We start from the raw sequence: 56,750 nt of genomic DNA, 5'->3' as shown, positions 1-56,750 counted from the left end.
TGCGTTCGACCGCGAACGTACCGGTCGATCGCTGCGGCGTCGGGCCAATCCGCCTCGACGGCGACGATCGTAAATCCGTGTTTTTCGATCAGGCGGCGCGTAATCGCTGCGCGTGCCTGGTAGAACTCCGACGTACCGTGACTGGCTTCGCCCAGCAAGACGATGCGCGATTGTCCGAAGCGATCGAACAGCACACCGAATGCAGGATCATCGAAGGCAGGCAACGGTTCGATAGTAGCACGGATCATGTCTGTCAGCGATTGCAACCGCGTGTGACCGGGGATGTGGTTGCTGGCCGAGCGCGTGCCATCCTCGGCCCATCCTTGCTCGCCGATCAACGGCACGAAGCGGACGGCCCCGAAGGTCTCCTCATCGTAATCAGTCTGGCTCCGGCGCGTAATCCGGAGCAGCGATTGTTCGTGCCCGAAATTGCCGACGGGAATGACGAGACGGCCGCCGACGGCCAACTGGCGCTTAAGCGCGTCAGGCACCGAGGGGCCGCCGGCAGCGACCAGGATCGCGTCGAATGGCGCCTCATCGGCCAGGCCGCGGGTGCCGTCGCCGGTATGGACAATGCAATTCGCACATCCGAGCGCAATCAGCCGCTGCGCTGCGATTCTGGCCAGGGCGCCATGTCGCTCGATCGTGTGAACCGTTTTAGCAAGCCGAGAAGCAATTGCGGCAGCATAGCCTGAGCCGGTACCGACCTCGAGCACCTTGTCCGTCGGCTTCAATTCGGCAGCCTCGGTCATCAGCGCGACAATGTAGGGCTGCGAGATGGTCTGGTTGTTTGCGATCGGCAGTGCGCCGTCCTCGTAGGCAAATTCCTCAAAACCGGCTTCCACAAACCGCTCCCGCGGGACCTGTCGCATAGCCTCCAACACGCGACGATCACGGATACCACGGCGCGCGAGTTGAACGTCGACCATACGGTCGCGAAGATCTGAAAATTCGCTCATGCGACCCGTCCATCAAGAATGCCCAGTGCATAAAGCCAATGGGAACGGACGTGACGAGTTCCTTTCCATGGACTGAATCGCGCCGGAACCAAGGCCGGAACCAAGGAGAGAGTTTACCGGTTCCGATCACCCGCAAAGTGAAACGAAATCATACGCATGCGTTGTTCAGTATGGTTCGTGAAGGTCCAGCGCGGACGCCTCCTCCTCACAAGGAGCCTTATCCGACGGAGCGAGCGAGGGGCGGAGAGATCATTCTCCGGACATCGGCAAGGAGAGCAATCTTCCTGACCGGGCTGCTCGGGGCCGTCGTGCTCGCGGTGCTGATCCTGGTTATTGCGCACTGATCGCGCTGGGTTTTGAGGTTGTTGAAGAAGCCATCAGTGGACCGCGATCCATACTCCTGGCTGCCATCATCAAATGGCATCAGGTTCAAAAGTTGGTTCGCCCGATACTTTCCCGTAACATTGTTGGTACAACTTGTTCGACTGATTGCGGCGGGATTCCAAGCTCGGAAAATCCTGGCATTCCCACCGACGCTATGTTGTCGAGCTTCATCAACTCCACCTGATTCCGGGTGATGGGTGGCCTTGGAAGCAGCTCCGAAATCCATCCCGCTGCATGCCAAGCAGCAAACGGCACTGGAACGAGCATGGGGCTGCGGCCGGCTGCGTGCGCAACCTTTTTGAGAAGCTCTTCGTATGTGTAGATGCGAGGACCAGCGCATTCATATGTGATTGCGCTTGTTTCGGCTCTCAGAAGCGCTCTTGTGATCGCGTCGGCCACATCGTCAACATAGGCCGGCTGCAATCTCGTCAACCCGCGGCCGAACATCGGATAGATCGGATATCGGCGGAGTAGCTTGAGGATGACGGTGAGAAACGCGTCATCCGGGCCGAACATTACCGCCGGGCGAACCAGCGTAGCCTGAGAAAATACTGCGCGGACCGCGAGTTCGCCTTCGCCACGCTTGCGAATATAGAGGGACGGCGAAGTGGCGTCAGAGCCGATTCCGGAAACGTGGATGAGCCGCTTGACGCCAGCTCGACGTGCCTGGGCCGCCAGTCGCCGGGCTGATTCCACATGTACGGAATGAAAAGTCTCCTGTCCGTGTTCGACATAGAGGCTGACCGTGTTGATGGCGCCGTATGCGCCATCAACAGCAGCGGCTATCGAACCCTCGTCGCGTAGATCGACGTTCACAGATTGGAGGCGTGGGTCGTCGTGACCAAAAAGCTGTCTGCCCCGTTCGGGATGTCTTGATGCAATCCGAACGAAAAACTCAGGTGCCCGGAGCAGGTGTTGAACAACGCGGCGGCCGAGAAACCCCGTTCCACCGAACACCGTAACAAGGCGATTATGTGCGGGCGCCATGGCGCAACTCGTACTGAGATCGTCTCAAGCAAGGCATGGCCAGCGGAGACCGCAGGCTCGTCGGTCGTCCATTACACACGATCGCGGAGGTCGGTCACGCCTTCCTTCTGGGCGCAGTGGTCGCAGCAATAGTAGGTGCCGCTCTTTTCCAGGCCGTGCCCCACGATGCGCGTTCCGCAATGCTTGCACGTTGGCGCCAAGGCATGAATTGCGCACTCGAAGCTGTCGAACGTGTGCGCCTGGCCGTTCATCACCACCTGAAAAGCCTTGTCATAATCATTGCCGCAGGTTTCGCATGTCGACATTGTGCCTCCTTCACGCCGCGCGGCGTTTGCGAGTTTGAGCAGCCTTCTTGGCTGACCTGGTACGTTCATCGGCCGGTCGGCTGGCTGGTGCTTTTCCGCCAAGTCTGCCGCCCTTGCGTGACGGCGAGGTGTCTGCTTCGGTCCCTCTGCCGGACCCGCTCTTCTTGCCGCCATGGATTTCTTTGTTGACGGTCGCCCAGGCCCGCCGTTCAGCTTCAGTGTCGGGTACACCTCGGGATTCGTAGCCTTCCTCGATGTGTTCGGCCTGTCGCTTCTGCTTATCGATGTAGCTGCGTTTGTCTCCGCGTGGCATCACGGCCTCCCTCTTCAGGTACGCCTCCCTCGCGCCACGAACGGCGAAGTTCACTAATTGTTCCTATTCGACCTGACTTACCGCAGACCGTGTAGGAGCCGGTGTGCACCGCCCGCTGAGACACTCAGTTAGCATCCAGGGCGTAGAGAGGCGGGATCAAGTTGATTGGTCGAACCGTCAACTTGCGCCATGCCTTTCGGAAGTCCGAGGATGTTCGCGGGTCTTTGCCAATGCAGTTTGCCGACCGCGGCGAATTGTTTCGCCGGCATTCCCGCAGGGGGCCCGGAAGCCGACGGAAAGCCATCACCGCTGTGGCGTTCGGATCCCGAGATCGAAGGCTAATCGGTCGGCGTCGAGATGTTGCGTGCTGATGGGCGCCGGCCTCACGCCCGTTGCGATGATGCCATCATGCCCCTGTTTTGCCCGACGGGTCAAATGGATTTCGTAAAATCGAAAAACGCAATACAAACAAGACTCCGGCTACTGTGCATGGGGTTGTTTTTCGATATTTTGTTCTTCGGGTCCCAAACGTCCCGGACCGGCCAATCTCGTCACGCTTGAAACAGGCCTAAGCCCCGCTCAGCTATCCACCTTCAGCGCGGCAATGAAAGCTTCCTGCGGGATGTCGACCTTGCCGAACTGCCGCATCTTCTTCTTGCCTTCCTTCTGCTTCTCAAGAAGCTTGCGCTTACGCGTGATGTCGCCGCCGTAGCATTTTGCGGTGACGTCCTTGCGCAGGGCGCGCACCGTCTCGCGCGCGATCACCTTGCCGCCGATCGCGGCCTGGATCGGGATCTGGAACATGTGCGGCGGGATCAGCTCCTTCATCTTCTCGACCATGGCGCGGCCGCGCCCTTCCGCGCGGGTGCGATGCACCAGCATCGAGAGCGCGTCGACCGGCTCGGCATTGACCAGGATCTGCATCTTGACGAGGTCGGCCGGCTTGTAATCGGTGAGGTGATAGTCGAACGAGGCGTAGCCCTTGGAGACCGACTTCAGGCGGTCGTAGAAATCGAACACGACCTCGTTGAGCGGCAGGTCGTACTTCACCATCGCGCGGGAGCCGACATAGGTGAGCTCCTTCTGCGCGCCGCGGCGGTCCTGGCACAGCTTCAGCACGCTGCCGAGATATTCGTCGGGCGTGAGGATCGTCGCCTCGATCCAGGGCTCGTCGATCTCGGCGATCTTGACCACGTCGGGCATGTCGACGGGATTGTGGATCTCGATCTCCTGGCCGTCGGTGAGCTTCATCTTGTAGATGACGCTCGGCGCGGTCGCGATCAAATTGAGATCGAACTCACGCGACAGCCGCTCCTGGATGATCTCGAGGTGCAGCAGCCCGAGGAAGCCGCAGCGGAAGCCGAAGCCGAGTGCAGCCGAGGTCTCCATCTCGAAGGAGAAGCTGGCATCGTTCAGCCGCAGCTTGCCCATGGCCCCGCGCAGCGTTTCGAAGTCGTCGGCATCGACAGGGAACAGGCCGCAGAACACCACCGGGATCGCCGGCTTGAAGCCGGGCAGCATCTCCGTCACCGGCTTCCGATCGTCGGTAATGGTATCGCCGACGCGGGTGTCGGCCACTTCCTTGATCGCGGCGGTGATGAAGCCGATCTCGCCGGGACCGAGCTCGTCGACCTGCTGCATCTTCGGCGTGAAGAAGCCGACGCGCTCGACGTCGTAGGCAGCACCGGTGCCCATCATGCGCACGCGGCTGCCCTTCTTCATGACGCCGTCGACGACGCGGATCAGCACGACGACACCGAGATAGACGTCATACCAGCTGTCGACCAGCAGCGCCTTCAAGGTCGCCTCGCGATCGCCCTTCGGCGGCGGCAGGCGGGTGACGATCGCTTCCAGCACATCGGGGACGCCTAAGCCGGTCTTGGCCGAGATCATCACCGCGTCGGAGGCGTCGATGCCGATGACGTCCTCGATCTGCTGCTTGATCTTCTCGGGCTCGGCGGCGGGAAGGTCGACCTTGTTCAGGACCGGGACGATCTCGTGGTTGTTGTCGAGCGCTTGGTACACGTTGGCGAGCGTCTGCGCTTCGACGCCCTGGCTCGCGTCGACCACCAGCAGGGAACCCTCGCAGGCCGCCAGCGACCGCGAGACCTCGTAGGCGAAGTCGACATGGCCGGGCGTGTCCATCAGGTTGAAGATGTAATCCTTGCCGTCCTTGGCGCGGTATTGGAGCCGCACCGTCTGCGCCTTGATGGTGATGCCGCGCTCGCGCTCGATGTCCATGGAATCGAGCACCTGCTCCTTGCCCGCCATCTCGCGGTCGGACAGGCCGCCGGTCATCTGGATCAGGCGGTCGGCCAGCGTCGATTTGCCATGGTCGATATGGGCGACGATGGAGAAATTGCGGATGTTGGAAATGGGGACGGTCGTCATGGGCGCGGGATACCACTCACATCCCTGTGCGGCAACCATATTGCTGTATTTTCAGGGCCTTTGTTCACGCCAAGCTGATTCCACGATCGCCCAAAACACGCTAGGCAACCGCTCATGTCGACGACTTCGATCCCCTCTGCCAAAGCGCGCGCGAAGACCCGAGTGAGCTATGCCCGCTTCCGGGCCTGGTTGGTTGCCTGCGCGATCCGCCCCGAGGCCCGCCTCTGGTTGGTGATCCAGCTCGCCATCCTGCATGCAGTGCTCTGGACCTTCATCCTGATCAATCTCAAGGCGGCGCAGGACGTTCACATGGACGTCGCAGAAGCTTATGCTTGGGGCCAAAAATTCCTGTGGGGTTACGGCAAGCATCCGCCACTGTCGGGCTGGGTCGCCGGCCTCTGGTTCAAGCTGTTTCCGGCGGCGGATTGGGCTACCTATGCGCTTGCGATGGCGACCGTCAGTATCGGCATGGTGGTCTGCTGGATGGTTGCCTTGCGCGTGGTCGACGCGCGGCGCGCGTTCCTGGTCGTGGTGATGATCGCTCTCTATCCGATCTTCAATTTCAAAGGCTTCAAGTACAATCCGGATCTGCTCCAGCTCGTCACGCTGCCGCTGCTCGTGCTCGCTTACCTCAACGCCTTCGCGAAGCGGAGCTGGCAATCCGGAATCCTTCTCGGGCTTGCCGGCGCGCTGGCGCTGATGACCAAATATTGGGTGCTGACCATGATCGGCGCCATCGGCCTTGCCGCGCTGATCCATCCCGAGCGGCTGCGCTTCCTGTCGTCGCCGGCGCCATGGGTCGCGATCGCGACGATGGCGGTGGCGATGATCCCGCACTTCGTTTGGCTGGCGAATGCGCATTTCGTGCCGCTGACCTATGCCGGCGACACCTACAGCCTCCAGGACTCGAGCCAGGTGCATCAGCTCGTCGCGGGCTACGTCTTGCATAATTTGGCGCTGCTGGCCCTGCCGGTCGCGCTGGCCGCCCTCGCCATGGCGCTGGCGCCGCCGTGGCTCACGCTGCTGGTGCGGGCGCCGTCGCGCATCGTCACGCGGGCCTGGGCGCGCGGGGTCAATCCGGGCGTCAACCTCTCGCAGGCGCTGAACATCTGGATCATCCAGATCATCGTGGCGTTCGGTCCGCCGCTCGGCGCGCTGGCCTTCAGCATCTACATGAAGACCGATTGGGGCATCTCGCTGTTCTTCCTGGTGCCCTTGGCGCTGGTCGCGATCCCCGCATTGCGGGTGCAGAGCTCTGTGCTGTTCAACATCGCCGCGATCTGGCTCGTGCTCAGCGCAGCCACGCTCGCTGCCTCGCCGTGGATCGCCGCGCGCGAGATGGCGGCCAATGCCGGCAATACCGCAACCTATGGCGCGCGTTCGGAGCTCGCGCGCGAGCTGACGCAGGCCTGGCACGCGCGCTTTGCCTCGCGCTGGGCGGTCGTTGCCGGGACGATGGAGACGATTCAGCCGATGGTGTTCTACAGCCCCGATCACCCCAGCCCGTTCACGCCGAACGAAGCCTGGGCGTCCGGGCTGACCTCGCTCGACGATGTCAAGACATACGGCTTCATCGGCGTGTTCGATCCGACCGACGAACGCCTGCCCGCGTTCGAGAAATGGATGTCGGGGATCGCGCCGAATGCCGAGCGCATGGTGATGACGACGCGCCGCTTCACCCACGGCAAGGCCGGCCCGGCGATGAGCTGGAATATCTACATCGCCCCGCCGGCGAAGTGATCGGGATATCGTAGGGTGACAAAGCGAAGCGTGCCCACCAATTTCAGCACACGATGAGAGAGATGGTGGGCACGGCGCGTCGCGCCTTTGCCCACCCTACGGCGTCGAGCGCTTGGCTCAAATCCCTTCCTCGTTGAACTTGCTCTCGACCAGTTCGGTGATCGCCGCGAGCGCCGCTTCGGCTTCCTCGCCGGCCGCGGCGACCGTGATGGTCGTGCCGGGACCCGCGGCAAGCATCATCAGGCCCATGATCGAAGTGCCGCCGACGGTCTCACCGCCGCGCGTCACCCACACTTGCGCGTTGAAGCGCTCGACCGCCTGGACGAATTTCGCCGAGGCGCGGGCGTGCAGACCGCGCTTGTTGATGATCAGGAGCTCCTTGGAGATCGCGCCTGCGGGCACGCCCGCTGCGGCTTGCGGCGCGTCGTCGCTCATTTGCCGGCGAGCACGCGGCTGGCAATGGTGACGTATTTGCGGCCCGCTTCCTGGGCCATCGCGATCGCGTCGGGCAGCGGACGCTCCTCGCGCACCTTAGCGAGCTTCACCAGCATGGGTAAGTTGATGCCCGCGAGCACTTCGACCTTCGGCCGGCTCATGCAGGATATTGCGAGGTTCGACGGCGTGCCGCCGAACATGTCGGTGAGGATCGCAACGCCGTCGCCGGAATCGACGCGGTTAACCGCCTCGATAATGTCGCTTCGGCAGAGATCGGAATCATCTTCGGCACCGATCGTGATCGCTTCGATTTGCTTTTGTGGGCCCATGACATGCTCAAGCGCTGCCTTGAATTCGTCGGCAAGGCGCCCGTGGGTCACAAGTACTAGACCAATCATCGGAAAACTCCTCGCGGGCGCTTTTGGTGCACCGCACGAACGCGCCACTTTGACCATCCAGAGCCCCCGCGCAAGAGGGGATGTTGCGTATCTCCCTGAACCTAGACGGATGGATGAGGGAAGCTGCGCCGGTCTACTCGGTCGCGATAGTGGGGTTCATATGGTTACCATTTCCCTTCAAACAATCGCCTGAGGGGTTAACGGAAGATGAACTCTTGGTAGTGGTCAAGGCCGCGACAACCAGCGGGAGGGGCGAATAGCCGCGCTCGACCGGGATGCGCGGTATTTCGACACCAGAAATGCTGGCTTTCAGCGATTCTGTCGCAGGCAGACGCTCGGCATCGGCTGCGTCCAGATCGACCACGAGGCCGACGATCGCATGCTCCACGAAGTCGCAGCGGCGAATTCCCAAGCCCCGGATCTCGATCAGGCCAGCCAAGACCGGAGCGGGGCGGACTTCAATTTCATGGCCGACTGTCGCCAGATGGACACGGTCATCTCCGACCAGAACGGCCCTTTCGATCAGGCCTGACCGGCCCGCCATGATCAAATCGAAGGCAAGGCGCGACTTGCCGGAACCGGAGGGACCGCGGATCAGCACGGCAAAAGTCCCGACCTTGACGGCGGAGGCGTGCACGCTGGGGCCGCCGTCGCTCATAGCGCCGGCAGCCTCACCACGAAGCGCGCGCCGGCGACGGTCGGCGCGCCTTCGGCATCCAGCGGGCCTGCGCGGTTCTCGGCCCAGATCCGCCCGCCATGGGCATCGACGATCTGCTTGGAAATCGACAACCCGAGGCCGGAGTTCTGGCCAAAGCCCTGGTGCGGACGATCGGTATAGAAGCGCTCGAAGATGCGCTCCAGCGCGTCGTCGCGGATGCCGGGCCCGTCGTCGTCGATCACGATCTCGATCTCTCCGCGCACGCGGCGGCAGGTGAGGCGCACCTTGCTGCCGGCTTCCGAGAAGGATTGCGCGTTGGACAACAGGTTGGAGACCACTTGTCCGAGCCGCGAATCGTGGCCGGTCACGGAGAACGTGTCGGTCGGGCCGCGGCCCTCGAAGCGGGTCTCGACCGCGACGTCGTGGCCGAGCTTGGTCTCGTTGGCGACCGACACCAGTGTCGTCAGCAGGCGACGCACGTCAACCGGGATCGCATCCTGACGCTGCAATTCGGCATCGAGGCGGCTGGCGTCGGAGATATCCGAGATCAGACGGTCGAGCCGCTTGACGTCGTGCTCGATCACCTCGAGCAGGCGTGCGCGGCTGGTCTCGTTGCGCGCCAGCGGCAGCGTCTCGACCGCCGAGCGCAGCGAGGTCAGCGGGTTCTTCAGCTCATGGGCGACATCGGCGGCGAACATCTCGATCGCCTCGATGCGGCTGTAGAGCGCGCTGGTCATGTCCCGCAGCGCGCCCGAGAGGTGGCCGATCTCGTCGCGGCGGCGGGTGAAATCGGGAATCTCGATGCGGGCTTTGATACGGCGGCGGACGCGCTCGGCGCTGTCGGCGAGCCGGCGCACCGGACCTGCGATCGTGCTGGCAAGCAGCAGCGACAGCATGATCATGACCGCTGCGGCAACGCCGCCGACCTTCAAAATGGCGAGGCGCTCGGCAGTGACCATCTGGTCGATGTCGTCGCCCTGGGTCGACAGCATCAAAGCGCCGTGGATTGCGCGCGAGCGCAGCACGGGGACCGCGACCGAGACGATCACCTCGCCGCGTGCGTTGACCCGCACCATCGAGCGCTTCTGGCCTTGGAGCGCATCGCCCACCTCCGCGTAGCCATTGCCATTCTCGGGCCCGAGCTCACGGTAGAGCGGCAGGTCGCCGCGGTTCAGCCAGGTTCGCACCGCGACCATGCCGCGCTCGACGATGCCGGGCTTCTCGGCCGGTGGCGGCAGGTTGTAGCGCAGCACGTTTTCGAGGTTGCGGCTGTCGACCAGCAGGCTGCCGTTCGGATCGTAAATGCGCGCGCGCGTCTTGGTCGGCGAGATCAGCGTGCGCAGCACCGGCGCCACGCGCTCCGGATTGATCGGGAAATCCAGCGGCGAATATTCGTCCGAGCCGCCATAGGTCTCGCCCGGCTTGAGATCGAGCAACCGGTCGGGGTCGATGGTGATGGCGTTGGTCTGCACGGTCGCAGAGGCCGCGATCGCGCCGGCGATGATCTCGGCCTGGACCAGCAGGCTCTGCGCGCGCGCGTCGATCAGGCCGGCCCGGAATTGCGACAGATACAGGATGCTGGCGACCAGCGCGACCAGGCCGGCGAGGTTGAGCGAGACGATGCGGCGCGTCAGGCTCGAGAAGGACAGCGCGAAGAAGAACTGACCGGCGCGCTTCAGCCAGTTCAGCGGCCGCCAGCCCTGCGGCTTGTCTTCGCCAACGTGCTCCGGAACGCCGTCGGATGCGATATCCTCGGCGCTCTGGTTTGGATCAGGCTGCGTTCGGTCAAGCAATGCTTACGCCCGCGTTAGGACAGCTCGTTGAGAAGGTCCCCGCATCCTAGAGCCATCCCGGTTCCGATGGAATCAGAACCAGCGATGCTCTCCTCTTTCGTGAAACTGCGCGAGTCTCAGGCTTCCTTGAAGCGGTAGCCGACGCCGTAGAGCGTTTCGATCATCTCGAACTCGTTGTCGACCACCTTGAATTTCTTGCGCAGCCGCTTGATGTGGCTGTCGATGGTGCGGTCGTCGACATAGACCTGGTCGTCATAGGCGGCATCCATCAGCGCGTTGCGGCTCTTCACCACGCCGGGCCGGGTCGCCAATGCCTGGAGGATCAGGAATTCGGTGACGGTCAGCGTCACCGGCTCGTTTTTCCAGGTGCAGGTATGCCGTTCCGGATCCATGCGCAAAAGGCCGCGATCGAGCGCCTTGGCGTCGTTCTCCTTGGGCGCGACGGTCGGGTCCTTCGGCGCCGAGCGGCGCAGGACCGCCTTGACGCGCTCGACCAAAAGGCGCTGCGAGAACGGTTTGCGGATGAAGTCGTCGGCGCCCATCTTGAGGCCGAACAGCTCGTCGATCTCCTCGTCCTTGGACGTCAGGAAGATCACCGGCAGGTCGGACTTCTGCCTGAGACGGCGCAACGTCTCCATGCCGTCCATGCGCGGCATCTTGATATCGAGGATGGCGAGATCGGGCTGGGTGGTGCGGAAACCGTCAAGTGCGGAAGCGCCGTCGGTGTAGGTCATGATGCGGTAGCCTTCGGCTTCCAGCGCGATCGAGACGGATGTGAGAATGTTGCGGTCGTCGTCGACCAAAGCGATTGTGGGCATGAGCCTCTGCTTTCTGCTTTCCGTTTTGGGTCGTGGCTTGAAACGGCGAGCAATCAGTGATGCGCCGCATACATGGGTGCCGAAGTCGGCATTCGAACCTTGTCACCGAGCAATGCAAGCTGGGCTGAAGTGTGACCAAGTTCCACGAAACGCGGCAGATTCGCCGCATCTCGACCCATAACCTGGCCCCCGTTTACCCGAGAAAAGGCCTCTATTGCAACCACCCGACCCGAGAAAGCCGATGCAACCGACCCCGGATTTCGATCCCGCAAAACTCGCCAAATCGCTGCTGCGACGGTCGCGGCAGGGGGCGCTGGCGACCCTGATGGCCGGCAGCGGCGATCCCTATTGTTCCCTGGTCAATCTGGCGAGCCACCCCGATGGCTCACCGATCCTGCTGATCTCGCGCCTCGCCGTGCACACCAGGAACATCCTGGCGGACAGCAGGGTCTCGCTGATGTTGGACGAGCGCGCGGCCGGCGATCCCCTAGAGGGGGCCCGGATTATGCTGTCCGGCCGGGCCGAGCAGGCTGACGCCGACAAGGACTTGCTTCTGCGGCGGTATCTCAATGCCCATCCGTCGGCGGAAGGCTTTGTTTCGTTTAAGGATTTCTCCTTCTTTCGGATCCCGCCCACGGGAGCCCATCTGGTCGCCGGCTTCGGCCGGATCGTCGACCTCAAGCCGGAGCAGTTCCTCACGGACCTCACCGGCGCCGAGGATCTGCTGGCGGCGGAACAGGGCGCCGTCGAGCACATGAATGCCGACCATCGCGACGCCATGAACCTCTATGCCACGAGGCTGCTCGGCGCGGCCGAGGGCGGCTGGCGCTGCACCGGCTGCGATCCGGAGGGCCTCGACATGCAAATGGATCAGACCGCGCTGCGGCTGGAGTTCCCGGAGCGGGTGACGGATGGCACGGCACTGCGCAAGATGCTGGTCCGCCTCGCCGGTGACGCGCGCAAGAAGCTGGACCAAGGCGCAACACGTTGATCGTCGCGGCTCATCGCTGTGATCCAAGACCGTAATCGGTCCGACGGTGCAGCGAGAGTGGTGATGGCAAGATGAAATCGGCCGGCGCTGATCGCAGGGGCTCGCGCTCGCGGCGAGCGCATTGCTCGCCACGCCAGAAAGGAAGTCTTGCCGCGGCGGGCGCGTGATCAACCCGCTCATGGGGGCCTGCAAGTATTCGGAAGCGCGCTTCCGCTCGCGCAGGCGATGGTTGCGACCCTGGAGAAAAGCGATATCGGCCGCGAACTCGCCGCGACGCTCAAGATGCTGTTGTCCGCGGTCACGCGCGGCTGGCAAAGGCGCTGTGGCAATTGCCGAATACCGCCGAGTTGAACGCGGTGGCGAGCGATGTCGGCAAGGGATGCCGACATCCATCTCGGTTGCGACGCCGGCGAAACGACGCTCAAGCGTGCAGCGCTTGCTCAATATGGCATCATCAACTTTGCCACCCACGGCCTCTTCGCGGCGACATCAAAGGACTCGGTGAGCCCTCGCTTGCACTCTCGATCCCGATCAGCCATCGGAGCTCGACGGCCTTCTCACTGCGAGCGAAGTCACCCAGCTCAAGCTCAATGCGGACCGGATTGTGCTGTCGACCTGCAACACATCGCGGGCGACAAGCCGAGGCCGTGGCCCGGTCGGGATTGGCGCGCTCGTTCTTCTATGCCGGTGCCTGCGCGCTTCTTGTGTCGCATTGAGCGGTGGATTCGGAAGCTGCCACGCGTTTGACCACGTCGACGTTCGAGCTGCCCAAGACGAACTGAAGATCGGTCGCGGCAAAGCCTTGCGCGTGCGATGCTGACTTATCTCGCCGCCGCCTCGTCTCGTCACCGCAATGCCTATCCCGCGATGTGGGAGCGGTTCGCACGCATCTGCAAAGCCGAGTTACGATGGGAAGCCAACTCGAGCATTGTGCGTCGCAATAACCGGAAGTAACGCGCAAACGCGCGTTTGGTTGCGCGATCATTCGGACTTTTTGATGCGCTTGCTCAGAGCTGACATGCGCGACGTTTGGCGCGGTCTTTGAATAAACCAAATCCTACGGGATCAGCTTGGCAACGCCAGCGTTCATCAGTATTAGGTCGTTCCAGCCGAGGCCAAACGGGCCTATTATTCACGGTGACCGCGATGGTGCCAAAGCTTGGTCGCGCTGAGTGTCGCGGGTTCTAGGAGGACTTTTTCGTGCAAGAGACGGGCGTGCGCAACGGTGCCTTCGGCGCCGACAAATTCGGTTTAAAGAATCTCAAGCAGGTTCACTGGAACCTCGGTGCGCCGCAACTCTATCAGTACTCGCTCTCCGCGGGCGAGGCGGTGCTGTCAGCGGACGGTGCACTCTGCGCCGATACTGGCGAGTTCACCGGCCGCAGCCCGAAGGACAAGTTCACGGTGCGTGACGCCACCACCGACAAGAAGATGTGGTGGGCCGGCAACCAGTCGATCACCGCAGAGCAGTTCGAGACGCTCTACCAGGATTTCCTCAAGCACGCCGAAGGCAAGAGGCTGTTCGCGCAGGATCTCTATGGCGGCGCCGATCCGGCCTACCGGATCAAGACGCGCGTCTTCACTGAGCTCGCCTGGCACTCGCTGTTCATCCGCACACTTCTGATCCGCCCCGAGGCGATCGAGCTGTCGACCTTCGTGCCTGAGCTCACCATCATCGACATGCCGAGCTTCCGCGCCGATCCTAAACGTCACGGCTGCCGCTCGGAGAACGTCGTCGCAATCGATTTCGCCCGCAAGATTGTCCTGATCGGCGGGTCTTATTATGCCGGCGAGATGAAGAAGTCGGTCTTCACCACGCTGAACTACTATCTGCCCGAGCGCGGCGTGATGCCGATGCACTGCTCGGCCAATGTCGGCGCCAAGGGCGATACCGCGATCTTCTTCGGCCTGTCCGGCACTGGCAAGACGACGCTGTCGGCCGATCCCAACCGCACCCTGATCGGCGACGACGAGCACGGCTGGGGCCCGAACGGGGTGTTCAATTTCGAAGGCGGCTGCTATGCCAAGTGCATCAAGCTGTCGAAGGAAGCCGAGCCCGAGATCTACGCGGCGTCGACGCGCTTCGGCGCAGTGCTCGAGAACTGCGTGCTCGACGAGGACACCCGCATCGTCGATTTCGACGACGGCTCCAAGACCGAGAACACGCGTTCTGCATACCCGCTCGACTTCATCCCGAACGCCTCGCACACCGGCCGCGCGCCGCAGCCGAAGAATGTGGTGATGCTCGCCGCCGACGCGTTCGGCGTGCTGCCGCCGATCGCCAAGCTTTCGCCGGCGCAGGCGATGTACCACTTCCTGTCCGGCTACACTGCAAAGGTCGCCGGCACCGAGCGCGGTCTCGGCAACGAGCCGCAGCCGGAATTCTCGACCTGCTTCGGCTCGCCCTTTCTGCCGCTCGATCCATCCGTCTACGGCAACATGCTGCGCGAGCTGATTGCCCAGCACAATGTCGATTGCTGGCTGGTCAACACCGGCTGGACCGGCGGCAAATATGGCGTCGGCTCGCGCATGCCGATCAAGGTGACGCGCGCGCTGCTGACCGCCGCACTCGACGGATCGCTTCGCAACGTCGAATTCCGCACCGACAAATATTTCGGCTTTGCGGTCCCGACCGCGCTGCCGGGCGTGCCGGCCGAGATCCTCAATCCGGTCAACACCTGGAAGGACAAGGACGAGTTCGACAAGACCGCCCGCGCGCTGGTCGGCATGTTCCAGAAGAACTTCGCCAAGTTCGAAGCTCAGGTCGACGCCGAAGTGCGCGCAGCCGCGCCCGACCTGAAGCTCGCGGCGGAGTAGGGCTCGCGCCTTGTAATGCAAAGGGCGGCCGCGAGGCCGCCCTTTTTGTTTACGCGATATCTCTCCAGCGTCATTGGCAGCGCAGCGAAGCAATCCAGACTGTCTCCGCGGAGAGATTCCTGGATTGCTTCGCTGCGCTCGCAATGACGAGTTTGCGGAAGCAGCTACGCTTTGAAATACGCGATCTGCGTCGTGGTCGCGAGCAGCCGCCCGTTCGGCGACCACAGCTCGCCGTTCTGGTCGCCATAGCTCTTGTGGAAAATCTTGGCGTCAGCGGTGGCAAGCACACGCGTGATGTCTTCGGCGGCTAGCTCTTCGGCATCGGTGTGGAAATAGGTCGTCAGCGATACCGTACCGAACGGCACCAGCTCGCGCCGTGCGTGGAAGATGCGGCCGAAGAAGGCGTCCGACATCGACATCAGCGACAGCATGTCGAGCTTGCGCGGCGTGCGGTCGCTGATCCAGATTTTCGAATAGGTGCTGGCGGGCTCGGTCTGTGGCGGGCCGATCCGCATCTCGCCCTCTACGAAGCGGAATTCATACTGGTTGGCCCAGGAGGCCGAGATCTTCGGAAACGGCAGCGTCTGTTCGAACGGCTTTGCGTCCGGCACCTTCGCCACCCTATGCTCCCAGGACGGTCGCCGCTCGGCGAACACGGCGGTGGCGAGCGTTGCCACCCCGCCGCCGCCTTGGCTGAGCTCGACGCTCCAATGCTGGCTGGAGCGATTGGCCTTCACCAGCCGCAGGTCGAGATCGAACGGACCCTTGGCGATCGGCGCGCAGTAATTGACGGTGAGCGCGAGCGGATCGCCGGCGCGGTCCGGATGGTCGATCAGCGCGCGCAAAATCGTCGCGGCAGTGACGCCGCCGAACGGACCGACAAAGGCCCAATAATCGTCGCTGGTGTGCCCCTGCCAACTGGAGTCGCCGGCGCTGACGCGGGTGGCGTCATCGAAGGGGTGCGGGAGCTTGGCGTGCATTGCTGGTCCTCGGTGTCTCACCAACGTCATTGCGAGCGCAGCGAAGCAATCCAGACTATCTCTGCGGAGGGATTCTGGATTGCTTCGCTGCGCTCGCAATGACGGCGCTTGAGGTAGCGGCCTCGATATCGACGCCTTAGAGATGATGACGACCATATCATCATCCGCGGCGCCCGATGCAATAACCTCGCAGGTAACGCCGATTTCACCCCGCGGAAAATCAGCCTGCGACATCGCGCAGATTTGGCAGCAGCGGCGTGGTCGGATTGACCGGCACGTTCCAGATCTCCTCGGCATATTCGCGGATGGTACGGTCCGACGAGAACCACGCCATGCGCGCGACGTTGAGGATCGAGGCGCGCGTCCAGGCCGGTGCCACCTGCCAGCGCGCATCGACCGCGCGCTGCGCCTCATAATAGGAATCGAAATCGGCACTGACCATGTAATGGTCGAGATAGCGCAACGCGTGCGCGATGGATTCGAAACGGCCGGGATCGCCGGGCGAGAACTCGCCGGTCGCGATCGCATTGATGGCGCGCTGGAGCTTCGGCGAGTTGCGGATGACGTCGGACGCATCCAGGCCCTGCTTGCGGCGGATCATCACGTCGCCGGCCTCCAAGCCGAAGATTGCGATGTTCTCAGCTCCGACATGGTCGCGGATCTCGATATTGGCGCCGTCGAGCGTGCCGATGGTGATAGCGCCGTTCAGCGCCAGCTTCATGTTACCGGTGCCGGAGGCCTCCATGCCGGCGGTCGAGATCTGCTCGGACAGATCGGCCGCGGGAATGATCACTTCCGCGAGGCTGACATTGTAGTCGGGCAGGAAGGCGACCTTGAGCTTGCCGCTGATGGCGGGATCGTTATTGACGGCCTCTGCGACGTCGTTGATCAGCTTGATGATCAGCTTGGCATAGCGGTAGCTCGCCGCCGCCTTGCCGGCAAAGATCTTCACCCGCGGCACCCAATTGCCGTTGGGATCGTCCTTGATCGACTGGTACAGCGCGACCGTCTCGATGACATTGAGGAGCTGGCGCTTGTATTCGTGGATGCGCTTGATCTGCACGTCGAACAGCGCGCCGGGATCGACCTTGATGCCGAGCCGCTCGCCGATCAGCCGCGCCAGCGCCGCCTTGTTGGCGTGCTTGACGGCGCGGAATTTCTTCTGGAATTCGACGTCGCTGGCGCGAGCTTCGATCAGGCTGAGCTGGGTGGGATCGTCGAGCACTGCTTCGCCGCAGGTCTCGCGCAACAAATCGGTCAGCTTCGGGTTCGCCAGCATCAGCCAGCGGCGGAAGGTGATGCCGTTGGTCTTGTTGGTGATGCGGCCGGGATAGAGATGGTTGAGATCGTGGAACACGGTCTCGCGCATCAGGTCGGAATGCATCGCCGAGACGCCGTTGATGCGGTGCGAGCCGACGAAGGCGAGCTGGCCCATGCGCACGCGGCGGCCGCTCTTCTCGTCGATCAGCGAGACCGAAGCGCGGAAGTCGATGTCGCCGGGGCAGCGTGCTTCCGCGAGCGCCAGATGCTGCACGTTGATGCGGTAGATGATCTCCAGATGCCGCGGCAAGAGTCGCTCGAACAGCTCGACCGGCCAGGTCTCCAGCGCCTCGGGCAGCAGTGTATGATTGGTGTAGGAGAGCGTGGCAACGGTGATCTTCCAGGCCTCGTCCCAGCGGAAATTATGCAGGTCGACGAGGATCCGCATCAGCTCGGTGACCGCAAGGCTCGGATGCGTGTCGTTGAGCTGGACCGCGACCTTGCTGGCGAGGCTGCGGAGCTGGCCGTCGGAGGCGAGGTGCCGTTTCACCAGATCCTGGAGCGAGGCGGAGACGAAGAAATATTCCTGGCGCAGCCGCAGCTCGCGGCCCGCCGGGCTCTCATCGTTCGGATAGAGGAATTTGCAGATCGCCTCCGCGCGCGCCTGCTCGGCGCTGGCGCTGACATAGTCGCCCTTGTTGAAGGCATCGAGCCTGAGAGGATCGGGCGAGCGTGCCGACCACAGGCGGAGCGCGTTGACGTGCTGGCCGCGCCAGCCGACGATCGGCGTATCGTAGGCGATCGCCTGCACGGTCTCGCCCGGATGCCAGATGGCGCGGTCGCGGCCCTTATCGTCGACATGCTCGACGGCGCCGCCGAAATTGATGTCGTAGATCACCTCCGGCCGCTGCAATTCCCAGGGATTGCCGAAGCTCAGCCATTCGTCCGGATATTCCTGCTGCCAGCCTTGATTGATGATCTGGCGAAACAGGCCGTAATCGTAGCGGATGCCGTAGCCGATCGCAGGGATCGACAGCGTCGCCATGCTCTCCATGAAGCAAGCGGCGAGCCGACCGAGGCCGCCATTGCCGAGCGCCGCATCCGGTTCGCATTTGCGCAGCTCGGGCAAGGAGACACCAAGGTCGCCGAGCGCGACCTCGAAGATCTTCAGGAGCCCCATATTGTTGAGCGCGTCGGTGAAGAGGCGGCCGATCAGGAATTCGAGCGAGAGATAATAAACGCGCTTGCGCCCGGCGTCGTAGCTCAGCTTCTCCGCGCTCAGCCAGCGATGCACGATGCGGTCGCGCAGCGCGAGCGCTGCGGCCTGATACCAATCGTGCCGGGTCGCCATGCCTGCGTCCTTGCCGATGGCAAGGCGCAGCTTGGCCAGGATCGCGCCCTTGATCTCAGCCAGCGCGAGCTCGTCGATGGGCTGGCCGGGAGCGGGAAAATTCGGCTGGAACGATTGATCTTGCAAGGCCTTCACTTCCTGGTCGACTGAACACTCACCCTACGCGTCCTGCTTCCGTGCCGGAACCGTCACTGGTGCGGCCGTGCACTGCGCTGGCGTAAATTTATGCAAGGAACGGGCCGGCTTGGGAACCCGGACGAGCACGGAGAAAGACGGATCTGCTGTTAGAATGCAGGCCAATTCAGCCATCACTGTGGAGGAGACCGTTGAGACCTCTGATGAGACTGCTGATCGAAATCGCCACTGCGACCCTGCTCGTCGTCTGCATCACCGCCGCCTCCGCCGCCGGCAGAACGGGCCGCAGCGCCGATGGCCTCAGTTGCGCCGTCTCGCTTCCGCAAAACGCAACGCCAGCAGCACGCTGCGCCGCCATCAAGCGCCAATGCGGCGGCAAGTTTTATGCGAGCGCGTGCGGAGACAAGTTGATGTCGGCGGCGAGGTGAGGCGAGTGATCGTACCGCAGAATCCGCGTTCGTTTGGCGAACGCTTTCACGCGGTTGTTTCTCGACGAAGGCCGGGAGGACTTTGTGGACGCATCAGAACAAATTAAGAACACTTTAGCAAGTCTTTGATATCATCGTGATTCGGCATCGTGCCGACACAATATCTAGCGTCCGTCAGACTTTGCGAGGACTACATGTCCACCATTGCCTTCGATCAATTTGCCCTCACCCGGATCGCCGATTTCGCGCGCTCGCTGTCGCTTCTGCATCGGGCGGCGCGGCGCCAGAGGATCGATGACGACCAGTTCGACCGCGAGTTCAATGCGGTGTGCCAGTCGATCTGGGGCTACACCATCGACGATATCAGCGACGAGCTGTTTTCGACCGACGACCATCTGTTCCTCGACACGCTGGACGAAGCGCATGCGCGCATCTTCGCGGCCGAGCAGGGTTATGACCTCGTCGACGATCAGGGCATGCTGACCGATTGGTGGGGCTTTTGCTGGATGATCCTGGCCGAGAAGCGCGGCCTCCTCACGCCGGAAAACCGCGCCGCTGCGCGCACCGCGATCGAGGAGAAATATCTGGCGGCGCCGAATGTGATCGGGGTGATCATCGGGAGGTGACGGCTCAGTTGCCGTCATTCCACTAATCCAACCCCGCCCGCTTCGCCGGTTTTTGCGTCTTCGGCACCGTGACGTCAGGCAGCGCCTCGCGCACGATCTCTGCAGCCGGGGCATCCGCCGCGACGGTCTCGGCCCGCACCGGTGCCACCTTCATCTCGCCGAGCCGCGCGCGGACCTGTGCGGTGAGGCCGGGATAGGAGGCAACCGGGGTGAAGTCCGCAGCCTGATCGTTGCCGACACGGATGCCGGTATAGGCAACGAGGCCGTCGGCCGTGGCAATCACGTCCCCGGCTTTCAGCGATGAATCCAGCGCGAGATCGACCGGGGCGAGGCCGACCGGCTCGCGGCCGTTGCAGGTGCAGTCGGCGCGCAGCGCCTTGCGATAGGCGAACGCGTTCTCACTTTCGGTGTAGCGCTCGCCGGTCTGCGACGCGGCACCCTCGATCGAGGAGCCGAAATAAACCTTCGTCGCACTGGCAGGACAGAACGCCTGACACATCTGGGCAGGCGAGGCGAGTCCGCGCATCAGCGGGAAATATTTACCATCGCAGCTGCGCACGCAGAAGGCCGGGCCGGAGCCGCCGGCCGCCGCCGAACGGGTTGGCGGCACGTATTGCGGAGTTGCGGCATTCTGCTGGCCGGTGAAGGGATCGGCGTAGGAGCCCGCCTGCTGCGGCACCTCGCGCTGCGGGCGCTGTTGCCGCATGCCGCCGAAGAAGAAATCGAACAGCCCTTCGGCCGCAACCGGGGACGGCGCCGCGAGCAGCGGAGCGCCAAGGCTGGCGGCTACAAGCATCGCGCGACGCCGCCGGCGCGCATGGGACGAGATTGTACGCAACGCGCTGCTCCACCCGACGCTACTGAATCAGCCGAGACCAGCGAGGTCTTGGCACATGATTCACCATAAAGCGGGATGGTAAATGAGCAGTTGAGCGGAGGCGGTTTCAAGTCGAGGCCGTGACCTCTTTGAGGCCGGGCACAGCTTCCGACAAATCGTTGCTTCCGGGCCACGCCCGGACATGACGGCCAGGGCTGTTTCGCGGCCTCAAGCCTTCAAGAACTCGGATGCCTTGTACAGCGAGCGGAACGGCAGGCCGGCTGCACCGAACGTGTCGGTGGCGCCTTCCTCGCGGTCGACCATGGTCAGCACCAGCACCACATTGGCGCCGGTCTCGCGCACGGATTCCACCGCCTTCATCGCCGAGCCGCCGGTGGTGGTGACGTCCTCGACGATCACGACGCGCTTGCCGGCCAGGGTCTCGCCCTTGGGCAGGCCCTCGATCGCGAGCTTGGCGCCGTGCTCCTTCGGTTTCTTGCGCACGAAGAATGCCGCGATCGGATGGCCTTTGATCCAGGAGATCTGCGCCAGCGCCCCGGCGAGCGGCACCGCGCCCATCTCGAGCCCCCCGATGAAATCGAGCTGGTCGTCCTTCAGCGCCTCGTAGGTGAGCTCGGCGAGCAGCGTCGCGCCCTCGGGGTCGAGCATGGTCGGCTTCAAGTTGAAGTAGAAATCGCTCTTGCGGCCCGACGCGAGCGTCACCTCGCCGCGGCCGAAGGAACGCCGGCGGATGATTTCGAACAGGCGGGCGCGGGAGGCTGATTTCGACACGGCGGTCCCTCGGAAGCATTTTTGGAGGAGGCGGAATTTATCCGCGACCGCCGCCACATTCCAGAGGGGGCGTCCCCCGTCAACAGAGATCGGCTATCCCGGTCCGCCGGTTGTGGGGGTGCAACCTTCTGGAGTAGGTGAGGGCCGAACCTGTCAGCGGCAAGGAAGCAAGGCATGACCATCGAACTGCACACCTGGAACACGCCGAACGGCCGCAAGATCTCGGTCGCGCTGGAGGAGATGGGGCTGCCTTACAAGGTGATCCCGGTGAACATCACCAAGGGCGAGCAGATGGCCACGGAGTTCCTGAAGCTCTCCCCCAATAACAAGATCCCCGCGATCGTCGACCCCGAGGGTCCCGACGGCAAGCCCGTCAGCATCTTCGAATCCGGCGCCATCCTGCTCTATCTCGGCGAAAAGACCGGCAAATTCCTGCCGAAATCGCTTGGCGGGCGCATCCCCGTCTATGAATGGCTGATGTGGCAGATGGGCGGTTTCGGCCCGATGCCCGGACAGGTGCACCATTTCATCGCGCTCGAAAACGAGCAGGACCGCGCCTATGGCCTCAAGCGCTTCATGGCGGAGACGCGCCGGCTCTATGGCGTGCTCGACCGCCGGCTGGTGGGCCGCGACTTCGTCGCCGGCGACCTCTCGGTTGCCGATTTTGCCATCCTGGGCTGGGCCTGGCGCCATCCTCGCCACAAGGTGGACCTCGCCGACTTCCCCAACGTCAAGCGCTGGTACGACGCGCTGATGGCACGGCCCGCCGTGAAGCGCGGGATGGAGGCGAAGCTGGATTGATCTTTCTCTTACCCTCCCCTCGAAGGGGAGGTCGATCGCGCGTAGCGCGAGCGGGGTGGGTGAAGGTCCCTCCGCATCGAACCGTCCTCGTGGGGAGAGATCACCCACCCCGTCTCACATTTCGCTGCGCTCAATGTGAGCCGACCCTCCCCCTCCAGGAGAGGGTCAGAAATCTCACACCTTCTTCGCCTCGACCGCCATCCGCACAGCGAGCCCGGCCAGCACCGTGCCCATCAGCCAGCGCTGCACCAGCATCCAGCTCGGCCGAGTTGCGAGGAACAGCGCAATCGATCCGGCCGCGAGCGCGATCATCGCATTCACGCTCACGCTGATTGCGATCTGGATCGCCCCTAACACCACCGACTGCGCCAGCACGCTGCCGGCGGTGGGATCGATGAACTGCGGCAGCAGCGCCAGATACAGCATCGCGATCTTCGGGTTGAGCAGGTTGGTGACGAAGCCCATCGCGAACAATTTGCGCGGGCTGTCGATCGCGAGCTTCCTGACCTGGAACGGCGAGCGTCCGCCCGGCTTCACCGCCTGCCAGGCGAGCCACAGCAGATAGCCGGCGCCGGCGAAGCGCAGCGCGTCATAGGCGAAGGGAATCGCGAGCAGCAGCGCCGTGATGCCGAAAGCCGCGCACAGCATGTAGAACACGAAACCCAGCGCCACGCCGCCGAGTGAGATAATGCCCGCCGTCGGCCCTTGCGTGATCGAGCGCGAGATCAGGTAGATCATGTTCGGCCCGGGCGTGAGCACGAGACCAAGGCAAACGAGGGCAAAGCCGAGCAGGGCGGGTGTGTGGGGCATGGGGCGACCGGTGCGAAGGACGGCACGGTTCTAATATGCGCGCCGACGCGAGGCCATTGCGCAATTGCTCGGAGGACAATCGAGGCGGGGCGCGCTCTCTTTGCTCCCTCTTCCAGCAAGGGGCAGGACTGTCACAGACTCTGCGTTTGCCGCCATCCTTCGAGACGCCCGCCTTTGGCGGGCCCTCAGGATGAGGAGCAACTGTGCGACAGCAGTTTCAACGCGTACCGACGCTGCTTAGCCTCATCCCGAGGAGACCGCGCGGCGGTCGTCTCAAAGGACGAGGCGTGCGCTCAGCCGCCTCCAAAGTGATATGCGATCGCTCTGCCGCCAACAAGGAGAGGTTGGGAAGAGCTCAATGCGCCTCGTCCCAGTTCGTCGCTGCCCGCGCATCGACATGCAGCGGCACTGATAGCAGCACCGCCGGGAAGGGCGCGTCCTGCATCACGTGCTGCACCACCGGCAGCGTCGCCTCGACCTCGTCGTCCGGCACCTCGAAGATCAGTTCGTCGTGCACCTGGAGCAGCATCTGCGCCGAGAGCTTCTTCTCTGCCAGCGCGTCCTCCACCCGCGTCATGGCGCGGCGAATGATGTCAGCAGCGGTGCCCTGGAGCCGCGCGTTGATCGCGGCGCGCTCGTTGAAGGCGCGCACCGAGGCATTGGAGGCCTTGATATCCGGATAGTGGCATTTGCGGCCGAACAGCGTGGTGACGTAGCCGTGGCTGCGGCAGAAGTCGCGCGTCTCGTCCATATAGGCGCGGATGCCGGGGAAGCGCTCGAAGTATTTCTTAATGTAGGCGGCCGCTTCCTCGCGCGCGATGCCGAGCTGGTTGGCGAGGCCGAACGCGGAGATGCCGTAGATGATGCCGAAATTGATCGCTTTGGCTCGGCGGCGGATTTCGCTTGGCATGCCCTTGATCGGCACGCCGAACATTTCCGACGCCGTCATGGCGTGAATGTCGAGCTCGTCGCGGAACGCCTGCTTCAGCACGGGAATGTCGGCGATCTCGGCCAGCAGCCGCAGCTCGATCTGCGAATAGTCGGCGGAGACCAGCTTGTGTCCGGGCGTCGCGACGAAGGCCCGGCGGATCTTGCGGCCGTCCTCGGTGCGCACCGGGATGTTCTGCAAGTTCGGCTCGTTCGAAGACAACCGGCCGGTCGTAGTCGCGGCCAGCGCGTAGGTGGTGTGGACGCGGTGGGTCTGCGGATTGACGTAGGTCGGCAGCGCATCGGTGTAGGTCGATTTCAGTTTCGAGACCTGGCGCCACTCCAGGATCTTCTTCGGGAAGTCGTGGCCCTGCTCGGCGAGCTCGTCGAGCACCTGGGCGGTTGTCGACCACGCGCCGGTCTTTGTCTTGGAGCCCCCGGGCAGTCCCATCTTGCCGAACAGGATGTCCCCGATCTGCTTGGGGCTGCCGACATTGACCGGCTCGCCCGCAATCTCCTGGATCTCGGCCTCGACCCGCGCCGCGGTCTGGGCGAATTCGCCCGACAACCGCGACAGCACCTGGCGGTCGATCGAGATGCCGCGCCGCTCCATGCGCGCGAGCACGGACACCAGCGGCCGTTCCAGCGTCTCGTAGACGGTGGTCATGTGCTCGGCGACGAGACGCGGCTTCAGCACGCGCCAGACTCGCAGGGCGATATCGGCGGCTTCCGCCGAGAGCGGCGCGGCCTTGTCGATCGTCACCTGGTCGAAAGTGATCTTGCCCTTGCCGCTGCCGAGCAGCTCGCTCTCCTTCAGCATGGCATGGCCGAACCAACGCTCGGCGAGCTGCTCGATCGCATGCGAGCCACGGCCGGCGTCGAGCACGTAGGAGATGAGCTGCGCATCGTCGATGTTGCGCAGGGTGATTCCGTGCTGCGCCAGCATCACGGCGGTGAATTTGACGTCGAAGCCGACCTTGAGGATGCCTGATGATTCCAGCACCGGCCGCAGCGCTTCGATGGCATCAATGTGCTTGATCTGGTCGGGTGCCAGACCCGCGTCGAACAGGCCGGCACCACCGCCGGATTGCTTGTGCGCCAGTGGCACATAACAGGCCTCGTTCGGCGCCACCGCCAGCGCGATGCCGCAGAGATCGGCCTGCATGGGATCGATGGAGTTGGCTCTCGTCTCGATCGCGACGTGGCCGGCGTCATGGATGCGGGCGATAAAGGCGTTGAGCTCCTGGAGCGTCTTGATCGCCTGATACTTGCTGCGGTCGACCGGAAGCTTGCGCAGCGCCTCTTCGCGCGCGGCGGCCAGCGAGATCGGGGCACCCTTCTGGCTTGCGGCCTTGTCCTCCTTGCTCGCCGATTTATTGCGTTGGCCGGGAGCCGCTTGTGCCGGCGTGCCGGTGCCCGGCGCGGGCACGACGTCCGAGGGCGGCAACGGCGAGAACACGCTGGCGCCGCTCGTATAGCCGGGATCGGCATCGACATTGGCGGGATCGATCTGAGAATATTCGGCGACGCGCCGCGTCAGCGTCGTGAATTCCATCGCCTTCAGGAAGGCGATCAGCTTGCGTGCATCCGGCTCGTGGACGGCGAGGTCGTCGAGTGGCACATCGAGGTCCACCTTGTCGTCGAGCAGCACGAGCTGCCGCGAGATGCGCGCCTTCTCCGCATTCTCGAGCAGCGCCTCGCGCCGCTTGGGCTGCTTGATCTCGCCGGCGCGGAACAACAATTGGTCGAGGTCGCCATATTCGGTGATCAGTTGCGCCGCGGTCTTGATGCCGATGCCGGGCACGCCGGGCACGTTATCGGTCGAATCGCCCGCGAGCGCCTGCACCTCGACCACCTTGTTCGGCGGCACACCAAACTTCTCGATCACCTCTGATATGCCGATGCGGCGATCCTTCATGGTGTCGTACATCGTGACGCAATCGGTGACGAGCTGCATCAGGTCCTTGTCGGAGGACACGATGGTCGCGCTCGCGCCGCGCTCGCAGGCCTGCCGCACATAGGTCGCGATCAGATCGTCGGCCTCGAACCCCACCTGTTCCAGGCAGGGCAGGTCGAAGGCGCGCACGGCCTCGCGGATCAGTGAGAATTGCGGGATCAGATCATCAGGTGCCGGGGGCCGGTGCGCCTTGTAGTCGGGATAGATCTTGTTGCGGAAAGTGATTTCAGACTTGTCGAAGATGATCGCCAGATGCGTCGGCCGGTTGTCCTCGGGCATCTCGCGCAACAGCTTCCACAGCATGTTGCAGAAGCCGAGCACGGCATTGACCTGGAGGCCGTCGGACTTGCGGTTCAGCGGCGGCAGCGCGTGATAGGCGCGGAAGATGTAGGAGGAACCGTCGACCAGGAAGACATGGTCACCCTTGCCGGCCGCCTTCGCCGCGACCGGCTTGGCAGCAGCTTTGGCAGCAGCGGATTTGCTCTCGGCGGCCGCCTTTGGCGCGGCCTTGGTGTCAGCTATGACGGTGGTCTTCGGGGATGTCTTGGGCATGGCCGCAATGTATGAGCTTTTGCGGGCTTTGACAGCCTTGGGAGGCGGATTTTTGGCTCGCTATCCCCACGGTCTCACAGGACCCATCCAGTAATCGGGAGGCCGCCGGCGCCCCATCCTTGAGGAGGATGGCGACACAATCATGCAATCCAGTGCGCCGCGGCTTTTCCGTATCCGACTGATGCCTGTGGAATACTGGATGCCCCGCCCCCGCGTGGCATGACCGCTATTCCGCCGCCTGCAACACCGCCCCGGCTTTTTTCTTCGGCGCGAGCCAGAACGCATCGGGCCGCTCGAACAGGAAGTGCGCATGGAGCCGCAGCGCAAACTGCCAGATCGCGAGTGCCCCGAGCACGCCGAGAACCGTGACGATCAGCGACACCGTGCCGATGTCGCCAATGACGCCCGTGCGCAGCAGCAGCGTCCGCGTCGCCGCCATCGGCAGGAAGAAGGCGAGATAGATCACGATCGAATGCTCGCCGCAGAAGCGGAGAAAGTTCAGCCACTGCGCGCGCGCGAGCAGCGTGCCGATCGTGATGATGGCGCAAGCGCCGGCGAAGCCGAGCACGAGCGAGACGATCTTCCATTCGCTGGCCCCATGCCCGACGAGGCCGGCATTGACCAAGGCCCAGCTCGCGAGCGCTGCAAGCGCAAGGATGGGATGGCTGCGGGCGCGATCCGACAGCGCGAACACGTGAGGCGCGAACAGATAGCCCGAATAGAAATAGACAAAGCGCGCGCAGAACTCGTCGATGACGGTCCAGCCGGTCGTGATGCGTGCCGTCTCCAGTGCCGCGGCGGCGAGCCAGATCGCGAGCGGCGGGATTTTGCGTGTCAGTTTCGTGACGACGAAGAAGATCGGCAGGAGATAGATGAACCAGAGCGTGCCGAACGGCTCGATGAAGGATTCGAGGTACAAGAGGCCAACCTCGCGCCAGCTCGTTTCCGCCGCGAAGGCCGGCGCCTTGAAGCCGAACTGGATTGTCACCCAGACGACATAGAAATAGGCGAAATGCACCACCTTGCGGTCGAGATAGGTTCGCCAGTCCCGATCGATCACCAGGGCCAGGAACAGGCCCGAAATCAGGAAGAAATCCGGCATCCGGAACGGCTTTGCGAAGGCGACGGCGACATGCATGAAGCCTGTCTGGCCAGCGGCGAGCTCAACCCCGAGCACCGAATGCATCATCACCACCAGGACGATGCAGATGCCCTTGGCGTAGTCGACCCAGTCGACACGCGCGGCAGAAGGGGGCTTGGAACGGCCGCCTGCAGCGATTGTGCCTGATCGTGCCATGGTGTCCCTTTTTGAGGCGTGTTCCGCCGCTCTCCGTCTGTCAGCGGGGCAGTGTGGCGCCTTGCGGTTTCAGACTTCTTTACCGGTTCAATTCCCGTGCCGCTTTTTTGCATGCGGACTCTTCCCTCGCCTCGGGAAAATGCTAAACCGCCCCGCGTCGGGGTTTCATTAACCAATCTAAGACAGGGATTTTCATGCGCATCGCGATGATCGGCACGGGCTATGTGGGATTGGTGTCCGGGGCCTGCTTTGCGGATTTCGGTCACGACGTCACCTGCGTCGACAAGGACGAGAAGAAGATCGCGGCGCTTCATCGCGGCGAAATCCCAATTTACGAGCCCGGGCTGGACGAGCTGGTGGCGAACAATGTGAAAGCCAAGCGGTTGGACTTCACCACCGATCTGTCCAAACCGGTCGCGGAGGCCGATGCCGTGTTCATCGCGGTCGGCACGCCCTCGCGTCGTGGTGATGGGCACGCTGACCTTTCCTACGTCTACGCCGCCGCTCGTGAGATCGCGCAGTCGCTCACCGGCTTCACCGTCGTGGTGACGAAGTCGACCGTTCCGGTCGGCACCGGCGATGAAGTCGAGCGCATCATCCGCGAGGCCAATCCGTCAGCCGACGTCGTGGTCGCCTCCAACCCCGAATTCCTGCGCGAAGGCGCGGCGATCCGCGACTTCAAATTCCCCGACCGCGTCGTAGTCGGTACCTCCGACGAGCGTGGCCGCAAGCTGATGGGCGACATCTACCGCCCGCTATCGCTGAACCAGGCGCCGTTGATGTTCACTGCGCGCCGCACCGCCGAGATGATCAAATACGCCGCCAACGCGTTCCTGGCGACCAAGATCACGTTCATCAACGAGATCGCCGATCTGTCGGAAAGGGCCGGCGCCAACGTCCAGGAGGTCGCGCGCGGCATTGGCCTGGACAACCGCATCGGCACCAAATTCCTGCATGCTGGCCCCGGCTTCGGCGGCTCGTGCTTTCCGAAGGACACCAAGGCGCTGATCAAGATCGCGCAGGACTATGACGTGTCCCTGCGCATCGTCGAATCCGTGCTCGCGGTCAACGAGAACCGCAAGCGCGCGATGGCGCGCAAAGTGAGCCAGGCGCTCGGCGGCTCGCTGCGCGGCAAGACCATCGCGGTGCTCGGCCTCACCTTCAAGCCTGATACCGACGACATGCGCGATGCGCCCTCGATCCCGCTGGTCACCGGCCTGATCGACATGGGCGCGAGCGTCAAGGCGTTCGATCCCGTCGGCATGGAGCAGGCCAAGAGTGAGCTGCCCAACATCACCTATTGCGAGGATGCCTATTCCTGCGCGCAAGGCGCCGATGCGCTCGTCATCGTCACCGAATGGGTGCAGTTCCGCGCGCTCGATCTCGACCGGCTGAAGGCGACCATGGCAAAGCCCGTGGTCGTCGATCTCCGCAACATCTACCGCCCCGAGGACATGGAAGCCGCCGGCTTCGTGTACGAGAGCATCGGCCGCCCGTCGGTTCAGGGCTGACGATCTGCCGCCAAATAATTCCGTCATGGCTGGGCTTGCCGTCTTCGCCTAGGCTTCGTCGGCCCGATTCTGTAAGCCCGGCGAAGCATTCGCGGAGCCGGGTCCCGGCCATCCACGTCTGTTTTCTAGTCCAATGATGTGGATGCACGGGACCAACCCCCGGGCACGACGAACGGATAGATACTTGCCCCGCAGCTTCGACACGCCCCTCCCGATCGATGCCGTGCTCGATGACCTCTCGCGCACGCTGGAGGCGCATAACGCGGCCGTGCTGGTGGCGCCGCCGGGTGCGGGCAAGACCACGCGGGTGCCGCTGGCGCTGCTGGATGCGCCCTGGGCCAAGGATAAGAAGATCATCGTGCTGGAGCCGCGCCGCATCGCCGCCCGCGCTAGTGCCGACCGCATGGCCAAATCGCTTGGCGAGCGCGCTGGCGAGACCGTCGGCTATCGGGTCCGCTTTGGCTCCAAGATCTCGCGCGCCACGCGCATCGAAGTCGTGACCGAAGGCATCTTCACCCGTCAGATCCTCGATGACCCCGAGCTTTCGGGCGTTGCCGCGATCCTGTTCGACGAATTCCACGAACGCTCGCTCGATGCCGACATGGGCCTGGCGCTGGCGCGCGATGCGCAAACCGGCCTGCGCGAGGATCTCCGTATCCTCGTGATGTCGGCCACGCTCGATGGCGCGCGCGTGGCAAGATTGCTCGGCGAGGCGCCCGTCGTCGAGAGCGAGGGCCGCGCCTTTCCGGTCGAGACCCGCTATCTCGGCCGCAAAGCGGACGCGCCGCTAGAGCGGCAGATGGCCGACGCGATCGCATCGGCACTGCGCGCCGATAGCGGTTCGGTGCTGGCGTTCTTCCCCGGCGCCGCCGAAATCCGCCGCACTCAGAGCTTTCTCGCCGAACGCGTGCAGGACGCTTCGATCGAGATCGTGCCGCTGTTCGGTGCGCTCGATGCCGCCGTGCAGGACCGCGCCATCGCGCCGGCGCCCAAGGGCATACGCAAGGTGGTGCTGGCGACATCGATCGCCGAGACCTCGCTCACCATCGAGGGCGTGCGTATCGTCGTCGATTCCGGTCTCGCCCGCGTGCCGCGCTACGAGCCCGACATCGGGCTGACCCGGCTCGAGACCGTGCGCGCCTCGCGCGCGGCGGTGGACCAGCGCCGCGGCCGCGCCGGCCGCACCGAGCCCGGCGTTTGCTACCGCCTCTGGGACGAGCCGCAGACGGCTTCGCTCGCGCCTTATACCCAGCCGGAAATCCTCAGCGCCGATCTGTCGTCGCTGGTGCTCGATCTCGCGCAATGGGGCGTTGCCGATCCTGCAGCGCTGTCGTTCCTCGATCCGCCGCCGCAGCCGGCCTGGAAGGAAGCCAAGAGCCTGCTCTTGGAGCTCAACGCGCTCGATGGCGACGGCCGCATCACCGCGGAGGGCAGGAGCCTGCGCGCGCTGGCGCTGCCGCCGCGGCTGGCGCGCATGATCGTGGATTCGCATCGCGCCGGCAGCGGCGAGGCGGCTGCCGAGATCGCGGCCATCATCACCGAGCGTGGGCTCGGCGGCGACAGCGTCGATCTCGAGCACCGGCGCGACCAGTTCCGCCGCGACCGCTCGCCGCGTGCCGCGAGCGCGCGCGACCTGGCGCGGCGCTGGGCCTCGCAGGTGGCGGCATCGGAGACAGCGGGGCAGCAGGAGGAACTTTCGACCGGCCTGATGCTCGCCTATGCCTTTCCGGATCGTGTCGCGCGCAACCGTGGCAATGGCAGTTTCGTGCTGGCCAACGGCCGCGGCGCTTCCGTCGAGCAGACCTCTTCGCTGGCCCGCGCGCCTTACATCGCAATCGGCGAAATGACGGGAACGGCGGCGAGCGGACGCATTCTGCTTGCCGCGCAGATCACGCAGGACGAGATCGAGCGGCATTTCGCTTCGCATATCGAGAGCACCGACGAGATATTCTTCGATCGCGGCGCGATGGCGTTGCGGGCGCGGCGCAAGCGCGCGCTGCACGCGATCACGCTCTCCGAGGCGACGCTTGCCGTGTCGCCCGCGGAGGAAACGGCGCGCATCTTCGCGGATGGCCTGATCGCCGCCGGCCTCGACCGGCTGCCCTGGTCAAAAGCCGCCAAGCAGTGGCGCGATCGGGTGATGTTCCTGCGCAAGGCCGAGGGCGAGAGCTGGCCTGACCTGTCGGACGATGGATTGGTCGCGCGGCGCGACGAATGGCTGGTGCCGGCGCTCTATGACAAGACCGCGCTCAAGGATGTTTCCGCCGGCGATCTCTCCGATGCGCTGATGGCGCTGCTGCCGTGGGACATGCGCACGCGGCTCGACCGCGAGGCGCCAACACATTTCGAGGCGCCAACTGGCACCATGCTGGCAATCGATTACGAGGCCGAGCAAGGGCCGACCATCGCGGTGCGGCTGCAGGAATTGTTCGGCCTCAAAACCCATCCCTCGATCGCCGCCGGCAAGGTGCCGTTGGTGCTGGAATTGCTGTCACCGGCGCAGCGCCCGGTGCAGGTGACGCGCGACCTTCCCGGCTTCTGGCGCGGCAGCTACAATGCGGTACGCTCCGACCTGCGCGGCCGCTACCCGCGCCATCCCTGGCCGGATGATCCGGCCAGCGCGCTGCCGACAAGGCGGGCGAAGCCGCGTGGGACGTGAGATGTCTTCTCCCTCTTCCGCAGGCGGCAGGGCTATCGCAGTTGAAGATTGTTCGCCTTGGGCCATCCTTCGAGACGCCCGCCTTTGGCGGGCCCTCAGGATCAGGACGGAGTGTACGGCAGCAGTTTCAACGAGCACCGATGCCGCTTAGCCTCATCCTGAGGAGACCGCGGAGCGGTCGTCTCGAAGGACAAGGCGCGCGCTCACTCGTCGCCAAAAGCCATATGCGATTGCCCTGCCGCAGGCGGGGAGAGGTCAGGCGGCCGCATTAACCGTCCGCTCATCCTTTTCGTCAAAATGGCATCGGTCCAGCCGTGGCTTCGCTCGCGGACGGGCGTGCCGCGTGGTGAAATCGAGCTTTCCGGCTCGGAAGTGATGTGATGCGTAACATAGTGATCTTCGCGGCTGTCATGATCGGCCTCGGCACCTTCATGGCGCAGATGGCGGACAAGATGAGCTCCGCCTCCGCCACCTCGGTGCCGCGCACGACGGTGGCAGTCGCTTCCTCCGCGCCGGCCGGCGGCCGCAGCCTCGCCATCTCTCGCGACGGCCGCGGTCATTTCCAGGCAGAGGGCCGGATCGAAGGCCAGCGTATCGGCTTCATGGTCGACACCGGCGCGTCCGTCGTTGCGCTGAACGAGACCTCGGCCGCCCGCTTCGGTCTGCGTCCCTCGCGCAGCGAATACAACGCGACCGTCTCCACTGCCAACGGCACCATCAAGGCCGCGCGCACCCGCATCGCCATGCTGGAGGTCGGCGGCCTCGTCGTGCGTGACGTCGATGCCATGGTGCTGCCGGACGCAGCGCTGTCGGAGAACCTGCTCGGCCTTTCCTTCTTGTCCCGCCTCAAGCGCTTCGAATACGCCAACGGCCAGATGGTGCTCGAGCAGTAAGTTCGCTTTAGCGGCCCGAAGAGGCTCTCCCACCGGAGCAGGCGGGGTGCTATATTCCATCCATGAACGGCCCCGATGCGATAGCGATTCTGCGACAGTTCGAGCCTGCCCTGCGCGAGCGGGGCGTTTTGCATGTCGCGTTGTTCGGCTCGGTGGCGAGGGGTGAAAATCATCCCGGCAGCGATGTCGATATCATGGTCGAGATCGATCCGAATAAGCGGATCACGGTCTTCGATTACGTCGAGCTCAAGGAATATATTGCCAAGCTCTTTGATGAACCCGTTGACGTCGTCAACCGTGACGGCCTGAAATCATACGTCGCTCCCGCCGCAACGGCCGACGCTATCTATGCCTTCTGATCGCATCCCCGGGGCACTGCGAGACATCTTGCATCACATCGATTTGGCGGCTGAATTCGCCGGACGTCTTGATCGCGAGGAATTCGCGGCGGATCTGCGGACCGTCTACGCAGTTACGCGGTGTCTGGAGATTATTTCAGAAGCATCCCGCCGTCTGCCCGAGGAGTTGAAGGCGAGGCACCCGGCGATCGCGTGGAAACAGATGGCAGCCGCAGCAATGTCTATCGCCACAATTATGAGGACGTTGCCGCCCATTTCGTGTGGGAGACTGTTCAACGGGCTCTGCCGCCTCTCAGGGAGGTCCTTGAAGAGGAGGTTGCACGACTACAGCGTTAGCCCATTCTGGTCAGACATCTATATCGCGCGCGCTTCGTTACCAAACTGCCGCAATTATCGGCCATAAGCCTTTATTCCCGCCTTCCGCTGCGGTCCGGCATTCGCTAAGGCTGCAGCAAATCCTGCCCCCCCCTTTTCACGAGACCGTCTCAATGTTCCCGAAGCCGAAATCCGTATTGTTGCCCAACACCTATGCCTTCGAATCCGAGCCGATGGTGAAGCCGACGGGCTTTCGCGAGTACGACGCGCGCTGGTTGTTCCAGAAGGAAATCAACCTGATGGGTGTGCAGGCGCTCGGCATGGGCCTGGGCGCGTTGTTCGCCGAGCTCGGCGTCAGGCAGGAGATCGTCACCGGCCATGATTTCCGCGGCTATTCGGCCTCGATCAAATACGCGCTGATCTCCGGCCTGATGGCGGCGGGCTGCAAGGTGCACGACATCGGTCTTGCCGTGACGCCGATGGCCTATTTCGCGCAATTCGATCTCGACGTGCCCTGCGTCGCCATGGTGACGGCCTCGCACAACGACAATGGCTGGACCGGCGTGAAGATGGGCGCCAACCGCCCGCTGACCTTCGGTCCCGACGAGATGACGCGGCTGAAGGAGATCGTGCTGGGCGCCGAGTTCAAGAACAAGGCCGGCGGCTCCTATCAGTTCCACGAGAACTATCCGGCGCGCTACATCGCCGATCTCACCTCTCGTCCGAAGCTGACGCGCAAGCTCAAGGTCGTCGCGGCCTGCGGCAACGGCACCGCCGGCGCGTTCGCGCCGCAGGTGCTGGAGGCGATCGGCTGCGAGGTGATCCCGCTCGATACCGAGCTCGACCACACCTTCCCGAAATACAATCCAAATCCTGAGGACATGGAGATGCTGCACGCGATCCGCGACGCGGTGTTGCATCACAAAGCCGATGTCGGCCTCGGCTTCGACGGTGACGGCGACCGCTGTGGTGTCGTCGACAACACCGGCGAGGAGATCTTTGCCGACAAGGTCGGCGTGATGCTGGCGCGCGACATGTCGGCGATCCACAAGGACGCGCAGTTCGTCGTCGATGTGAAGTCGACCGGCCTGTTCGTCACTGATCCCGTGCTCCAGAAACAGGGCGCGAAGGTCGCCTATTGGAAGACCGGTCATTCCTACATGAAGCGCCGCACTAACGAGATGGGCGCGCTGGCGGGCTTCGAGAAGTCGGGACACTTCTTCTTCAACAAGCCGTTCGGCCGCGGTTATGACGACGGCCTGGTCTCGGCGATCGCGATCTGCGACATGCTCGACCGCGCGCCGGGCAAGTCGATGGCCGACCTGAAGAACGCGCTACCAAAGACCTGGTCGTCGCCGACCATGTCGCCGCACTGCGCCGACGAGGTCAAATACGGCGTCATCGACGCCGTTGTGAAGCATTTCGAGGGGTTGCAGGCGAAGGGCGCCAAGATCGGCGGCCAGGCGATCCGTGATCTCGTCACCGTCAACGGCGTGCGCGTCACGGTCGAAGACGGCAGCTGGGGCCTGGTGCGCGCTTCCTCCAACAAGCCCGAACTCGTCGTCGTGGTCGAGAGCCCGGTCTCGGAGCAGGGCATGCACGACATGTTCGAGATGGTGAACAGCGTGCTGCGCACGCATCCCGAGGTCGGCGAGTACAACCAGAAGATCTGAAGCGCGCCGTACCGCGGCGGCCCGACTCGAGGCGAGTGCAGCCGACTATGCCATGCGCGGGCGGCTCACGCCGCCTGCAGCGCACCGAGGAAGCCGTTCACCTCGGATTTCAACTGATCGGATTGCGACGACAAGCCGTTGGCTGCCTCTAGCAGCCGGTCAGTGGCCTTGCTCGCGTCTTCCGATGCCCGGCTGACACTGAGGATATTCTTGTTGACGTCTCTGGTCCGGTCGGCAGCCTGTTGCAAATTGTTGGCAATCTCACGCGTCGCTCCGCCTTGCTGCTCGACCGCAGCGGCAATCTCACCGGAGATCCGGTCGATTTCGGCGATGGTGCCGCCGATCGCCTCGATCGCGCCGACGGCCTCACCGGTGGCCGCCTGGATGTCCTGGATCTGGGCGGAGATCTCTTCAGTTGCCTTGGCGGTCTGATTGGCCAGTGCCTTGACCTCGCTCGCGACGACCGCAAAGCCCCGGCCATGCTCACCGGCTCGCGCCGCTTCGATGGTCGCGTTCAGGGCCAGCAGGTTGGTTTGGCTGGCAATACTCTGGATCAGCGTCACCACCTCCCCGATCTTTTGCGTGCCGGTTGCGAGCATTTCGACAACCGTATTGGTCCGACGCGCTTCCTCAGCGGCTTTCGCGGCGATTTGGGCCGATCGCGTCACCTGCTCGGAGATGCTGTTGATCGAAGCCGTGAACTCTTCGGTTGCCGCCGCAACGGTCTCTACATTGGCCGTCGCGCAGGTCGAAGCCGTGGCAGCAGCCGTGCTCTGCCGCATCGCTTCGACGTTACTGCCCCGCATCGATGCGGATAGGTCCTGCATCTCGCCCGCAGCGCGCGCCACTGCTTCGACGACACCGCTGATCCTGTGCTCGAAACCGGCTGCAAGGTTGCGACGGGCGTCGTCCCGCTTTTGTTTGGCGCGTGCGGCCTCCTGTCGGTCTGCGTTGGCGCGGGCTTCAGCGGCGCTCGCAGCCTGGGCCTCGACGGTTTTCTGAGCCGCCATTGCGAAGATCCCGGTGACCGTATGCGCGAGCCAGATCAGGACCCCGGCCTCGATCAGAACGATGACGGCGTGGAGCACCACGCGGCCGAGATCCGCGCCGCCGGGGTAGATGGCCGCCGGCAGAACGAAATTCAGCGTCAGGTGATGCAAAGCGACTGCAACCGTGCCGGCGACGATCGGACGATAGTCGCAATACGCGACGAGACAGGCTAGCGCCGCGAAGAAGTACATGTGCATGTCGACCTGCCATGGGTGACCGGCGAACTGGAACACCAGCATCGAAACGCCGCCCATCAGCGCAACGGCGACGATCATTTGGGTCGAAGGTCCGTTTCCTCCAGCCGACCACGCGATGCTTGCGGCCGAGGCCATCGCGGCCATGAAAATGGCCGGTAGCAACCACCCGGTGCCCAAGATCACCCCGACCACGACCGCGAGCGGGACATGCAGCCAGAGCGCCACGAGCAGGATCTTGCTCGTGCTCGCGCGCAGGACCGCCAGTTCATCACCTTCGAAGGTCATTCCCCAGTCCCCAATGGCTTGTTCGTGAAACAGGCATCGATCGCTTGCGGGTCGAGAGTCAGCCAGGCCCCCGCCTCGTGCAGCTTCTTCAATCCATCGTGGCTGTCGGGACGCAGCACCAGAACGGCCGGCGCAGCCGTCATCCGCACCAACGCCGCGTTCGCCGATGCGGCGGCCAGCAACGCCTGCTGGGCGTCCCACCAGGGCGGGAATGCCACTGCCACCACCTCAGCGTCCGGTCGCGCCTGCAGCGAAAGTGCTGCGACCGCGACCCAGCTCACCAGCAGCAACGCTGCTGCGGGCAGCCAGCTTCTTCTGAGGACGTTCCCCGACTCCATCTCCGAGGATCATAGCTTCACGAAGCTAACCGAGGGTAAATCTCTGGTAGAAGAAAGCCGAGCCCTCGCGAGGCTGCCGCGCTATGCCGCGACCACCGCCGGGATCGGCAGCGCAGTGACCGACTTGATCTTCTCCATCGCGAAGCGCGAGGTGACGTTCTTCAGCGGCACGGCGCTGATGAGCTTCTTGTAGAACACGTCATAGGCCTGCATGTCCGCCACCACCACGCGCAGCATATAATCGACGTCGCCGGCCATGCGATAGAACTCCATCACCTCGGGCATGGCGCTGACGGCTTCGGCGAACCGTTTCAGCCAGGCGTCCGAGTGATCGGCGCTCTCCACCGAAACGAACACGGAGATGCCGAGCCCGATCTTGTTCTGGTCGACGAGGGCCACGCGCTTGATGATCACGCCGTCGGCCTCAAGCCGCTGGATGCGCTTCCAGCAGGGGGTCGAGGACAGGCCGACGCGGTCGCCGATCTCGGCGACGGAGAGGGAGGCATCTTCCTGGAGCACCATCAGGATCTTGCGGTCGATGGCATCGAGGCGGCGGCTGGTCTCGGGGATCTGGACGGCAAGGTCGGTCATTTGAAGAACTTTGTTCCATTTCAGGGGCGAATTCCCCTGATACATAGAAAATCATTCTATCGCAAGTCTATAATGTTGGCGCCTGACCGGGCATCGCCGCCTGCTGCCTTCTCAAAAGCTCTTCAACTTCAACGCGTTGTGGGGCGGCTAGGCCACCGCCATGGCGGGTGCATTTCAGCGCCGCGGCGGCCGCGGCGAATCGCAGCGCCTCCCGCGTCCCCTCACCCTCGGCGAGGCGCAGCGTGAATGCGCCATGGAAGACGTCGCCGGCGCCGAGCGTATCCACCGCATGAACAGGGAAGGCTGGCGTCTCCTTCAGCTCGCCTGTCTCGTTCAGCCAGATCGTGCCGAGGGGACCGCGTGTGGCGGCGAGGAAGGCCGGCGTCAGCTTGGCGAGGCGCTTCAATGCCTCGCCGTCGTCGGCGATGCCGGCGGTCTCCTGCACCTGTTCGCTGGCGAACAGCAAATGAGAAGCGGCCGTGAGCAGGCCGTCCTGCAACGACATCGCGCGGTCCACGCCGACGATGAGGGGAAGGCCGCGCCGCCGTGTCTCGGTGCAGAGGGAAGTCGCGAGCGAGGCGCAGCGGCTTTCGACGAGGACCGCGCGGCAATCGGCCAGCAATTCGTCCAGGTCCGGCAGTTCTACGGTCCACAAAGCGGGATCACGATAGATGGTGATGGTCCGCTCGCCGGAGGGCTCGATCATGATCGCCGAGACCGGCGTGGCCAGGCCCGGCATGCGAACGATATGGCTGATGTCGATGCCCTCCAGCGCCATCCGTTCGAGGATGAAGCTGCTCGACGTCTCCCGCGCATCGCCCATCGGACCAGCGAACGCGACACGACCGCCGAGTCGCGCAATGGCAATCGCGGCATTGAGCGCGTTGCCGCCGCAGATCTCCGCAAGCTGGTTCGCATTGGCCTTGCTGCCGCGCGCTGGCACGTGTTCGACGCGGAAGGTGAGGTCGCGCACGGGAATGCCGATGCAGAGGATGCCCGGCGCAAGTCCCGTTGCGGTCATGGACGCTCTCAGTTCAGGTGCGGCTCTTGTCGTGCACCCAGCGGCCGAGCAGGTGATGGGCGATCGCGAAGGGATGAGGTCCGGCGAGCCCGTCGGGGTGCGTCCGCGCCAGCATCAGCGCAGCCTCCTCGCGCGTGAACCAGCGCGCGTCTTCCAGCTCCATGCGATCGACGACGATGTCCTCGTTCAGCGCCCGCGCGCTGCAGCCGATCATCAGCGACGACGGATAGGGCCAGGGCTGCGTCATGTAATAGTGCACGTCGGTGCAGCGGATCCCGGACTCTTCCAGGATCTCGCGGCGCACCGCGTCCTCGATGGTCTCGGCCGCCTCGACGAAGCCGGCAAGGCAGGAATACATGCCGGGTGGAAACTGCTTCTGGCGGCCGAGCAGGCATTTGTCGCCGGAGGCGACCAGCATGATCACGACGGGATCGGTGCGCGGAAAGTGCTCGGCCTTGCAGGCAGGACAGTCGCGCTTCCAGCCGCCTTCCTTCATGCTGGTGCGCGCGCCGCAATTGGCGCAATAGCCGTGGCGCTGGTGCCAGCTTACCATCGACTTCGCCATTGCGATCGCCGACAGCTCCTGTGGCGGAAGCGCCCCCTGCATCGCCATGCCGCGCAGCTCGGTCACGGTGTAGTCGTCGCGGCCGACGAGCTTCTCGGCCGCCGCCTGCGACATCCCCATGCCGAACATTGCTGCGCCGTCGCGCAGCCCCAGAAAGACCGTGCCGGGATTGGCGCCGCATTTCACTGCCTCGTCAATTCCCAGCAGCGCCCGCACCTTCTCGCCCTCGCGCTTCACCAGGAGCGAGTCGCGATAGACCACATAGGCGCGCGATGACGGCTTCTGCTCCAGCGCGAACAGCTTTTCGTCGTCACGGCGCAGATGCGCGGCACGGTCGAGGACGTTGGTGACGAAGGCCGGCTGTCCCAGCGGGAACGCGTTGAATGCTGACATTTTTTCTTTCAACCCAACCAAATCTTGCGGCGGAGCGCGCTGATGAAATTCTGCACTTCAGTGGCGTCGTGCGCCAGCGGCGGCATCACGCCCCACACCGGCCGCGGCCAGGCCGCATCACTGGTGCGGCGCGCGATGATATGAACATGAAGCTGCGGCACGAGGTTGCCGAGCGCGGCGACATTGAGCTTGTCGCATTTGGTGATCTCCTTCAGCGCGCGCGAGACGCGGGAGATCTCGGTCATCAGCTGCGCCTGCTGCACCTCGTCGAGATCGATGATCTCGATCGCGTCGGGCCGCCGCGGCACCAGCAGCAGCCAGGGATAATGCGCGTCCTTGATGACCAGCACCTTCGACAGCGGCAGATCGCCGATTTCGATCGTGTCCTCTTTCAGGCGGGAATGCAGCGACCAGGCGGGTTCGGGCATGGAGGTTCCGGATGGGCCCGATGGGTTCGGGCTTGTTGGAGCCGACCATACGATACGGAGTCAGCGAGGGGAAGGTTGAGGCTCCGCCGCCACTGCATACGCGATCGTCGTCCTGGACAAGCGCGCGCCGCGCTCGTCGCTGCGTGAGCTAGGGCGGTTTGTCAGTATCGAACGGTTTCTCTATCAATGATGTGTGAGCGCAAGGCGGCGCGCCGCGACATGATGTCGGTCCCGAGGGCTCAGCCGTGCCAATGGGAGTTGCGGATGACGCTGCAGAAATTGCCGCGATGGAAATGCGGCTCCTTGTCGGCGATGACGTCGGCCTTGACGTTGCCGAACGTCGTCTGGGGCCGATGCTTGATGCCGTCGTAGAACGACTGGATGATGTCTTCCTTGAAGTGCGCCGTTCGCGGAAATGCCTTCACCACGGCCTCGCGTTCCTCATCGGGATATTCGTCGTAGGTGAGCCCGAGAACGTCCATTTCGACGCCAGCGGTCACCAGCGCGACGACGGGATGCATGTGCTGGGGAATGCCCGGCGTGGTGTGCAGCGCGATCGCGCTCCAGACCGTGTAGGCATCCGCTTCCGGGATGCCGTGGCTGCGCAGGAAATCGCGCGCCGCATGGGCGCCATCGACTTCGAACCGCTCGTGCTTGCTGCCATGGCCGGGCATCAGGCCGATATCGTGAAACATGGCGCCGGCGTAAAGCAGCTCGCGGTCGAACTTCAGCCCGCGGCGGATGCCTGCCAGCGCCCCGAAATGGTAGACGCGGCTGGAATGGTTGAAGAGCAGGTCCGTCTCGGTGTCGCGGATATATTCGGTAATGGCACGCGCCAGCGTGCTGTCGGGAATCTGGGCGGCTTCGTTGATTTTCGACATGACGTTCTCCTGAAAATCTCTGGTGGCTGGCAGGCTAAGTCTGGGCTATTCTGTCTGCAATTGACGCGATACGTCCAAAACGGACAAATCTGCACCGAGGCGGACATGAATGGGAAGCCAAAATCGAGGACTGTTGTAATCGTTGCGCTGCCAGGGGTGCAGCTTCTCGACGTCGCCGGGCCGCTCGACGTGTTCGCCGAGGCCAACGTGCAGGCCGGCCGTGCGGCCTATGCGCTTTTCGTGGCTGCGACCGAGCCGGGCCCGATTCTCAGCTCCTCCGGCGTTCGCTTAATGCCGGACCGAATCATCGACCGCGACTTCCAGGAGCCCATCGACACCCTGCTGGTCGCCGGATGCCCGAACGCTACCGAGATCCCCGCGAATGCCAATGTGGTCGGCTGGCTTCGCCGGCGAGCGTCGAGGACGCGGCGGTTCGGGTCGGTGTGCAGCGGCGCATTCTTCCTTGCGGCGGCCGGCCTTCTTGACGGCCGGCGGGTTACGACGCATTGGGCAGTCGCCGATACCCTCGCGAGTAAATTTCCGTCGGTCACGGTCGACAAGGATGCGATCTACGTCATCGACGGAAAACTTCGCACAGCAGCCGGCGTGACCGCAGGGCTCGATCTCGCGCTTGCACTGGTGGAGGAAGACCTTGGACGCGAGACCGCGATGAAAGTCGCTAGCCAACTCGTGATGTTCTTCAAACGGCCCGGTGGGCAGATGCAATTCACCCGCAAGGGCGCGGCCGTTCCTGCCGGGCGTGCGGCATTGCAGGAGCTCCAACGCTGGGTCGCCGCCAATCCTGGTCTGGACCATCGGGTTGCGAATCTGGCCAAACGCATGGAACTCAGCCCGCGGCATTTGGCGCGGCTGTTCCATGCGGAGGTAGGCATCACGCCTGCGACCTGGGTCGAAGAAGCCCGCGTCGACGCCGCGAGGCGGCTGCTTGAGTTCGGTAACGAAGCGCCAAAGCAAGTGGCGATTCGTTGTGGATTTGCGGATGCCGATACGTTGCGGCGCGCTTTCGCTCGCCACGTCGGCGTGACGCCGGCCGAATATCGCAAGCAGTTTGCGCACATGGCCGAGGTTCCGGGGCAGGTGCCCTGACCACGCTCGGCATCCGATCTGGCGGTACCCGGCAGGTATGCTGGATTGGGGATGGCCCCGACAGGGAGACCATGTCCGTGGACAGCCGACTTGCTTTCCGCTTCCTTTGGCCCCAAATAGGGACCGGGAGATTGGCGGTGGACGAGCCACTCGCCAACCGGGTCAGGTCCGGAAGGAAGCAGCCCTAACGAGGTCCGGATCGGGTCGCTCGTCAGTCTCCTACCTGTTTTTCGAGCGAATTGCGCCGGCGGCCCCCGCCGGCGCGCTCCTTTCCGCAAAAGCCGGCCAACAGACATTTCATTGCGGATCGACCGATGACCGACGCTGGCGCCCCTCCCGATCCCGACAGAGCGAGCCAGGCCCCCACACCCTACCGCGTGCTGGCGCGGAAATACCGCCCTTCCTCTTTCGATGATCTGATCGGCCAGGAGGCTGTGGTCCGCACCGTCTCCAACGCATTCGAGACCGGGCGCATTCCGCAGGCGTGGATCCTCACCGGGGTCCGCGGCGTCGGCAAGACGACCACCGCGCGTATTCTCGCCCGTGCGCTCAACTACGAGATGCCGGATGCTTCGGTGAAGGGTCCGACCATCCACATGCCGATACTCGGCGTGCACTGCCAGGCGATCATGGAAAGCCGGCACATGGACGTGCTGGAGATGGACGCCGCTTCGCACACCGGCGTCGACGACGTCCGCCAGATCAATGACAGCGTGCGCTATGCCCCCGCCAGCGCCCGCTACAAGGTCTACATCATCGACGAAGTCCACATGCTGTCGACGGCGGCGTTCAGCGCCTTCCTGAAGACGCTGGAGGAGCCGCCGGAGCACGCCAAGTTCGTGTTCGCCACGACCGAGATTCGTAAGGTTCCGGTGACCGTGCTGTCGCGCTGCCAGCGCTTCGACCTGCGCCGCGTCGAGGCCGACGTGCTGATGAAGCACCTCGCCAACATCGCGGCCAAGGAAAGCGTCGAGATCGAGCCCGAGGCGCTCGGCATCATCGCCCGCGCCGCCGAAGGCTCGGTGCGCGATTCGCTGTCGCTGCTCGACCAGGCGATCGCGCATGCGGCTGGCACCGTGAAGGCCGATGCCGTCAGGCAGATGCTGGGCCTCGCCGATCGCACCCGCGTCATCGATCTCTTCGATTCACTGGCGCGCGGCGACATCGCGGCCGCTTTCAAGGAGTTCCGCGACCAGTACGATGTCGGCGCCGATCCCATCGTGGTGCTCTCGGACCTCGCCGAGTTCGTCAATTTCGTCACCCGTGTGAAGATCGTGCCGGCGACCGCCGACAACGTCGCCTATGGCGAGACCGAGCGGGTCCGCGCACGGGACTTCGCGTCCAAGATTTCCATGCGCGTGCTGTCGAGGATGTGGCAGATGCTGCTCAAGGGCATCACCGAGGTGCAGGCCGCGACGCGTCCCGCCGCGGCGGCGGAAATGGTGCTGGTGCGCATTGCCTATGTCGCCGACCTGCCGACGCCGGACGAGGCGATCCGGATGCTGGAGCAGAACGGCGGCGGTTCGCCGGTCGTGAGCAGCGGCAGTGCCACGCGCAGCGCGCCTTCCGCACCGGTCGCGTCTGCTGCGCCGGTTCGCATGCCGACATCCTTGCCATCCTCGTTCGGCGCCGGCGCCCGGCCGCAGATGGCGGCCCCCGCGTCGGATCCGCAAGGTGCAGCGCCGGTGCTGCGCGTCACCAGCTTCACCCAGCTCGTCGCGCTGGCCGGGCAGAAGCGTGACATCATGACCAAGAGCGCGCTCGAAGGCGACATGCGCCTCGTCCGTTTCGAGGAGGGCCGGCTGGAAGTCGCGCTCGAGCCCAACGCCTCCAAGACCATGATCTCCGAGCTCGCGAAAAAGTTCGAGCTGTGGACCGGGCGCCGCTGGACCGTGATCGTCTCCAACGAGCAGGGCCAGCCGACGCTGCGCTCGGTGAACCAGGCCGCGAAGCAGGAGCATGCGCGCACCGCCGAGGCCGATCCGCGCGTGCAGGAGGTGCTGTCGCGTTTCCCCGGTGCGAAGGTCGTCGAGGTCCGCAGGCTTGCCCCCGAGGTGCCGGAAACCAATATTAACGCCGACTATGGCAGTGACGATCCGCCCGACGGTTCCGACGGCGACGATGATCTCTGAGCCATTCTTTCCAAGGACGAGCACCGATGGCTGATTTTCTCGGCATGATGAAGCAGGCGGCGCAGCTGCAATCCAAGATGCAGGAGATGCAGGACCAACTCGCCAACGTGGAAGTCGAAGGCATCTCTGGCGGCGGCCTCGTCGCCGTGCGCATGACTGCGAAGATGGACGTCAAGGCCGTCAAGATCGACCCTGCGCTGATGAAGGCGGACGAGCGCGAGGTGCTGGAAGACCTCCTCGTCACCGCCTTCGGCGATGCCCGCCGCAAGGCGGAGACTGCGATGCAGGAGAAGATGCAGGCCCTCACCGGCGGGCTCGGCCTGCCGCCGGGGTTGTTCGGCCAGTAATATGGGCGCCGTTGCAGGTCCCGAGATCGAGCGGCTGGTCCAGCTCCTCGCGCGGCTGCCGGGCCTCGGCCCGCGCTCGGCGCGACGCGCGGCGCTGCATCTGATCAAGAAGCGCGAAGCGCTGATGATGCCGCTTTCGTCGGCCCTCCAGGTCGCGCTCGACAAGGTCGAGGTCTGCAAGACCTGCGGCAACATCGATACGCAAAATCCCTGCACCGTTTGCATCGATCCGAAGCGCGATCCCTCCATCATCGTCGTCGTGGCCGACGTCGCCGACCTCTGGGCGCTGGAGCGGGCCAATGCCACCCAGGGGCGTTATCATGTGCTCGGCGCGACATTGTCGCCGCTCGACGGCGTCGGCCCGCAGGACCTCACCATCGACGCGTTGGTGGCGCGCGCGCATGATTCGCAGGTGCACGAGATCATTCTGGCGCTTAATGCAACTGTGGACGGCCAGACCACGGCGCACTACATCACCGACCTGCTCCAGGACGCCAATGTGAAGGTGACGCGGCTCGCCCATGGAGTTCCTGTCGGCGGCGAGCTTGATTATCTCGATGAAGGTACGCTATCGGCTGCGATGCGGCAGCGTACTCTGTTCTAGCCATCCAGAATTTACGGAACGGACGACATGACGAAACCTTTCGCCACACGATCGGCTTTGGTTGCGACGATGATGATGCTGGTGAGCCCGGCCATATCCGCGCAGCAGGGCGACGAGGCGCTGCCGCCGTCCAAGCCCGGCAAGCCGATCAACACCGGCGACGTGCTCTCCGGCGAGTTGAATGCGATGAAGGTGCGCGACGTCAAGAACGGCAAGCGCGTTGCGACCTACCAGATCACCTCCGAGCCGCGCCGCCTGCCGCCGCCGAACGGGCTGTGCAATCTCGAGACGGGCCCCGAAACCTTCCAGCTCGTCACCTCCAGCGACGCGCAGGCCGCGCAGCTGAAATCGTTCGTCGGCAAGGAAATCTCGGTCAAGGTCGACGAGATCGCCTGCGCCAGCGATGCCGGCCAGATGAGCGAGGCCGTGATCACCAAGTGGAGTTTGGTCAAGAAGCAGTAGGAATGGCTCGCGATTGGCCCCTTGCCGCGGCTTTCTCCGCCGTCATTGCGAGCGAAGCGAAGCAATCCAGAAATTCTTCCGCGGAAACGGTCTGGATTGCTTCGTCGCAAGAGCTCCTCGCAATGAGGAAGGCGAGACGTGAGTCCTAAACCCTGACTGGCCCCAGCGTCTTGAAATGGCCGCGCTTCTGGAGCCAGGCCAGCAGTACCAGGCTCGGGATCGCCACCAGCACGCAGATCACGAAGAACAGCGCCCAGCCGGTCGTATCAGCCACGAAGCCGGCACCCGAGGAGAGATACGTTCGCCCCACCGCCGCGAGCGCGGTGAGCAGCGCGTATTGCGTCGCCGTGTGCAACGGGTTCTTGCACAGGGCGGAGAGATAGGCGACGAAGATCACGGTGCCGATGGCGCTGGTGAAGTTCTCAGCCGTGATGGCGAAGGCGAGCGCCCATTGGCTGGTGCCGACGAACGCCAGCCAGGAGAACGAAAGGTTGGCGAGTGCCTGCACCACGCCGCCGATCCACAGGCTGGTCGCGAGCGAATAACGCCGCGCGACAAAACCGCCGGCAAAGCCGCCGAGCAACGTCGCGGCGAGCCCGACACCCTTCACGATCGCCGCATAATCGTTGCGGGAAAAGCCGAGGTCGATCACGAACGGCGCGGTCATCGTGCCGGAGAACGCGTCGGTGAACTTGAAGAGAACGACGAAGGCGAGCGCGGCGAGCGCGTCTTTCCGCGACAGGAATTCCGAGAACGCCCCGATTGCGGCGCGCAGCACGCGCGCGAACGCGGTCTCGGCCTTTGTCGCAGCTTCCGCCCGCACCGATTGCTCGGGCTCGGTTGCGAGGAGCGCCGTGATGGTCCCGATCAGCACCATCGCCGCCATCACCACATAGCCCCACATCCAGGCCGATTGCCGGCTAATGCCGGTGCCCTCGAAGCCGGAGACGATGAACAGCGCGCCCGCGGTCGAGACCAGCATGCCGATGCGATAGGCCGCGACATAAGCGGCCATGCCGGCCGCCTGCTCGCTCTCGGGCAAGCTCTCGACGCGGAAGGCATCGACCACGATGTCCTGGGTCGAGGACATGGTTGCGACCAGCAGCGCGCCGAGCGCGACGTAGAACGGCGAGCGCGCGGGATCGGTGAGCGCCAGCAGCAGGATGGCGATGATCAGCAGCATCTGCGAGAACAAGAGCCAGCCACGCCGCCGCCCGAAGGCGCGGGTGAACAGCGGCACATGCATCGCATCCACCAATGGCGCCCACAAGAATTTCAGCGTGTAGGGCGTGCCGACCAGCGCAAACAGCCCGATGGTCTTGAGATCGACTCCGGCCTCGCGCATCCACACCAGCAGCGTCGAGCCCGACAGCGCCAGCGGCAGGCCGGATGAGAAGCCGAGGAACAGCACGATCAGCACCCGCGGTTGCAGGTACACGGCAAGGCTGTCACGCCAGGAGGCGGCAGCGCCGGCGGAGGAGGTCGCGTCGGGTGCGGTCATGCGCAGGTGTTAGCAGATTCTGGCCGAAAAGACTCTGGCGGAGCTCGGTGGGCGGAAGCTCTCTCCATCCCTCGCTGTCATCGTCCGCGAAGGCGGACGATCCAGTAATCACCAGCGCCTCGGCTCAACCACGATCGCCGCGGCGTACTGGAGGCCCCGCCTGCGCGGGGCATGACCGTGTACCTTAATCTCACTCCCCTGCCTGCAGCTTCCTCGGGAACAACTCACCCGCGCCCGTCGCGACCAGCCGCGGGGCATCGGCCGCATCGCTCTTGCTGAAATCGAGTTCCTCGATACGTCCGGCGCGCTTCTCGATCTTGTCGGCGGAGATCAGAACCTGGCGGACGTCCTCGTTGACGTCGGAGAAATGCTTTTGCAGCTTCAGCACCCGGTCGCGCAGACGGCCCAGATCGTCGCCGAGCTTGATAACCTCCGTGCGGATCTGGTCGGCGGCGTCGCGCATGCGCGCGTCCTTCATGATCTGCTGCATCACCTGGATCGCGAGCATCAAAAGCGACGGCGACACCAGCACCACGCGAGCGCGGTACGCTTTCTGGATCACGTCGTCAAAGCCGTCATGGATCTCGGCATAGACCGATTCCGACGGCACGAACATCAGCGCCATCTCCTGGGTCTCGCCGGCAACGAGGTATTTTTCGGCGATGTCGCTGACGTGCTTCATCACGTCGCCGCGTAACCGCTGCGTGGCAATCCGCCGCTCTTCGTCCGTACGGGCATCGTGCAGGGCCGTCACCGCCTCCAGCGGAAATTTTGCATCGATGCAGAGCGGGCGCTGGTCGGGCAGGAACACGACGCAATCGGGCCGCTTGCCGGTCGAGAGCGTGAACTGGAACTCGTAGGACCCTTTTGGAAGACCGTCCTGGACAATCGCCTCCATCCGCGCCTGGCCAAAGGCGCCGCGCGACTGCTTGTTAGCGAGCACGTCGCGCAGGGTCGTCACCTGGGTGGTGAGGTCGGAGAGGTTCTTGTGCGCGCTGTCGATGATACCGAGCCGCTCATGCAGCGCGCGCAGGCTCTCCATGGTGTTGCGGGTGGAGTGTTCCATGGACTGGCCGACGCGATGCGTCACCGAATCCAGCCGCTCGTTGACCGCCCGTGCCATCTCGGCCTGGCGGCCGGCCAGCGCCTGGGTCATGGCGTCGACCCGGCCCGAAGCCTCGCTCTGGGCCCGCAGCACCTCGCTCAGGCGCTCCTCGAGCTCGTCGGCACGGATGGCATTGGCCATCGCGAGTTCCGCGCCGCGCCGCCCGGAGCGCGCGATCACCCCGGCAATCACCACCAGCAGGATGAGGACGAGGGCGCCGAAGCCGATCAGCGCGTCGATGGTGCGCACCGGCCAGTCGCCGAGCACGAAGATGATCTCGTTCATGCCGACCCTTCTAGCCGATTCGCCGGGCTCCACGAACGAATAGCGAACGTTTATGGCCAAAGTCCCGTTGATTCTTATGGTTAACGAAATCTGAAGTTTTATGGTTAGCGAAGGGTTAACGGAGTTCCGCGCCGGATTGACCGCACCCGACACGCGGCTTAAATCGCGGCCATGGCCCTACGAGAAATCATCATCCTGCCCGACAAGCAGCTGCGTCTGGTCTCCAAGCCGATCGAGAAGGTCACGCCGGAGATCCGCAAGCTTGCCGACGACATGTTCGAGACCATGTACGACGCGCCTGGCATTGGCCTCGCCGCGATCCAGGTCGCGCAGCCGCTGCGGCTGATCACCATGGACCTCGCCAAGCGGGACGAGGACGGCGAGACCAGGCACGAGCCGCGCGTCTTCATCAATCCGGAGATTCTCTCCTCCTCAGAGGAACTTTCAGTGTACGAGGAAGGCTGCCTCTCGATCCCCGAATATTACGAGGAGGTCGAGCGCCCGGCGAAGGTGCGCGTGCGCTTCACCGATCTCGACGGCAAGCTGCACGAGGAGGATGCCGAAGGCCTCTATGCCACCTGCATCCAGCACGAGATCGATCATCTCAACGGCGTCTTGTTCGTCGACTACCTGTCGAAGCTCAAGCGCGACCGCGTGATGAAGAAGTTCGAGAAGGCCGCCAAGCGGGCGGGGTAGAGTTTAGTGTTGCCTCACGCTCAGTCTGCTCCCTCGCCTTGGGGGGAGGGCAGGGGAGGGGGCAGCCCAGCAAAAGGCGCTCCTGATTTGCGGAGCGCGAGCAACAAAGCGCCCGCGCTCACGCCGCTAGAGCGGTCGTGTGGCACCCCCTCCCTAGCCCTCCCCAAGGGGGAGGGAACGCAGCGAGTCTGTTGATGCCCCTCCGCCTGATCTTCATGGGCACGCCCGATTTCTCCGTGCCGACGCTGCTCGAGCTGGTCGCGCATGGCCACGAGATCGCCGCCGTCTACACCCGCGCGCCGAAGCCGGGCGGACGGCGCGGCCTGCAATTGCAGCCCACTCCGGTTGAAGAAGCGGCGCGAAAACTCGGCGTCCACGTGCTGACGCCGAAGACGTTGAAGACGCCGGAAGCACTCGACGAGTTTCGCGCCTTCGATGCCGATGCCGCCGTCGTCGTCGCCTATGGCATGATCCTGCCGCAGGTGATCCTCGATGCGCCGAAGCTCGGCTGCTACAATCTGCACGCTTCGCTCTTGCCGCGCTGGCGCGGCGCCGCGCCGATCAACCGCGCCATCATGGCAGGCGATGCCGAAAGCGGCGTGATGGTGATGAAGATGGATGTCGGCCTGGATACCGGCGACGTCGCCATGGCCGAGCGCATCGCGATCACCGACAGCATGACCGCGGCCGATCTGCACGATCGCCTGTCCCGGTTAGGTGCCGATTTGATGGTGCGCGCGATGGCGGCGCTCGCACGCGGCGGGCTCCAGCTCAAAAAGCAGAGCGAGGACGGTGTCACCTATGCCGCCAAGATCGACAAGGCCGAGGCGCGGATCGACTGGACGAAACCCGCACGCGCGGTGCTGCGCCACATCCATGGCCTGTCGCCGTTTCCCGGCGCCTGGACCGAGCTTGTGGACGTCAGCGAAAATGCGCGCGTCAAGATCCTGCGATGTGAATTGGCGAACGGCTCAGGTGCGCCGGGCGAGGTGCTCGACGACCACCTCACCATCGCCTGCGGCGAGGGTGCCGTCCGCATCCTCGAGCTGCAGCGCGAAGGCAAGGCCAGGATGCGGGCCGCGGACTTTCTGCGCGGCGTGCCTGTGAGGGCGGGCGCGAAATTCAGCTGACACTGTCATACCCCGCGAAGGCGGGGTATCCAGTACGCCGAGGCTTCTCGGTTGATCTGATCGGCTGCGGAGTACTGGATTGCCCGCCTTCGCGGGCAATGACGGTGAAACTGGACACGATGCCCCGTTACAAGCTCACCATCGAATATGACGGCGCGCCGTTCTTCGGCTGGCAAGTGCAGGAGACGCTGCCCTCGGTGCAGGGCGCGCTAGAGGCCGCGGTGAAGGCGATGACCGGCGCGGACGCGCGGGTGCATGGCGCTGGCCGCACCGATGCCGGCGTGCACGCGCTTGGCCAGGTCGCGCATGTCGACATCGGCAAGCAATTTGCGCCGGATCGTTTTCGCGACGGGCTCAACGCGCATTTGCGCCCCCATCCGGTCGCGGTGCTCGAGGCCGAGATCGTCCCCGAGACCTTCGAGGCGCGCTTCTCGGCCATCAAGCGCCACTACCGCTACCGCATCATCAACACCCGCGCCAATCTCGCCATCGACGTCGGTCGCGCCTGGCGCGTGCCGCGCCGGCTCGACAGTAACGCGATGCATGCAGCAGCCCAGCGTCTGCTCGGCAAGCACGACTTCACGACGTTCCGCGATACCGAGTGCCAGGCCAAGTCGCCGGAGAAGACGCTCGATCAGCTCGACGTGATACGCGACGGCCGCGAGATCACCATTGTCACCTCTGCGCGCTCGTTCCTGCACAGCCAGGTGCGCTCGATGGTGGGATCGCTGGTCTGGGTCGGCGAGGGACGCTGGACGGCCGATGATCTGTCGGCCGCACTCGCCGCCCGCAGCCGCGCCGCCTGCGGCATCGTCGCCCCGCCGCAGGGGCTGTATCTGGTGAAGGTGGATTATTGAGATGCGCGGAGGGCGCAGGGTGCGCTCTCGCTACATCAGCGCTGTCATGCCCCGGCTTGCCGCCTTCGCAAAAGCTTCGGTGGCCGAGCACCCTTGTGGCCCCGGCGTAGCCTTGGCGGCGCCGGGACCGGGGCATCTCGTACGCCGCGGCCTCCCGGTTCAATACTGCTGTCTCTGGAATACTGGATCGCCCGATCAAGTCGGGCGATGACAGCTCTGTTTGTGGAGGCAACAGTGCCTCAAGCAAAATACCTTGCCAAAATCCCCCGATACACCCGCGTCAGCTTCTCTAGATCCGCCACGGGCACCCGCTCGTCGATCTGGTGCATGGTCTGGCCGACCAGGCCGAACTCGATCACCGGGCAGTAGCTGGAGATGAAGCGCGCGTCCGACGTGCCGCCCGAGGTCGACAGCTCCGGCTTGCGGCCCGTCACCTCTTCGATCGCGGACACTGCAAGATCGGTGAACGGGCCGGGCTTGGTCACGAACACGTTGGAGTTCGAGTGATCCCAGACGATGCGGGCGCGGATGCGGTTGCCGCAGGCTTTGGCGAGGCGCGCCTCGACCAATTCGCGCAGGCTGGCTTGCGTGTGGTTGTCGTTGTAGCGGATGTTGAATTTCGCGCGGGCCTCGCCGGGGATGACGTTGCTGGCCTTGTTGCCGACGTCCACCGAGGTGAATTCGAGATTGGAGGCCTGGAACTGGGCGCTGCCATGGTCGAGCGGCTCGTCGGAGATCGCCACGATCAGCCGCGCAATATCAGGCACGGGGTTGGAGGCGCGATGTGGATAGGCGACATGGCCCTGCACGCCGTCGACATGAAGCGTGCCGGATTGCGAACCGCGGCGGCCGACCTTGATGGTGTCGCCGAGCGTCTCGACGTTGGAGGGCTCGCCCAGCACGCAATGGTCGAACTTTTCGCCGCGCTCGGCGGCCCATTTCAGCAGCTTGACCGTGCCGTTGATCGAAACGTCTTCCTCGTCGCCGGTGATCAGGAAAGAGATCGAGCCCTTGCCGTCCTTGCGCGGCTTGCCCTCATTGGCGGCGAGATGCTCCAGCACCGCCGCCACCGAGCAGGCGATGCCGCCCTTCATGTCGACCGCGCCGCGGCCGTGCAGGACGCCATCCCGGACCTCGCCCGAGAACGCGCCGACGCTCCAGGCGCTCTCGTCACCGGGCGGCACCACGTCGGTGTGGCCGGCAAAGGTGATGTGCGGGCCCTCGCTGCCGATCCGCGCATAGAGATTGTCGATGTCGGCGGTGCCGGGTTCGCTGAACGTCACGCGATGACAGGTGAAGCCTGCTGCGGTCAGGGCTTTTTCAAGCACCCCAAGCGCACCGGCATCGGCCGGGGTTACCGAGGGGCAGCGGATGAGATCGCGGGCGATGGAGAGAGCATCGGTCATGCGCGTCGGATCAATCCCGCAGCAGCTCGTTGATGCTCGTCTTCGACCGCGTGCGCTCGTCGACGCGCTTGACAATGACGGCGCAGGCGGTGCTCGGACCGGGCTGGCCGTTCTTCAGGGGCTTGCCGGGCAGCGCGCCCGGCACCACCACGGAATATTCGGGCACTTCGCCCATGAAGATTTCGCCGGTCTCGCGGTCGACGATCTTGGTGGAGGCGCCCAGGAACACGCCCATCGCCAGCACCGCGCCCTTGCGCACGATCACGCCTTCGGCGACCTCGCTGCGCGCGCCGATGAAACAGTCGTCCTCGATGATCACGGGCTCGGCCTGGAGCGGCTCGAGCACGCCGCCGATGCCGGCGCCGCCGGAGATGTGCACGCGCTTGCCGATCTGGGCGCAGGAGCCGACGGTGGCCCAAGTGTCGACCATGGTGCTCTCATCGACATAAGCGCCGAGGTTGACGAAGGACGGCATCAGCACGACGTTCTTGGCGATAAAGGCCGAGCGGCGCACGATGGAGCCGGGGACGGCACGGAAACCGGCATCGCGAAAGCGGTTCTCGCCCCAGCCTTCGAACTTCGAGGGCACCTTGTCCCACCAGGTCGCCTTGCCCGATCCGCCGGGAATGACGTCCATGTCGTTCAGGCGGAAGGAGAGCAGCACGGCCTTCTTCAGCCATTGGTTGACCTTCCACTTGCCGTCGCTGCCGCGCTCGGCAACGCGCGCCTCGCCCTTGTCCAGGATTTCCAGCGCCTGGTCCACGGCCTCGCGCACCTCGCCCTTACTCGTGGTCGAGATGGTCTCGCGCGCGTCGAAGGCGCTGTTGATGGTGGATTCGAGGGCTGCAAGGGACATCGGGATTTCCTCAAGGAAACGGGAATTTTGATGGATTGGGGCGCTTTTTCGGGATTTGGAAAGGTCAAGTCAAGCGCACATTCGTCGCTATCGGGCTTGCCCCGGGTATCTCCACCGTCATTCCGGGGCGATGCGAAGCATCGAACCCGGAATCTCGAGATTCCGGGTTCGCCCTTCGGGCGCCCCGGAATGACGATGCATGGTTGAGCGATAAGGCCTACCGTGACAGCTTGGCCAAGAACCCCGCCAAATCATCCGCGACGTGATCGACATGAGCGGCGTCGCGGCCCTCCAGCTCCCAGTCCTCGCGCACCACCTCTTTCGCGCCGTCGGGCACCACGAGCACCGTGGTCATGCCGAGCTGGTGCGGGACGGCGAGGTTGCGGGCGAGATCCTCGAACATAGCGGCGCGGGTCGGATCGACGGCGTGCTGACTGAGGAATTTGCGGTAGGTCTGCGGCGCCGGCTTGGGCTCGAACTCGGCGGCGATGATGTCGAACACGCCGTCGAAATGCGAGGCGAAGCCGAGCCGCGCCAGCACCGCATCGACATGGTCGACCGAGCCGTTGGTCAGGATCAGCTTGCGGCCCGGCAGTCCAGCGATGGCTGCACCGAGCGCCGGGTTCGGCTCCAGCGGCGAGTGGTCGATCTTGTGGACGTAGGCAAGGTAGTCGTCGGCGGAGACGCCGTGCAGGGTCATCATGCCGCGCATGGTGGTGCCGAAGCGCAGGTAATAATCCTTCTGAATCTTGCGCGCTTCCTCCGGGGTCACGTTCAACCAGCTCGACACGAACTCACCGATCCGCGCATCGACCTGCTGCCACAGATTGACGTGATGCGGATAGAGCGTGTTGTCGAGATCGAACACCCAGGTGTCGATGTGGGCGAAGGTGCGGGGGGATTTCATCAAGGATTCTCTATCTGTTGCGCGCGCAGCCGCCCGGCCCTCAATTGTCGTGCTGGCGAAAGTCAGGACCCCTACTCCGCGGCGCATCGATCGGGGCATTCTGGTTGTCGTTCTTCCAAACGCAATCCTTGGTTAATCGGTCCTGGCTTTTGCCAGGACGACACCGGTCTATGTAGCGTCATCACGCCATTTCCTCACGGCGTCGCAAACCGCAGCGTCTTGCCGCCGCTCGACACATCCACCGCCCCAAACCCCGTTGCCGCAAATCCGCGCGCGCCGCAATCGGTCTGCTCGCTCGTCTCGAATTTGGTCTCGCGCGTGCAGAGCTGCTTGTCGCCGCCCCAGTTCAGCGGCCGGTCCTTCAGCTTGATGACGCGGTTGTCGGCATCGACCGCTTCCGCGAAGCTGAAGATCTGCCTGGGCTGGCCGGTCACATCAGGATGCAGGCATGTCTTTGGATCGATGCGATACCAGCCGCGGCTCGTCACCGACTTGCCGTCGTCGGTCGCGACCGCCGCCATCACCTTGTGCGGCGTGTCGTTGCACCAGGTGAGGCCGGTCGCCGACGGCGTCTGCACCGCATCGACCATGCTCTTGAAGACATTCGGCGACGACACGACGTCGGAGGACAGCCCCCGGCCCTTCAAAAAGGCAGCCAGCGCGGCCTGCGTCTTCGGCCCATCGACGCCGTCGATCGCGCCGACGTCGTAGCCCGCGATCACCAGCAGCCGCTGGATGCCGGCGAGGCGCGCCTGCTCGTCGTCATATTCGGAATCCTCGGCGAGATAGGCAATGAGGTTGCCGTCCGCGCCTTGCGTCGGTGTCACCTGCGTGAACGCGGCCTGGGTCTGGCCGCTGCGGCACTGCCGCGCCGCCGCGATGACGAAATTGTCCTGCGCCACGCACAGCATGTCGCGGCCGTTCTGCGGAATCGGCGAGGCGCCATAGACACCGAGCGCGCGCGCATTGAGCAGGATGCGGTCGGCGGTCAGCATGCCCTGCACCACCACGCGGCAGGTGGCGGGATCGATCCTGAACCAGCCCCGCGTCGCGGTCGCCGCCTTGTCGTCGATGCCGATCGCGGCCTCGACGACATAGGACATGCGGTTGCAGATCTTGAGGTCCGCAAAGGCCGGCGCGGAGGAGAAGAAGAACGAGGCGGCTGCAGCAGGCAGCGTCATCAGGAAGCGGGCGAGGGGCGAGCGGCGGTGCTGCGATCCAGTCATTCCGGGGCGACGCGAAGCATCGAACCCGGAATCTCGAGATTCCGGATTCGCCCTTCGGGCGCTCCGGAATGACCGAGCAATGCGAGAGCCGTGGATGGCCGGGCCTTCGCCTCGCCGAAGCGGCTTCGGCCGCGCAGGCGGGACAAGCCCGGGCATGACGCCCTCTTTCCTTGCCCGTTCCCGCATCACTTGTGGATCAGCGTTCCCGTGCCTTGGTTGGTGAAGAGCTCGAGCAGCACCGCATGCTGCATCTTGCCGTCGATGATGACGACGCCCTGCACGCCCTGTTCGAGCGCGTAGATGCAGGTCTCGACCTTCGGGATCATGCCGCCGGAAATGGTGCCGTCGGCGATCAGCTTTCGTGCGTCCTTGACGGACAATTGCGGTATCAGCTTCTTGGACTTGTCGAGCACGCCAGGCACGTCGGTGAGTAGCAAGAGGCGCTTGGCCTTGAGCGCGCCGGCCACGGCACCCGCAAACGTGTCGGCGTTGATATTCAGCGTCTGGCCGTCCTGAGAGGTCGCGAGCGGCGCCAGCACCGGGATCAGCTCGTAGCCGATCAGCTGGTTGAGCAGGGTGAGATCGACCTTCTCGGGATCGCCGACGAAGCCGAGATCGATCGCCTTCTCGATGTTCGAGTCCGGATCGATGATGGTCCGCGTCGTCTTCGACGCTTTCACCATGTTGCCGTCTTTGCCCGACAGACCCACGGCCTTGCCGCCAGCTTCGTTGATGTATCCGACGATCTGCTTGTTGACGGAGCCGGCAAGCACCATCTCGACGATCTCGATGGTCGCGGCATCGGTGATGCGCAGGCCGGCGGCGAATTCCGAGACAATGCCGAGGCGCTTGAGCATGGTCGCGATCTGCGGCCCGCCGCCATGTACCACCACCGGGTTGATCGCGGTCTGCTCCAGCAGCACGATGTCGCGCGCAAAGTTCTTGGCGGTCTCCTCGTCGCCCATGGCATGGCCGCCATATTTGATGACGATGGTTTCCTCGTCATACTGCTGCATGTGCGGCAACGCTTCGGACAGGATGCGGGCCTGGTCGAGCGGGGAGATGTCGGTCATGAGGCGGATCTCGCTGGCGGGACTAACGCGGGCTGCGTTCTATCCGATTGGCGGGCGTGGCGCAAAGTGCTCTTACCCTCCCCTGGAGGGCAGGGCTATCGCATGTGGCCGAGGAGCTCAAAAAGAAAGGCATCGTTCCACCCGGCGCGCTTGAGCTTGAGGCGCAAGGAGATGG

General features: G+C 64.1%; 51 protein-coding genes and 1 other RNA gene (1 of these 52 running past the window's edge). 21 read left to right on the top strand and 31 right to left on the bottom strand.

Annotated features, from left to right (window positions below; all coding sequences use genetic code 11):
• The 5 genes from IVB01_RS01970 to lepA all read right to left on the bottom strand — a co-directional run.
• Positions 1-959 carry the start of a protein-L-isoaspartate(D-aspartate) O-methyltransferase gene (locus IVB01_RS01970; RefSeq protein WP_247276391.1) on the bottom strand. The gene continues 1,036 nt to the left of window position 1, outside the view, so only the first 959 of its 1,995 coding nucleotides appear in the window; it begins with the start codon at positions 957-959; its stop codon lies beyond the left edge, outside the window.
• A gap of 429 nt (positions 960-1,388) precedes the next feature.
• Entirely contained in the window at positions 1,389-2,330 is a 942-nt protein-coding gene (locus tag IVB01_RS01965) for a complex I NDUFA9 subunit family protein (protein ID WP_247276392.1), read from the bottom strand.
• A 71-nt stretch (positions 2,331-2,401) separates the two neighbouring features.
• On the bottom strand, positions 2,402-2,635 hold the full coding sequence (locus IVB01_RS01960) for a hypothetical protein (RefSeq protein ID WP_247276393.1): 234 nt from the start codon (positions 2,633-2,635) through the stop codon (positions 2,402-2,404).
• Between the two features lie 10 nt (positions 2,636-2,645).
• Positions 2,646-2,948 carry a plasmid stabilization protein gene (locus IVB01_RS01955; RefSeq protein WP_247276446.1) on the bottom strand — a complete coding sequence of 101 codons (303 nt, stop codon included), beginning with the start codon at positions 2,946-2,948 and terminating at the stop codon, positions 2,646-2,648.
• A 579-nt stretch (positions 2,949-3,527) separates the two neighbouring features.
• On the bottom strand, positions 3,528-5,339 hold the full coding sequence (lepA, locus tag IVB01_RS01950; RefSeq protein WP_247276394.1) for a translation elongation factor 4: 1,812 nt from the start codon (positions 5,337-5,339) through the stop codon (positions 3,528-3,530).
• 114 nt (positions 5,340-5,453) lie between these two features.
• On the opposite strand from lepA, the gene IVB01_RS01945 reads away from it, so the two are divergent.
• The gene (locus IVB01_RS01945; RefSeq protein ID WP_247276395.1) at positions 5,454-7,079 is read left to right on the top strand and encodes a glycosyltransferase family 39 protein; all 1,626 of its coding nucleotides are present in this window, start codon (positions 5,454-5,456) and stop codon (positions 7,077-7,079) included.
• A gap of 117 nt (positions 7,080-7,196) precedes the next feature.
• Here IVB01_RS01945 and IVB01_RS01940 read toward each other — a convergent pair whose 3' ends face one another.
• From IVB01_RS01940 to IVB01_RS01920, 5 genes are all read right to left on the bottom strand, one after another.
• On the bottom strand, positions 7,197-7,514 hold the full coding sequence (locus IVB01_RS01940; RefSeq protein WP_247276396.1) for an HPr family phosphocarrier protein: 318 nt from the start codon (positions 7,512-7,514) through the stop codon (positions 7,197-7,199).
• Positions 7,511-7,912: a PTS sugar transporter subunit IIA gene (locus IVB01_RS01935; RefSeq protein ID WP_007597752.1), complete on the bottom strand. Its 402-nt coding sequence runs from the start codon at positions 7,910-7,912 to the stop codon at positions 7,511-7,513. The genes IVB01_RS01940 and IVB01_RS01935 overlap by 4 nt, the downstream gene beginning before the upstream one ends.
• A 133-nt stretch (positions 7,913-8,045) precedes the next feature.
• A complete protein-coding gene (locus IVB01_RS01930) occupies positions 8,046-8,570 on the bottom strand; it encodes an HPr kinase/phosphatase C-terminal domain-containing protein (RefSeq protein WP_247276397.1) in 525 nt (174 codons plus the stop codon).
• A complete protein-coding gene (locus IVB01_RS01925) occupies positions 8,567-10,363 on the bottom strand; it encodes a sensor histidine kinase (RefSeq protein ID WP_247276398.1) in 1,797 nt (598 codons plus the stop codon). The genes IVB01_RS01930 and IVB01_RS01925 overlap by 4 nt, the downstream gene beginning before the upstream one ends.
• A 116-nt stretch (positions 10,364-10,479) precedes the next feature.
• Positions 10,480-11,181: a response regulator transcription factor gene (locus tag IVB01_RS01920; protein WP_008542552.1), complete on the bottom strand. Its 702-nt coding sequence runs from the start codon at positions 11,179-11,181 to the stop codon at positions 10,480-10,482.
• 241 nt (positions 11,182-11,422) lie between these two features.
• On the opposite strand from IVB01_RS01920, the gene IVB01_RS01915 reads away from it, so the two are divergent.
• Together IVB01_RS01915 and IVB01_RS01905 are read left to right on the top strand one after the other, a co-directional pair.
• On the top strand, positions 11,423-12,172 hold the full coding sequence (locus IVB01_RS01915) for a DUF2470 domain-containing protein (RefSeq protein ID WP_247276399.1): 750 nt from the start codon (positions 11,423-11,425) through the stop codon (positions 12,170-12,172).
• Between the two features lie 1,200 nt (positions 12,173-13,372).
• Positions 13,373-14,989 carry a phosphoenolpyruvate carboxykinase gene (locus IVB01_RS01905; RefSeq protein ID WP_247276400.1) on the top strand — a complete coding sequence of 539 codons (1,617 nt, stop codon included), beginning with the start codon at positions 13,373-13,375 and terminating at the stop codon, positions 14,987-14,989.
• Positions 14,990-15,153: 164 nt separating this feature from the next.
• Here the strand turns inward: IVB01_RS01905 and IVB01_RS01900 are convergent, their stop codons facing one another.
• Both IVB01_RS01900 and IVB01_RS01895 read right to left on the bottom strand, forming a co-directional pair.
• Positions 15,154-15,969 carry a thioesterase family protein gene (locus IVB01_RS01900; RefSeq protein ID WP_247276401.1) on the bottom strand — a complete coding sequence of 272 codons (816 nt, stop codon included), beginning with the start codon at positions 15,967-15,969 and terminating at the stop codon, positions 15,154-15,156.
• 220 nt (positions 15,970-16,189) lie between these two features.
• Positions 16,190-18,706, bottom strand: coding sequence for a glycogen/starch/alpha-glucan phosphorylase (locus IVB01_RS01895; RefSeq protein ID WP_247276402.1), 2,517 nt, complete (start codon positions 18,704-18,706; stop codon positions 16,190-16,192).
• A gap of 212 nt (positions 18,707-18,918) precedes the next feature.
• On the opposite strand from IVB01_RS01895, the gene IVB01_RS01890 reads away from it, so the two are divergent.
• Both IVB01_RS01890 and IVB01_RS01885 read left to right on the top strand, forming a co-directional pair.
• Positions 18,919-19,143 (top strand): hypothetical protein, encoded by a 225-nt coding sequence (locus IVB01_RS01890; protein WP_247276403.1) that lies wholly within the window; start codon positions 18,919-18,921, stop codon positions 19,141-19,143.
• A gap of 194 nt (positions 19,144-19,337) precedes the next feature.
• Positions 19,338-19,769, top strand: a complete 432-nt coding sequence (locus tag IVB01_RS01885; protein ID WP_247276404.1) for a hypothetical protein — start codon at positions 19,338-19,340, stop codon at positions 19,767-19,769.
• 22 nt (positions 19,770-19,791) lie between these two features.
• Here IVB01_RS01885 and IVB01_RS01880 read toward each other — a convergent pair whose 3' ends face one another.
• Together IVB01_RS01880 and pyrE are read right to left on the bottom strand one after the other, a co-directional pair.
• Positions 19,792-20,565 carry a DUF2865 domain-containing protein gene (locus IVB01_RS01880; RefSeq protein ID WP_247276405.1) on the bottom strand — a complete coding sequence of 258 codons (774 nt, stop codon included), beginning with the start codon at positions 20,563-20,565 and terminating at the stop codon, positions 19,792-19,794.
• Positions 20,566-20,814: 249 nt separating this feature from the next.
• Entirely contained in the window at positions 20,815-21,378 is a 564-nt protein-coding gene (pyrE, locus tag IVB01_RS01875) for an orotate phosphoribosyltransferase (protein WP_027575142.1), read from the bottom strand.
• A gap of 174 nt (positions 21,379-21,552) precedes the next feature.
• Here pyrE and IVB01_RS01870 point away from each other — a divergent pair, with 174 nt between their 5' ends.
• Positions 21,553-22,179, top strand: a complete 627-nt coding sequence (locus IVB01_RS01870; protein WP_247276406.1) for a glutathione S-transferase family protein — start codon at positions 21,553-21,555, stop codon at positions 22,177-22,179.
• A 174-nt stretch (positions 22,180-22,353) separates the two neighbouring features.
• Here IVB01_RS01870 and IVB01_RS01865 read toward each other — a convergent pair whose 3' ends face one another.
• The 3 genes from IVB01_RS01865 to IVB01_RS01855 all read right to left on the bottom strand — a co-directional run bounded on the left by IVB01_RS01865 (position 22,354) and on the right by IVB01_RS01855 (position 27,722).
• A complete protein-coding gene (locus tag IVB01_RS01865) occupies positions 22,354-22,989 on the bottom strand; it encodes a LysE family translocator (RefSeq protein ID WP_247276407.1) in 636 nt (211 codons plus the stop codon).
• Positions 22,990-23,344: 355 nt separating this feature from the next.
• The gene (polA, locus tag IVB01_RS01860) at positions 23,345-26,425 is read right to left on the bottom strand and encodes a DNA polymerase I (RefSeq protein WP_247276408.1); all 3,081 of its coding nucleotides are present in this window, start codon (positions 26,423-26,425) and stop codon (positions 23,345-23,347) included.
• Positions 26,426-26,651: 226 nt separating this feature from the next.
• Positions 26,652-27,722, bottom strand: a complete 1,071-nt coding sequence (locus IVB01_RS01855; protein ID WP_247494224.1) for an acyltransferase family protein — start codon at positions 27,720-27,722, stop codon at positions 26,652-26,654.
• 194 nt (positions 27,723-27,916) lie between these two features.
• Between IVB01_RS01855 and IVB01_RS01850 the strand changes: the two genes are divergently transcribed.
• The 6 genes from IVB01_RS01850 to IVB01_RS01825 all read left to right on the top strand — a co-directional run bounded on the left by IVB01_RS01850 (position 27,917) and on the right by IVB01_RS01825 (position 35,132).
• Positions 27,917-29,233, top strand: coding sequence for a UDP-glucose/GDP-mannose dehydrogenase family protein (locus IVB01_RS01850; RefSeq protein ID WP_247276410.1), 1,317 nt, complete (start codon positions 27,917-27,919; stop codon positions 29,231-29,233).
• 184 nt (positions 29,234-29,417) lie between these two features.
• Positions 29,418-31,892, top strand: a complete 2,475-nt coding sequence (gene hrpB, locus IVB01_RS01845; RefSeq protein WP_247276411.1) for an ATP-dependent helicase HrpB — start codon at positions 29,418-29,420, stop codon at positions 31,890-31,892.
• Between the two features lie 380 nt (positions 31,893-32,272).
• The gene (locus IVB01_RS01840; RefSeq protein ID WP_247276412.1) at positions 32,273-32,785 is read left to right on the top strand and encodes a TIGR02281 family clan AA aspartic protease; all 513 of its coding nucleotides are present in this window, start codon (positions 32,273-32,275) and stop codon (positions 32,783-32,785) included.
• Positions 32,786-32,847: 62 nt separating this feature from the next.
• Positions 32,848-33,144: a nucleotidyltransferase family protein gene (locus IVB01_RS01835; protein ID WP_247276413.1), complete on the top strand. Its 297-nt coding sequence runs from the start codon at positions 32,848-32,850 to the stop codon at positions 33,142-33,144.
• Positions 33,134-33,547, top strand: coding sequence for a HepT-like ribonuclease domain-containing protein (locus tag IVB01_RS01830; RefSeq protein ID WP_346015471.1), 414 nt, complete (start codon positions 33,134-33,136; stop codon positions 33,545-33,547). Before IVB01_RS01835 ends, IVB01_RS01830 begins: the two co-directional genes overlap by 11 nt.
• Positions 33,548-33,632: 85 nt before the next feature.
• Positions 33,633-35,132, top strand: a complete 1,500-nt coding sequence (locus IVB01_RS01825; protein WP_247276414.1) for a phosphomannomutase/phosphoglucomutase — start codon at positions 33,633-33,635, stop codon at positions 35,130-35,132.
• Positions 35,133-35,197: 65 nt separating this feature from the next.
• Here the strand turns inward: IVB01_RS01825 and IVB01_RS01820 are convergent, their stop codons facing one another.
• The 7 genes from IVB01_RS01820 to IVB01_RS01790 form a co-directional block, all read right to left on the bottom strand.
• Entirely contained in the window at positions 35,198-36,664 is a 1,467-nt protein-coding gene (locus tag IVB01_RS01820) for a methyl-accepting chemotaxis protein (RefSeq protein ID WP_247276415.1), read from the bottom strand.
• Positions 36,661-37,002: a hypothetical protein gene (locus IVB01_RS01815; protein ID WP_247276416.1), complete on the bottom strand. Its 342-nt coding sequence runs from the start codon at positions 37,000-37,002 to the stop codon at positions 36,661-36,663. Before IVB01_RS01815 ends, IVB01_RS01820 begins: the two co-directional genes overlap by 4 nt.
• A gap of 81 nt (positions 37,003-37,083) precedes the next feature.
• Positions 37,084-37,593: an Lrp/AsnC family transcriptional regulator gene (locus IVB01_RS01810; protein WP_247276417.1), complete on the bottom strand. Its 510-nt coding sequence runs from the start codon at positions 37,591-37,593 to the stop codon at positions 37,084-37,086.
• A gap of 67 nt (positions 37,594-37,660) precedes the next feature.
• Entirely contained in the window at positions 37,661-38,614 is a 954-nt protein-coding gene (locus IVB01_RS01805) for a sugar kinase (RefSeq protein WP_247276418.1), read from the bottom strand.
• A 13-nt stretch (positions 38,615-38,627) separates the two neighbouring features.
• Entirely contained in the window at positions 38,628-39,572 is a 945-nt protein-coding gene (nudC, locus tag IVB01_RS01800) for an NAD(+) diphosphatase (RefSeq protein ID WP_247276419.1), read from the bottom strand.
• A gap of 8 nt (positions 39,573-39,580) precedes the next feature.
• A complete protein-coding gene (locus IVB01_RS01795) occupies positions 39,581-40,000 on the bottom strand; it encodes an HIT family protein (protein ID WP_247494223.1) in 420 nt (139 codons plus the stop codon).
• 239 nt (positions 40,001-40,239) lie between these two features.
• Positions 40,240-40,881: an HD domain-containing protein gene (locus IVB01_RS01790; RefSeq protein WP_247276421.1), complete on the bottom strand. Its 642-nt coding sequence runs from the start codon at positions 40,879-40,881 to the stop codon at positions 40,240-40,242.
• Between the two features lie 105 nt (positions 40,882-40,986).
• On the opposite strand from IVB01_RS01790, the gene IVB01_RS01785 reads away from it, so the two are divergent.
• From IVB01_RS01785 to IVB01_RS01760, 6 genes are all read left to right on the top strand, one after another.
• Positions 40,987-41,988, top strand: a complete 1,002-nt coding sequence (locus tag IVB01_RS01785; protein WP_247276447.1) for a GlxA family transcriptional regulator — start codon at positions 40,987-40,989, stop codon at positions 41,986-41,988.
• A 126-nt stretch (positions 41,989-42,114) separates the two neighbouring features.
• Positions 42,115-42,211, top strand: an RNA gene (ffs, locus tag IVB01_RS01780) — signal recognition particle sRNA small type.
• A 91-nt stretch (positions 42,212-42,302) separates the two neighbouring features.
• Complete coding sequence (locus IVB01_RS01775) at positions 42,303-44,120, top strand: DNA polymerase III subunit gamma/tau (protein ID WP_247276422.1); 1,818 nt, start codon at positions 42,303-42,305, stop codon at positions 44,118-44,120.
• A gap of 26 nt (positions 44,121-44,146) precedes the next feature.
• Complete coding sequence (locus IVB01_RS01770; protein ID WP_247276423.1) at positions 44,147-44,467, top strand: YbaB/EbfC family nucleoid-associated protein; 321 nt, start codon at positions 44,147-44,149, stop codon at positions 44,465-44,467.
• A 1-nt stretch (position 44,468) separates the two neighbouring features.
• Complete coding sequence (gene recR / locus IVB01_RS01765) at positions 44,469-45,071, top strand: recombination mediator RecR (protein ID WP_247276424.1); 603 nt, start codon at positions 44,469-44,471, stop codon at positions 45,069-45,071.
• Positions 45,072-45,098: 27 nt separating this feature from the next.
• Complete coding sequence (locus IVB01_RS01760) at positions 45,099-45,533, top strand: hypothetical protein (RefSeq protein ID WP_247276425.1); 435 nt, start codon at positions 45,099-45,101, stop codon at positions 45,531-45,533.
• Positions 45,534-45,678: 145 nt separating this feature from the next.
• Here the strand turns inward: IVB01_RS01760 and IVB01_RS01755 are convergent, their stop codons facing one another.
• Complete coding sequence (locus tag IVB01_RS01755; RefSeq protein ID WP_247276426.1) at positions 45,679-47,034, bottom strand: MFS transporter; 1,356 nt, start codon at positions 47,032-47,034, stop codon at positions 45,679-45,681.
• A gap of 190 nt (positions 47,035-47,224) precedes the next feature.
• Entirely contained in the window at positions 47,225-48,424 is a 1,200-nt protein-coding gene (gene rmuC, locus IVB01_RS01750; RefSeq protein WP_247276427.1) for a DNA recombination protein RmuC, read from the bottom strand.
• Between the two features lie 171 nt (positions 48,425-48,595).
• Between rmuC and def the strand changes: the two genes are divergently transcribed.
• The 3 genes from def to truA all read left to right on the top strand — a co-directional run bounded on the left by def (position 48,596) and on the right by truA (position 51,107).
• The gene (gene def, locus IVB01_RS01745; RefSeq protein WP_247276428.1) at positions 48,596-49,120 is read left to right on the top strand and encodes a peptide deformylase; all 525 of its coding nucleotides are present in this window, start codon (positions 48,596-48,598) and stop codon (positions 49,118-49,120) included.
• Positions 49,121-49,314: 194 nt separating this feature from the next.
• Positions 49,315-50,250: a methionyl-tRNA formyltransferase gene (fmt, locus tag IVB01_RS01740; RefSeq protein WP_247276429.1), complete on the top strand. Its 936-nt coding sequence runs from the start codon at positions 49,315-49,317 to the stop codon at positions 50,248-50,250.
• A 119-nt stretch (positions 50,251-50,369) separates the two neighbouring features.
• Positions 50,370-51,107, top strand: coding sequence for a tRNA pseudouridine(38-40) synthase TruA (gene truA, locus IVB01_RS01735; protein WP_247276448.1), 738 nt, complete (start codon positions 50,370-50,372; stop codon positions 51,105-51,107).
• Between the two features lie 239 nt (positions 51,108-51,346).
• On the opposite strand, the gene dapE is transcribed toward truA, so the two are convergent.
• From dapE to argB, 5 genes are all read right to left on the bottom strand, one after another.
• A complete protein-coding gene (dapE, locus tag IVB01_RS01730) occupies positions 51,347-52,513 on the bottom strand; it encodes a succinyl-diaminopimelate desuccinylase (RefSeq protein WP_247276430.1) in 1,167 nt (388 codons plus the stop codon).
• Between the two features lie 10 nt (positions 52,514-52,523).
• A complete protein-coding gene (dapD, locus tag IVB01_RS01725) occupies positions 52,524-53,369 on the bottom strand; it encodes a 2,3,4,5-tetrahydropyridine-2,6-dicarboxylate N-succinyltransferase (RefSeq protein ID WP_247276431.1) in 846 nt (281 codons plus the stop codon).
• Positions 53,370-53,586: 217 nt separating this feature from the next.
• Positions 53,587-54,276: a pyrimidine 5'-nucleotidase gene (locus IVB01_RS01720; protein WP_247276432.1), complete on the bottom strand. Its 690-nt coding sequence runs from the start codon at positions 54,274-54,276 to the stop codon at positions 53,587-53,589.
• A 194-nt stretch (positions 54,277-54,470) separates the two neighbouring features.
• Positions 54,471-55,457 (bottom strand): DUF1036 domain-containing protein, encoded by a 987-nt coding sequence (locus tag IVB01_RS01715; protein ID WP_247276449.1) that lies wholly within the window; start codon positions 55,455-55,457, stop codon positions 54,471-54,473.
• A gap of 230 nt (positions 55,458-55,687) precedes the next feature.
• A complete protein-coding gene (gene argB, locus IVB01_RS01710) occupies positions 55,688-56,575 on the bottom strand; it encodes an acetylglutamate kinase (RefSeq protein WP_247276433.1) in 888 nt (295 codons plus the stop codon).
• Between the last annotated feature and the right edge of the window lie 175 nt (positions 56,576-56,750).

The organism is Bradyrhizobium sp. 164 (assembly GCF_023073715.1).
Taxonomy (GTDB): Bacteria; Pseudomonadota; Alphaproteobacteria; order Rhizobiales; family Xanthobacteraceae; genus Bradyrhizobium.
Note: the sequence above shows the minus strand (reverse complement) of the source record. Positions and strands in the feature narration are given on the sequence as shown.

Excerpts from the sequence above, each read along its gene's own strand:
- IVB01_RS01810 (WP_247276417.1), bottom strand. The coding sequence starts at position 37,593 with ATGACCGACCTTGCCGTCCAGATCCCCGAGACCAGCCGCCGCCTCGAT.
- argB (WP_247276433.1), bottom strand. The coding sequence starts at position 56,575 with ATGACCGACATCTCCCCGCTCGACCAGGCCCGCATCCTGTCCGAAGCG.
- IVB01_RS01790 (WP_247276421.1), bottom strand. The coding sequence starts at position 40,881 with ATGTCGAAAATCAACGAAGCCGCCCAGATTCCCGACAGCACGCTGGCG.
- dapD (WP_247276431.1), bottom strand. The coding sequence starts at position 53,369 with ATGTCCCTTGCAGCCCTCGAATCCACCATCAACAGCGCCTTCGACGCG.
- IVB01_RS01715 (WP_247276449.1), bottom strand. The coding sequence starts at position 55,457 with ATGACGCTGCCTGCTGCAGCCGCCTCGTTCTTCTTCTCCTCCGCGCCG.
- IVB01_RS01785 (WP_247276447.1), top strand. The coding sequence starts at position 40,987 with ATGAATGGGAAGCCAAAATCGAGGACTGTTGTAATCGTTGCGCTGCCA.
- IVB01_RS01965 (WP_247276392.1), bottom strand. The coding sequence starts at position 2,330 with ATGGCGCCCGCACATAATCGCCTTGTTACGGTGTTCGGTGGAACGGGG.
- IVB01_RS01760 (WP_247276425.1), top strand. The coding sequence starts at position 45,099 with ATGACGAAACCTTTCGCCACACGATCGGCTTTGGTTGCGACGATGATG.
- IVB01_RS01890 (WP_247276403.1), top strand. The coding sequence starts at position 18,919 with ATGAGACTGCTGATCGAAATCGCCACTGCGACCCTGCTCGTCGTCTGC.
- IVB01_RS01755 (WP_247276426.1), bottom strand. The coding sequence starts at position 47,034 with ATGACCGCACCCGACGCGACCTCCTCCGCCGGCGCTGCCGCCTCCTGG.
- def (WP_247276428.1), top strand. The coding sequence starts at position 48,596 with ATGGCCCTACGAGAAATCATCATCCTGCCCGACAAGCAGCTGCGTCTG.
- IVB01_RS01870 (WP_247276406.1), top strand. The coding sequence starts at position 21,553 with ATGACCATCGAACTGCACACCTGGAACACGCCGAACGGCCGCAAGATC.
- lepA (WP_247276394.1), bottom strand. The coding sequence starts at position 5,339 with ATGACGACCGTCCCCATTTCCAACATCCGCAATTTCTCCATCGTCGCC.
- IVB01_RS01945 (WP_247276395.1), top strand. The coding sequence starts at position 5,454 with ATGTCGACGACTTCGATCCCCTCTGCCAAAGCGCGCGCGAAGACCCGA.
- IVB01_RS01775 (WP_247276422.1), top strand. The coding sequence starts at position 42,303 with ATGACCGACGCTGGCGCCCCTCCCGATCCCGACAGAGCGAGCCAGGCC.
- IVB01_RS01865 (WP_247276407.1), bottom strand. The coding sequence starts at position 22,989 with ATGCCCCACACACCCGCCCTGCTCGGCTTTGCCCTCGTTTGCCTTGGT.
- IVB01_RS01840 (WP_247276412.1), top strand. The coding sequence starts at position 32,273 with ATGCGTAACATAGTGATCTTCGCGGCTGTCATGATCGGCCTCGGCACC.
- IVB01_RS01815 (WP_247276416.1), bottom strand. The coding sequence starts at position 37,002 with ATGGAGTCGGGGAACGTCCTCAGAAGAAGCTGGCTGCCCGCAGCAGCG.
- IVB01_RS01855 (WP_247494224.1), bottom strand. The coding sequence starts at position 27,722 with ATGGCACGATCAGGCACAATCGCTGCAGGCGGCCGTTCCAAGCCCCCT.
- IVB01_RS01830 (WP_346015471.1), top strand. The coding sequence starts at position 33,134 with ATGCCTTCTGATCGCATCCCCGGGGCACTGCGAGACATCTTGCATCAC.
- nudC (WP_247276419.1), bottom strand. The coding sequence starts at position 39,572 with ATGTCAGCATTCAACGCGTTCCCGCTGGGACAGCCGGCCTTCGTCACC.
- IVB01_RS01955 (WP_247276446.1), bottom strand. The coding sequence starts at position 2,948 with ATGCCACGCGGAGACAAACGCAGCTACATCGATAAGCAGAAGCGACAG.
- IVB01_RS01805 (WP_247276418.1), bottom strand. The coding sequence starts at position 38,614 with ATGACCGCAACGGGACTTGCGCCGGGCATCCTCTGCATCGGCATTCCC.
- IVB01_RS01825 (WP_247276414.1), top strand. The coding sequence starts at position 33,633 with ATGTTCCCGAAGCCGAAATCCGTATTGTTGCCCAACACCTATGCCTTC.
- recR (WP_247276424.1), top strand. The coding sequence starts at position 44,469 with ATGGGCGCCGTTGCAGGTCCCGAGATCGAGCGGCTGGTCCAGCTCCTC.
- IVB01_RS01835 (WP_247276413.1), top strand. The coding sequence starts at position 32,848 with ATGAACGGCCCCGATGCGATAGCGATTCTGCGACAGTTCGAGCCTGCC.
- IVB01_RS01960 (WP_247276393.1), bottom strand. The coding sequence starts at position 2,635 with ATGTCGACATGCGAAACCTGCGGCAATGATTATGACAAGGCTTTTCAG.
- IVB01_RS01915 (WP_247276399.1), top strand. The coding sequence starts at position 11,423 with ATGCAACCGACCCCGGATTTCGATCCCGCAAAACTCGCCAAATCGCTG.
- IVB01_RS01885 (WP_247276404.1), top strand. The coding sequence starts at position 19,338 with ATGTCCACCATTGCCTTCGATCAATTTGCCCTCACCCGGATCGCCGAT.
- polA (WP_247276408.1), bottom strand. The coding sequence starts at position 26,425 with ATGCCCAAGACATCCCCGAAGACCACCGTCATAGCTGACACCAAGGCC.
- truA (WP_247276448.1), top strand. The coding sequence starts at position 50,370 with ATGCCCCGTTACAAGCTCACCATCGAATATGACGGCGCGCCGTTCTTC.
- IVB01_RS01850 (WP_247276410.1), top strand. The coding sequence starts at position 27,917 with ATGCGCATCGCGATGATCGGCACGGGCTATGTGGGATTGGTGTCCGGG.
- fmt (WP_247276429.1), top strand. The coding sequence starts at position 49,315 with ATGCCCCTCCGCCTGATCTTCATGGGCACGCCCGATTTCTCCGTGCCG.
- IVB01_RS01720 (WP_247276432.1), bottom strand. The coding sequence starts at position 54,276 with ATGAAATCCCCCCGCACCTTCGCCCACATCGACACCTGGGTGTTCGAT.
- rmuC (WP_247276427.1), bottom strand. The coding sequence starts at position 48,424 with ATGAACGAGATCATCTTCGTGCTCGGCGACTGGCCGGTGCGCACCATC.
- IVB01_RS01880 (WP_247276405.1), bottom strand. The coding sequence starts at position 20,565 with ATGCTTGTAGCCGCCAGCCTTGGCGCTCCGCTGCTCGCGGCGCCGTCC.
- IVB01_RS01900 (WP_247276401.1), bottom strand. The coding sequence starts at position 15,969 with ATGCACGCCAAGCTCCCGCACCCCTTCGATGACGCCACCCGCGTCAGC.
- IVB01_RS01795 (WP_247494223.1), bottom strand. The coding sequence starts at position 40,000 with ATGCCCGAACCCGCCTGGTCGCTGCATTCCCGCCTGAAAGAGGACACG.
- IVB01_RS01820 (WP_247276415.1), bottom strand. The coding sequence starts at position 36,664 with ATGACCTTCGAAGGTGATGAACTGGCGGTCCTGCGCGCGAGCACGAGC.
- IVB01_RS01930 (WP_247276397.1), bottom strand. The coding sequence starts at position 8,570 with ATGAGCGACGGCGGCCCCAGCGTGCACGCCTCCGCCGTCAAGGTCGGG.
- dapE (WP_247276430.1), bottom strand. The coding sequence starts at position 52,513 with ATGACCGATGCTCTCTCCATCGCCCGCGATCTCATCCGCTGCCCCTCG.
- IVB01_RS01770 (WP_247276423.1), top strand. The coding sequence starts at position 44,147 with ATGGCTGATTTTCTCGGCATGATGAAGCAGGCGGCGCAGCTGCAATCC.
- IVB01_RS01920 (WP_008542552.1), bottom strand. The coding sequence starts at position 11,181 with ATGCCCACAATCGCTTTGGTCGACGACGACCGCAACATTCTCACATCC.
- IVB01_RS01935 (WP_007597752.1), bottom strand. The coding sequence starts at position 7,912 with ATGATTGGTCTAGTACTTGTGACCCACGGGCGCCTTGCCGACGAATTC.
- IVB01_RS01940 (WP_247276396.1), bottom strand. The coding sequence starts at position 7,514 with ATGAGCGACGACGCGCCGCAAGCCGCAGCGGGCGTGCCCGCAGGCGCG.